This window comes from Isoptericola sp. NPDC019571, from assembly GCF_044389385.1.
Lineage (GTDB): Bacteria > Actinomycetota > Actinomycetes > Actinomycetales > Cellulomonadaceae > Isoptericola > Isoptericola nanjingensis.
Genome location: NZ_JBIRXZ010000008.1, coordinates 1 through 57,671 on the forward strand (window position 1 = coordinate 1; position 57,671 = coordinate 57,671).

Sequence of the window (57,671 nt, forward strand, 5' to 3'; positions counted from 1 at the left end):
TGCCGGCGGGGGGCCCCCGCTCCGGGCGCACCCCCGGTCGGTTTCCTCACCCTGGGGGGCCCCCCCCCGCGGCCGCGCGCCCCCGCCGGGGGGGGGGGGCCCCCCCCCCCCCCGCGGCCCCCCCCACCGCACCGCCCCCGCACGTCCCCCTCGCACGTACCTGGACGAAGGAGTCTGCGATGACGTCCACCGCCACGCCGGCCACGGCCGGCACCCGCCCCCCGGCGCCGGACCCCGCCCCCGCGCCGCCACGACGCGGCGGGACCTCGCGGCTCCACCGCACCGAGAAGAGGTGGGCGCTGCTGTTCGTCGCGGCGCCCGTGCTCGGCTACCTGCTCTTCATCCTCTACCCCACGCTCTTCGCGCTGTACGCGTCGCTGACCCGGTGGAACGGGCTGGGGCCGATGCAGTTCATCGGGCTCGACAACTACGTCGCCCTGCTGGGTGACGAGCGGTTCCGCCAGACCTTGTTCAACACGTTCTTCTACATGATCGGCATCCCGATCGGGCTGGCGATCTCGCTCGCGCTCGCCGTGATGATGAACCGGAAGATCTTCGGTCGCGCGGCGTTCCGGGCCATCTACTACGTCCCCGTGATCTCGTCCATCGCCGCGATCGCGATCCTGTGGCAGTGGGCCTACAACGGCGACTTCGGCCTGGTGAACCAGTTCCTGGGGCTCTTCGGGATCGACGGCCCGAACTGGCTGGCCGACCCGGTCTGGGCCAAGCCCGCGATCATCATGATGGCGGTCTGGAAGGGGCTCGGGTACTCGATGCTGCTGTACCTGGCCGCGATCCAGTCCGTGCCCCGCTCCCTCTACGAGGCCGCCGAGCTCGACGGCGCCGGCGGCTGGCAGAAGTTCCGCTCCATCACGCTGCCGATGGTGCAGCCGGTGACGTTCTTCCTCATCGTCACGCAGGTCATCGGCGGCGCGATGATCTTCATCGAGATCCAGATCATGACGCCCACCGGCGGGCCGGAGTACTCCACGGCCTCCGTCGTCTACCACATCTGGCTCCAGGCGTTCCGGTACCAGCAGATGGGCTACGCCACGGCGATGTCGGTGGTGCTCGGGCTCCTCATCCTCGTCATCACGCTCATCCAGTTCCGACTGAACCGGCGCAACGCCGGCTTCGTCGTCGACTGAGGCCAGGGAGACACCATGACCACCACGACGCCCGCTCCCACGACCGCCACCACGACCGGCGCCCCGACGGGCACGCGCCTCGGCCGCTCGGCACGCTCGCGCCTCACCGACACGATCGTGTGGGTCGTCCTCGCGGCGGGTGCGGTCTTCATGATCGCCCCGCTCGTGTGGATGCTCTCCACGTCCCTGAAGACGAAGCTCGAGGTCTTCGCCCTGCCCCCGGTGTGGATCCCGGAGGTCCCCCAGTGGGACACCTACGTCCGCATGTGGACGGACTCCTACGTCCTCGACGGCATCAAGAACAGCCTCGTCGTGTCGCTGAGCGTCACGGTGATCGGGACGTTCACCTGCTCGCTGGCGGCGTTCGCCCTCGCCAAGATGCGGATGCCGTTCAAGAACGCGATCTTCATCGGCCTTCTCACCGGCATCATGATCCCGTTCCCGACGATCATGATCCCGCAGTTCGTGATGTTCTCGAAGATCGGCTGGGTGGACACGCTGTGGCCCCTGATCGTGCCGGCGATCTTCGGCAACATCGTGATGATCTTCTTCCTGCGCCAGTACCTGTCGAGCGTGCCGGACTCCCTCGTCGAGGCGGCCAAGATCGACGGCGCCTCCTACTGGCAGATCTTCTGGCGCATGATCATGCCGATCATCCGGCCCGCCGTCGCCGCCCAGTTCATCCTGTGGTTCATGGCGGTCTGGAACGACTACCTGGCGCCGATCCTGTACCTGAACACCCCCGAGAAGCAGACGCTGCAGGTGGTCATCGCGAACATGAACGTCCAGTACGCGACCCAGCGCGACTACCCGCTGATCATGGCCGCGTCCGTCGTCGCCGTGCTGCCCATCCTCGTGGTCTTCCTGATCTTCCAGCGGCAGATCATCGAGTCCGTCGCCCTCACCGGCACGAAGGGTTGACGATGACGGACACCACGACGGACACCCCGACGGACACCGCCCTCGACACCGCGGCCTGGCGCGGCCGCCACGTGCACGACCCCACCGCCGTGCGGGACGACGACGGCGTCTACTGGCTCTTCTCCACGGACGCGCGCTCCGACGGCCCCGTGCGCGGGGGCGTGCAGGTGCGCCGCTCGACGGACCTCGTGACCTGGGACTTCCACGGCTGGGCGCTGCCGGGCGTGCCCGCGCCCGCGGCGGCGTGGTCGGGCGCCGAGGGCCTGTGGGCGCCCGAGGTCGTGCGGGTCGGCACCCCGGCGGGCAGCACCTGGCGCATGTACTACTCGGCCTCGACGTTCGGCTCGCGCCGGTCGGCGATCGGCCTGGCCGAGGCGCCGCACCCGGCGGGCCCGTGGACCGACCGCGGTGTCGTCGTGTCGAGCGACCACGCCGACCCGCCCGCGGGGCTCGGCCACCCCAACGCCATCGACGCCAACGTCGTGACCGAGGCGGACGGGACGCAGTGGCTCGTGTACGGGTCGTTCTTCGGCGGGATCCACGCGCTCCCCCTCGACGCCGCGACCGGGTTCGTGGCCGACGGGTTCGCGCCCGCGCCGGGCGAGCTGCACGCCGCGCCGGGCCGCCTCCTGGCGCACCGGGCGCGGGCGGCCGACGGCGCGGTCGAGGGGGCGTACGTGCTCCCCCGGCCCGGCGGCGGCTGGGCGCTGCTCGTCTCCTACGACTCGCTCGGGGGCAGCTATCACCTCCGGGCGGCCGTGGGCGACGCCGTCCCCGGCCCCTACCGCGACCGCGCCGGCCGCCTCATGACCGACGTCGACGCCGACCCGTGGGCCGTCGGCGTGCCCGTGCTGTCCGGGCACCGGCTCGCCGGAGGCCCGGGGATCCTCGCGCCCGGCCACGCGTCCGTGCTCACCGAGCGGGTGCCCGCCGCGGCCCCCGAGGCGGGCTCGCACGTGCGCCAGCTCCTGGTGCACCACGTCCGCGACGCCGACGCTCCCACCGAGCACCGGCTCCAGGTGCGGCGGCTGGTGTGGACGCACGACGGCTGGCCGCTCGTCGCCCCGCAGCCCTGGGCCGGCGCCGCACGGGAGGTGGACGACGTCTCGCGCTGGCCGGCCGACGCGGCCGTCCTCGACGGCACGTGGGAGCGCCTCACGCCGGGCACCGACCCGAGGCACGTGCAGGACGGCGTCGTCGGGCCGCTGGAGGCCCGGACCGCGGTGCGCGCCCTGGGCGGAGGACGCTTCGCCTGGACCGCCCCCGACGGCGCGGCCGTCTCCGCCGTCGTGCACCCGGCATGGGACGGCGTGCGCGGCCGCGCCACCCTGTGCCTCGAGGCGCTCGACGACACGGGTCGCGTCACCCTCGCGACGAGGCTCCCGTGACGGCCCCCGCACCGGCACCCACCGGACCTGCGGAGGGCGCCGTGCGCGCCGCCGTCGCCGAGGCGGAGGTGCCCGGCTGGGCGGGCGGCGTGATGCTCGCGCTGCGCTGGGCGACGCTCCTCGTCGAGGTCTCCGCCATGGTGGTGCTGGGCACCCTCGCCGGGGGCGTGCTGCTCGGCCTCGGCCCGGCGCTGCGCGCGGGCGGCGTCGTCGTCGCCCGGATGACGGCGGAGCCCGCGCCGTGGCGGACGTTCTGGCGCACGTGGCGCGACGGGTTCGGCCGCACCGCCGCGCTCTTCGCGCCCGTCTGGGCGGTCGCCGGGCTGCTGTGGCTCGACGGCGCGGCGCTGGGCCTGCTCGGCGGCTCGGGCCTCCTCGGCGGACCCGGTCGCGCGGTCCTCACCGGGGGCCTGCTGGCCGTCGGGGCGTGGGTCGCCGTCGTCCTCGCCTGCTGGCCGGTGGTGGTGGCGCGGTACGCGAGCGGGCCCGTGGCGACCTGGCGGCTCCTGCTGCTGCTCCCCCTGCTCGGCCCGGCGACGTCGCTCGCGGTCCTCGTGGTGGCCGCGGCCCTGCTCGCCGCCGCCTGGGCGCTGCCGCTCCTGGCCGTGCTGGTCGGCCCCGGCTTCTGGCTGTGGGCCACCGGCCGCCTCGCCGCCGACCGGCTCGACCGGATCGACGCCCAGGTCTCGGGGGGCCCCGCGGCCTGACCGAGTTTCACAAGAACTCTTGTACAACACCTCTTGTGGGTCTACGGTGGCGGGATGACGCACCCACCCATCCCTCCCGAGGGCACGCCGCAGGACGGCGCACCCGACCCGCAGCAGGGCGTGCGCACCGTCACCGAGGCGAAGGCGCTCGCCGCCCTCGCCCACCCCTACCGGGCCCGCCTCATGGACGCGCTCAAGGTCGACGGCCCCTCCACCGCGTCCACGCTCGCGCGCCGCACGGGGCAGGCCGTCGGCAGCGCCAGCCACCACCTCAAGGTGCTGCACGACGCCGGCCTCGTCGCTGAGGCCCCCGAGCTCGCCCGCGACCGACGCGAGCGCTGGTGGCGCCTCGTCGCGCCACGGCTCCGCTGGTCGCGTCAGGAGTTCGCCGCGGACGCCGCCGCCGTGACCGCCGCGCAGGCCGCCGAGGCGCTCCACCTCCAGCGCCAGTTCGACCGGGTCCGGGAGTGGCAGGCCAACGCCGGGTCGGCGCCCGAGTGGGACGGCGCCGCGTTCGCGACCGAGACGTGGGTGCACCTGTCTCCGGAGGAGCTCGCCGCGCTCGGCGAGGAGATCACGGCCGTCCTCGTGCGCTGGGCCGAGCGCCCGCGCCCGGACGACGGCGTCGAGCGCGAGCCCGTGCTCGTCTTCGGCCGCGGGTTCCCCGCCCAGCCATGACCGCCGCCACGGCCGACGCCGCCGTCGTCCCGCTCGCGCGCAACCGCGGCTTCCGGCGGCTCTGGGTGGGCGAGGGCGTCAGCGTGCTGGGCAACGCCACCACGTCGGTGCTGCTCCCCCTCGTCGCGGTGCTCGAGCTCGACGCCGGGGCCGCGGTGGTCGGCCTGCTCACGGCGGCGGCGTGGCTGCCGTGGCTCGTCATCGGCCTGCCCGCCGGCGCGTGGATCGACCGGCTCCCGGCACGGGCCGTGATGATCGTGGCCGACCTGGTGGCCGCCGTCGCCGTCGGCGGCGTCCCCGTCGCCGCCGCGCTCGACGCGCTGACCCTGCCGCACCTCGTCGGCGCCGCGCTCGCCGCGGGCGTCAGCACCGTCTTCTTCCGCACCGCGTACACCGTCTTCCTCCCCCAGGTCGTGCCCGACGAGCAGCTCGAGGCCGCGAACGCGCGCCTGCTCGGCACGGAGTCGGGCATGCAGGTGGCGGGGCCGGGGATCGGCGGCGCGACGGCGCAGGCGCTCGGCGCCGCCGCCGGGCTGGCCCTGGACGCGGCGAGCTTCCTCGTCTCGGCCTTCTGCCTCTGGCGCGTCCGGCCGGAGCGGCAGCCGGAGCGACCGCCCCAGGCGCCGCTGCGGGTGCGTATCCGCGAGGGCGTGGCGTTCGTGGCCTCCGACCGCTACCTGCGCTGGTTCGTCGTCGTGGGCGGGATCTCCAACTTCGGCCTCACCGGGTACACCGCGCTGCTCGTGCTGTTCCTCGTGGACACCGTCGGCCTCGGCCCGTCCGCACTGGGTGTCGTGATGACCGTCGGCGCGTGCGGCGGGCTGCTCGGCGCGACCGTGGCCACCTGGCTCAGCCGGCACCTCGGCAGCGCCCGCGCCACGGTGCTGCTCATCGTCGCCGGCGGGCCGCCCGCGCTCCTGGTGGGCCTCGGGGGCGGCGGCGCGCAGGTCGCGTGGACCGTCGCCGGCCTCTTCCTGGTCGGGCTCGCGGTGGTCTCCGGGAACGTGCTGCGCGGGGCGTGGCGGCAGCGCTACGTGCCGCAGCCCCTGATGGGTCGCGTCGTCACGACCAGCCAGTTCGTCAACTTCGGCACGATGCCGCTCGCCGGGCTCGCCGCGGGCGCCCTGGGCGAGGTGCTCGGCGTGCGCGAGACCGTGCTGCTCATGGCGGCGGTGCACTGCGCCGCCTGCCTCAGCGCGCTGCGCAGCCCGCTGCGCGGCCTGCGGGAGATGCCGGCACCGCGGGAGATGCCGTCGGTCGTCACGCCGTCGCGCTGACCGGCGACACGATCTCCTCGTTGCCGCCGGGCTGGACGGCCACCACCTTCTCCATCCCCTCCGCGGCGTCACCGGTGGACTCCCGGCCCACGACGCGCGAGTCGGGGATCACCCGGCGGAACGGACGCTCGTCGCCACCGGCGATCCGCTCGACGAGCAGGTCCACCGCCGTGCGGGCGATCTGCTCGCGCCCCGGGTCCACGGAGCTGAGGGTAGGCACGGAGTACCGCACGTCGTCGACGTCGTCGAAGCCGATCAGCGCGACGTCGCCCGGCACCTCGATCCGGCGGGCGTGCAGCGCGTGCAGCGCGCCCAGGGCCATCGCGTCGTTGAGGGCGAAGACGGCGTCGATCTCGACGCCGGAGTCGAGCAGCCGCGCCATCGACTCCGACCCGGTCGAGCGGTGCCACAGCCCGGCCTCGGAGACCAGCGCAGGGTCGTACGGGAGCCCGGCGGCCGCCAGACCCTGCCGGTAGCCCTCGGTCCGCAGGGCGGCGGAGCCGACCAGCTCGCCCTCGTGCGCGCCGACGACCGCGATCCGCGTCCGGCCCAGCGACGCGAGGTGCAGCGTGGCGGCGCGCGCCGCGGCCACGTTGTTCATCGTCACGTGGTCGGCCGGGGCGTCGAAGACGCGCTCGCCCAGCACCACCAGCGGGAAGTCGACCTCGAACAGCCCGACGTCGTCCTGCCCGAGCGCCAGCGGCGAGAAGATCACGCCGTCCGTGAGGTGGCGTCGGCGGCCGTCGAGCAGCTCGATCTCGCGCTCGCGCACCGACCCGGTCTGCTCGATGAGCACGGTGAGGCCCTGCTCCTCGGCCGAGCGGATCACGGAGTCCGCGAGCTCGGCGAAGTACGGCAGCCGCAGCTCCGGCACGGCGAGCGTGATCATGTCCGTGCGCTGCGTGCGCAGGTTGCGCGCCGTGGTGTTGAGGCGGTACCCGAGGTGCTCGATCGCCTCCTCGACGCGCCGGCGCGTCTCGGGCCGGATGTGCGGGTACCCGTTCACGACGTTCGACACCGTCTTGATCGACACGCCGGCCCGCTGGGCCACGTCGTGCATGGTCACGCGCATGCCGCTCACCTTCCCGACCGCCCTCGGTCGCCGGGCCGCGCCGATGCCGCGGCCGGGACCCAGACGCGCATCGGACCCTCTCCTCGATTGCCCCACACAGCGTAGGGCACGGCCCGGACCTGCAGGTCCACGGGGGCGACGGGCGCGTCGCCCTCCACGGCGCCGTCCACGGCGCGGTAGAGCGGGACCCCCGCGGACGACGTCGCGCGCCCGGAGCCGACCAGCGTCGCCCCGACGCCCAGGACGTCGTCCGCCGGCCCCACCTCGAGGCCGGCGGCGAGGTCGAGCGTCACGTCCTCGAGGGCGACCCCGTGGTCGACCTGCTCCAGGCAGTGCACCAGGGGACCGCGGGCCAGGGCGACGCAGCCCCGCACGGCGTCGACGTGCGGGTGCGCGGCGAGCGCGCGCGGCTCCATCGGCAGGCTCAGCCGCACGCGGCGCGCGCCGGCCCCGACCCGCAGGTAGCCGCGGGCGTCGAGCACCGCGGCGACGTCGACGGCGGCACCGTCCACCTCCAGCCGGGTGCGCGCGGCGTCCGCCCAGCCGGGCAGCCGCAGCGCGAGCGGCACCGGCGACGGGGCGTCCGCGGTGAGGACGACGTCTCCGTCCCACGGGTAGCCGGTCCGGATCCGCACGCGCGACCCGTCCCCGTCCTCGAGGTCGGCGTCGGCGTACAGGTGCACGGCGAGCGCGCCGTCGTCGGCGTCCCGGCTGGCGACCATGGTGTGCAGCGACGCGACCAGCCGCGCCAGGTTGGGCGGGCAGCACGCGCAGGCGAACCAGCCGCGCCGGCCGGACGCCTGGTACTCGTCCGCCCCGTCGTGGCCGGTGCGCACCTGCAGCGGGTTCGAGTAGAAGAAGGCCGTGCCGTCCGTCGACGTGGCCGCCGCGACCACGTTGAGCAGAGCGTGCTCGAGCGAGTCCGCGTACCGCGCCTCGCCCGTGGCGAGCAGCATCCGCCAGTCCCACAGCACGCTCGCCACCCCGGCGCACGACTCGGCGTACGCGCGGTCGGGCGGCAGCTCGAAGGGGTCGCCGAAGGACTCGTCCTTGTGTCGCGAGCCCATCCCGCCGGTGACGTGCGTGCGTCGCCCGTGCGCGTCGTCCCACTGCCGCGCGGCGGCCGCGAGCAGCGCGTCCTCCCCGGTCTCGAGGTAGAGGTCGACGACGCCGGCCAGCAGGTAGAGCTGCCGGACGGCGTGCCCGGCCACCTCGTCCGCGGCGCGCACCGGCGTCGCGTCCTGGTGGTAGGCGGGCTCGAACGGGCCGGAGCCGAGGCGGCCGTACCCGCGCAGGTCGAGCATCCGGCGGGCGGCCTCGCGGTACGCCGGGTCACCCGTCTCGCGGTAGAGCTCCACGAACGCCGACTCGACCTCCGGGTGCCCGCACACGAGCTCCTCGCCCTCGTCCAGGCGGGACACGACGTCGTCCGCCCACGCCGTCGCGACGTCGAGAAGGTCGTCCCGGCCGGTGGCACGCGCCCGCGCGACGCCCGCCTGCACCAGGTGGCCCAGCACGTACAGCTCGTGCCCCCAGCGCAGGTCGGCGTACGGCTCGGCGGACGCCGCCGCCCCGCCGAGCACGTGCGAGTCCAGGTAGCCGGACGGCGCCTGGACCCGGCGCAGCAGGCCGACGACGCGCCGCACCTCGTCCTCGTGCCGCGGGGCACCGGAGCGTGCCGACTCCCACGCGACCGCCTCGAGCGTCTTGTGCACGTCCGAGTCGGCGAAGTTGAAGCCGCGGTACGGGCCGTCGTGGTGCTCGGGGTCGGCAGGGTCGAGCAGGCGGCGCAGGTTGTCGAGGGCCCCCGACGTCTCCAACGCCCCGAGGCAGTGCGGGACCGTCGCGGCGGCGTTGCGCTCCTGCCACCGTCCGAGGAGCCCGGACGGCTCGAGCCGCGCCGCCCCGGCGGGCAGCGGGCGGGTGCGCGCCGCGGGCAGCGCACCGCCCACGGGCCCCGCCCCGGCCGGCGCGGCGACGGGCGTCACTTGATCGACCCGAGGGACAGGCCGCCCTGCCAGTACTTCTGCAGGGCGAGGAACGCCACGATCAGGGGCAGGATCGACACGAGCGCGCCGGTGGTGATGAGGTTCCACACCTGCTCGCCGCCCGCCCCCGCGTTCGACAGCGCCTGCCACTGGTTGATGCCCACCGTGACGGGCAGCAGCTGCGGGTCGCGCAGCACGGCCAGCGGGAGGAAGAAGTTGTTCCACGTCGCGACGGTCGTCAGCAGCAGGACCGTGACGAACGCCGGCCGCAGCAGCGGCAGCGCGACGCGGAAGAACAGGCGCAGCTCCCCCGCGCCGTCGACCCGGCCGGCGTCGAGCATCTCGTCCGGGATGGCGTCGACGGCGTACACGCGCACGAGGTAGACGCCGATCGGGCTGAGCAGCGACGGCAGGATCACGGCCCACATCGTGTTGATCATGCCGAGCTGGCTGAGCAGCACGAACGTGGGGATGGTCAGCGCCGTGAGCGGCACCATCACGGAGCCCAGCAGCATGGAGAAGTAGAGGTTGCGGCCGCGGAACCGGTACTTGGCCAGGGCGTACCCGGCCAGCACGGCGAGCACCGTGGACCCCACGCCGCCGACGATCGCGTACACGAACGAGTTGCGCATCCACGTCCAGTAGATGCCGCCCTGGTACGTGAACAGCTGCTTCACGTTGTCCCACAGCGCGAACTCGTCGTTGAACCACAGGGCGCCGCCGGAGCCCACGAACAGGCCGCTGTTCGACTTCGTGGACCCGACGACGAGCCACCACAGCGGCACGACGAAGTAGAGCACCGCGAGGAGCAGGAACACGTGGGAGCCGATCCGGCGCTGTCGCGGCCGGCGCGAGAGGGTCTGCTGCGTCGCCGTCGTCGTCATCACTTCAGTCCGCTCTGCTTGCGGGTGGCGTACAGGAACACGTACGACCCGATGAACACGAGGATCCCGAGCGCGAACGCGATCGTGGAGGCGTAGTTGAACTGGCTGTAGGAGAACGCCATCGAGTACGCGTACATGTTCGGGGTGTAGGTGGTGGGGATCGCGCCCTGCGCGACCGACCGCAGCACCGTCGGCTCGGTGAAGAACTGCAGGGTGCCGATGAGCGCGAACACCACGATCATCACCATCGACGACGCGATCATCGGGATCTTGATCCGGAACGCGATCGCCCGGTTCCCGGCGCCGTCGAGCCTGGCCGCCTCGTACACCGACGGGTCGATCGCCCGCAGCGCGGCGTAGACGATGATCATGTAGTAGCCCACCCACTGCCAGGTCACGATGTTGACCAGCGAGCCGAAGACGAGGTCGCGGCTGAGGAAGTCGGGCGCGGCCAGGCCGAAGAGCCCGAAGACGTCGTTCGCGGGGCCGAACCGCGGGCTGTACAGGAATCCCCACATCAGCGCACCGATGACGGCGGGGATGGCGTACGGCACGAAGACGAGCAGCCGCGACGCCTTCGACAGGCGGGTGGCCAGCGTGTCGAGCACGAGCGCGATCGCCACGGCGAGGCCGATCTGGATCGGCACCATGACGAGCACGAACCGGCCCACCCGCGCCATGCCGGACAGGAAGTCCGCGTCGGTGAACACGCGCACGTAGTTGGCCACGCCGGTGAAGACGCTCTCGCCCCCGGTCGCGATGCCCTTGGTGTGCAGGCCGAGCCAGAAGGCGTACCCGAGCGGCACCAGCAGGAACAGCACGAACACGACCGTGAACGGGGCGAGGAACAGCCAGCCCCACCACTGCCGCTTCGTGTCGAGCAGGCTCTGCCCGCGTCGTCCGCCCGCGGGGCGGGCGCGCTGCGCCGTCGCCGGCGCGGCGGAAGTCGTCGAGGTCATCACGGAGCCCCCTCCTATCGGTGCGGTGCTTGTCGACCCTGCGCTTGTCGATCCTGTGCGCGTCATCGGACCGTGAACCCCTGCTGCTCGGCGTAGCGCACCAGGCTGTCCTGGATGGTCGCCAGCGCGTCGGCGGCGGTCGAGTCGCCCTCGACCATGTCGTAGAGGGCCATGGTCTGGCGGTCGTACGCGTACACCTGGAACGGGCTGAACGTGAAGCCCGGGTACTGGGCCGCCGCGTCGAGGAAGACGTCCCGGTTGACCTGCTGGCCGCCGAAGAACGGGTAGCGGCGGTCGGTGAACCACGGCGCGTCGAGCGCGAGGTTCCACAGCGGGAACAGGCCGGCGTCCTCGACGCCGATCTTCCACGTCTCCTCGTCGTCGAACAGCTCCATCGCGACGGTGGCGGCCGCCTCGGGGTCCGTGGCCTGGGAGGTGACCGCGAGCGCCGAGCCGCCCTGGTTCACCTGGACCGGGTTCGCCGGGTCCCACTGCGGCAGCGGCGCGGCCTTCCACTCGGCGCCGGAGTCGGCGTCCGACAGCCCCTCGAGGTAGCCGGGGCCCCATGCGGCGGCGATGTAGACGGCGTAGGTGCCGTCCACCAGGGACGTGTTGTAGTCGCTGGTGAACGCGTCGTCGCTGGACACGAGGCCGCGGTCGATGAGGTCCTCCCAGTAGGACAGGACGTGCCGCGCCTCGGGGGTGTCGACGTCGATGCCGATCTGGTCGCGCCGTGCCGGGTCGTAGGCGAACGGCGCCCAGCCGGCCTGCGCGAACAGCGCGTAGTTGAAGGCGCCGCCGTTCGTGGCGTAATTGGTGATGTAGCCGTCGTAGCCGGCGTCGCGCAGGTCCTGCGCGGCCTGGGCGAACTCGTCCCAGGTGGTCGGCGGCTCGACGCCGTACGTCGAGAAGATGTCGGCCCGGTACAGCATGCCCACGGGGCCGCCGTCGACCGGGACGGCGAACACCGAGCCGCCGCTCGAGACGTCCGACCAGGCGCCGGCGGGGAACTGGTCCTCGAGGGCGGCGGCGCCGTACGGCGCGAGGTCGGCGAGCCCGTCGAGGATCGTGTAGGTCGGCAGGATCTCGGACTCGAGCTGGATGACGTCGGGCGCCCCGGTGCCCGCCTCGAGGGCGGTGGAGAACTTGCCGTACTCGTCGGCGCCCTGGCCCGCGTTGGTCCAGCAGATCTGGACGTCGTCGTGCTGGGCGTTGAACGTGTCCACGATCTGCTCGACGGCGGGGTACCAGGCCCAGAGGGTGACGCGCGTGGCGTCGGGCTTGGTGATCTCGTTGGTGCAGCTCGTGTTGCCCGCCGGGCCGGCGTCGTCGCCGGGAGCGCACGCCGCGAGCGACAGGCCGGCCAGACCGGCGGCCGTCGCCGCCACGGCGCGTCGCAAGCCTCTGCGCATGCCGATTCCTCCTCGAGTCGTCCGGACCCAGATCCTCCTGGGCCGATTGGTGCCGCGCGCGGCGACCGTGGTTGACTCTACATCGTTGTACACGGTGGCTTCACCATCGCCCACTTCGACGAGGAACGTGAGACCCATGACGGCTCCCCACACCGATGCCCGCCCCGCCCCCGCCGCTCCCGACCACGCCCCCGGCGCCACCGCAGGCGCCCGCGTCACCCTGCACCCCGACTTCCGCCGCGGCGCCGTCGACCGCCGCCTGTTCGGCTCGTTCGTCGAGCACCTCGGTCGTGCCGTGTACACCGGCATCTACGAGCCGGGTCACTCCGCCGCGGACGAGCACGGCTTCCGCCGCGACGTCGCGGACCTGGTCCACGAGCTGGGCGTGCCGATGGTGCGCTACCCCGGCGGCAACTTCGTCTCCAACTACGTGTGGGAGGACGCCGTCGGCCCGGTCGAGCAGCGCAAGCCGTTCCTCGACCTCGCCTGGCGCACCGTCGAGCCGAACCTCGTCGGCACCGACGAGTTCCTGCAGTGGGCGGAGCGCGAGGGCGTCGAGCCGATGATGGCGGTCAACCTCGGCACCCGCGGCGTCGACGCCGCGGCCGCCCTGGTCGAGTACTGCAACGGCGAGGCCGGCACCCGGTGGGCCGACCTGCGCATCGCCAACGGCCGTGAGAAGCCCTACGGCGTGACGCTGTGGTGCCTCGGCAACGAGATGGACGGCCCGTGGCAGATCGGCCAGAAGGACGCTCACGAGTACGGCAAGCTCGCCGCCGAGGCCGGCAAGGCGATGAAGCTCGTCGACCCGTCGATCTCGCTGATCGTGTGCGGTTCGTCGTCCATGCAGATGCCCACGTTCGGCGCGTGGGAGCGCACGGTCCTGTCGTACACGTACGACCTGGTGGACCACATCTCCATGCACGCCTACTACGAGGAGATCGACGGCGACCGCGCGTCCTTCCTCGCGTCGGGCACCGCCATGGACCGGTTCATCGACCGGGTCGTCGCCTCGGCGGACGCCGTCGGCGCAGAGCGGCGCAGCGACAAGGCCATCACCATCAGCTTCGACGAGTGGAACGTCTGGTACAACACCACCCGCTTCGGCGGCGAGGAGAACCTGCCGATCCAGCGCGACGCCCCGCGCATCATCGAGGACGTCTACTCCGGCCTCGACGCCGTCGTGGTGGGCGACCTCATGGTCACCCTGCTCAACCACGCCGACCGCGTGCCCGTCGCGTGCCTCGCGCAGCTCGTCAACGTCATCGCGCCGATCATGACCGCGCCGGGCGGCGAGGCGTGGCGCCAGCCCACGTTCCACCCGTTCGCGACGACGTCGCGCCTCGCGCGCGGCACGGCGCTCGACGTGCGCGTGGACGCGCCGACGTACGACACCGCGCAGCACGGCGCCGCGCCGGTCGTCACCGCCGCCGCGACGGTGGACGACGACGGCTCGCTCGGCCTGTTCCTCACCAACCGGTCCGACCGGGTGGTCGAGGTCGAGCTGGCCCACGTCGGCGCCGCGCTCGGCCTCACCGAGGGCTGGCAGATGGTGGCGGACCACGAGCCCGCCGTCGAGGGCCCGGAGCACGCCGCGAAGGTCGCCGAGGCCTGCTGGTCCACGGTCGACGTCGCCTCCGCCGCGACGCCGGGCGCCGGCGGCACGACCCGCGTGCGGCTCGCCCCCGAGTCCTGGACCGCGTTCGCCGGGACGTTCGCCCGCGCCTGAGCCCCCGCTGACGCCGAACAGGCGGTTGACACCGTCATCGCGAGCGATCGCGCCCCCTGGTGTCAACCGCCTGTCCGACCTCAGGGCGGCCGGGGGGGCAACGTCGTGTCCGGTGGCCGACAACCGGCGGACCGGGCACTGTGACTCGCATGGGCGAGTCCCCCGCGGTCCCCCGCGCGTCGTGGCGCTGGGCCCTGGCCGCCGCGACGGTGGCCGGCGTGGCCGTGGCGGCCGCGCTCGGCGCGTACGCGGACGCGCACCCGGGCGACGGTGCCCCGCTGCTGACCCTGTGGTTCACCGACATGCTGGCGATGAAGGCGTGGCTGTCCACCGCCGCCGTGTCGCTCCTCCTGGTCCAGCTCGCCTCCGCCCTGGCGATGTACGGCCGGCTGCCGGGCGTCCGGGAGGCCCCGGGCTGGGTCGGCCTGCTGCACCGGTGGAGCGGCGTGGCCGCGTTCGGCCTCACGCTGCCGGTCGCCTTCGCGTGCGTCTGGTCGATCGGGTTGGAGGACGATCCCGCGCGGGCGCTGGTGCACTCCGTCGCCGGCTGCCTGTTCTACGGCGCGTTCACGGTCAAGATGCTCGCCCTGCGCGTGCGCGGCCTGCCGCCCGTCGTGCTGCCCCTGCTCGGCGGCTCGGTGGTGGCGCTCCTCGCCCTCGTCTGGTCCACCTCCGCGCTCTGGTACCTCACCGGGGGCATCGCGTGACGGGCCCCGCCGCTCCCGCCCCGGACGGTCCGGGACCGTCGCGACGCGACGTCGTCGAGGGCCTCGCCGTCGCGCTGCTCGCCGGCGTCGGCGGCTTCGCCTGGTTCTCCGCCTCCGGTCCGCCGTCCGAAAGCGAGCGCGAGGAGCTCGAGGACCAGCGCGACGAGGAGCAGGACGAGCTCGAGGACCAGCAGGACGACGAGCGTGACGACGACGAGGACCGGCAGGACGACGAGCAGGACGACGACGAGGACCGCAGCGGTCCGGACCGGGGGCGAGGATGAGGCGACCGTTCCGGCAGCGCCTGCCCACGCTGGTGCTGATCGCGCTGGCCGCCGCGACCGTCGGCGCGATGCTGGCCGCGCTGCGCTGACCGTCGCCCGACAGGGCTCAGACGGTGGCGTGCCGCCTCACGATGCGGCTCACCGTCGCGCGCGACACGTCGAAGCGCTCGGCGATCTCCCGGTGCGTGAGCCCGTCGTCGGCGAGCTCGACGATCCGGCGGTCGCGGTCGCCCCGGTCGTCGGGCTGCTCGTCGGCCGTCGCGGCCGCGGGCTCCTCCGCCGTGGCCGCGGGCGCCTGCGGCGCGGCGGGCTCGACCGGGACGTCGACCGCCGTGTCCTCCGTGGCCTCCCCGTCCGGCGAGGTGCCGTGGGCCGTGAGGAACGCGGACCGCTGGGCGAGCGCGCCGCCCAGCGCCGGGTCCGCCTGCCGGAGCAGGTCGAACACCTCGACCCGGCGGGTGTGGCCCGTCTCCGGCAGCGGCTCGCGCGTGCCCGGGAGCCCGCTGTCGACCTCCACGTCGGCGGGCCGGGGCTCCGGCTCGTCGCCCTCCTCGGCACCACGGCCCTGCACGGCGGGTTCGACCGCCGGGTCCGGCCCCAGGTCCTCGTCCACTTCGTCGAACCAGGCCTGCACCACCGCGTCGTCCACCGCGTCGTCCACCGCGTCGTCCCGGCGCCCGGCCGCGTCGACGACGGGCGTCGCGCCCGTGAGCGCCGCCTGGAGGTCGTCGGCGAACGCGTCGTCGGCGAACGCGCCGCCCTCCACCGCCGTCGTCGTGACGACCGGCTCGGGGGCTGGCTGTCGCAGGGCCGCCGGCGACGGCGCGACGAGCTCCGGCGCCGGTGCGGCGGGCGCCGGCAGCGCGCGCGGGCCCGTGGCGGCCGCACCGCGGGCGACGCCACGCTCGACGGAGCTCGCGCCGATGAGGTCGAGGCGGTTGCCGTGCCGCTCGGCGGCCTCGAGCCGCTCCACCCAGACCTGCATGCGCCGCTCGAAGTCCTCGACCGTGAGCAGCTTCAGCGCGGCGTCGCGGGCGGCCCGCTGGCGGCTGTGCGCCGTCCGCACCTTGCGCATGCCCGCGTGGTTCCCGGTGCTGTCGAGGCGCGCGTCGCGCCACAGCTCGAGGGCGGTGACGTACTGGTGCACGCGGTGCTCGCGGCGGCGCTCGTCGAGCGTGTGCCCCGTGACGAGGTGGCGCTCGCCCACCAGCGCCAGGTGCCACATGAGGGCGGCGACCAGCGGCGGCACGAACCGGAACGCGACCATGTACGGCGTGCTCGCGTCCGGCACGGCGATCTCGTGCAGCGCCGCGAACATGCCGGACGTGCCCGACAGGATCCACGTCAGGGTGAGGAGCACGCCGTACGGCCGCCCCTCGAGGGCGGCGTTGCGCGCCATGAGGGCGACGGCGACGAGGCTGACCTCGAGGAAGCCGGCGAGGGCGTACGCCTCGGCCGGGGACATCCCCGCCACCTCCAGGCCGAAGAGCACCATGCCGCTGTACGCCAGGGCGGTCGCGATGGTCGCGGCGACGACGACCGCGACCATCGGCAGGTGCCGCCCGCGGTAGCGCACCGTGGCGCGGGCGGGGCCCGTGGTGTCGGTCGTCGGGTCGTGCTGGGTCACGTCATTCCTCCGGGAGTCGCTGATCTGCGCGCATGTCAGATCTGCGCATATACCAGCATTGGGACGATCCAGACGTCAACGACACCGCGGGTGAACCCGTCAGCCCTTGACCGCTCCCCCGAGCCCGGCGCCGCGCAGGAACAGCCGCTGGAAGACCAGGAACATCGCCACCGGGAGCACGGTCGAGATCGCCAGGGCCGCGAGGAAGACGCCCAGCTCGGTGGACGCCTCGATCGCGGGCAGCCGCACCGACAGCGGCTGGATCGCCGGGTCCTTGAGCACCAGCAGCGGCCACAGGAAGTCCTTCCAGGCCGCGATGACGGCGAACACCGACACGACGCCGAAGATCGGCTTCGACATCGGCAGCACGATCGACCAGAACAGCCGGTACGGCCCGGCGCCGTCGACCCGCGCGGCCTCGAAGACCTCGCGCGGCAGGTTGTCGAAGAACCGCTGCACCAGCAGCACGTTGAACGCGCTCGCGCCGGCCGGGAGCCACACGGCCCAGAAGCTGTCGACCAGCGACCGGCCCAGCAGCGGCGGGTCGAGGATCGTCAGGTACAGCGGCACGAGCAGCACGACGGCGGGCACGAACATCGTCGACAGGACGAGCGCCTGCACCACCTTCCCGTAGCGCGGCCGCAGCACCGACAGCGCGTAGCCGCCCGTCGTCGCGACCACGAGCTGCACGGCCCACGACCCGAGCGCCAGCCACACCGTGTTCATGAAGTACCGGCTGACCTGGACGTCGTTCCAGGCCCGCTCGAGGTTCTCCCACGCGATGCCGTGCGGGAACAGGGCCAGGGGCGTGCGCAGGATGTCCTGCGTCGGGGTGACGGCGTACTTCGCCAGCAGCAGCATCGGGCCGAGCCCGACGACGGCGAGCAGCACGAGCAGCAGCACGTGCGTGCCGCCCATCCCCCAGCGGACCGCGGGACGGCGCCAGTCGGGCGCGGACAGCGCGCCGCGGTCGCCGTCGTCGGACGGGGTGGCGCGACGGCGCGCGCCGCTCGCCGGGGCGGGACGTGCGGTGGACGAGAGCGTCATGACGTGCTCCAGGACCGGGTGAGCCGGAAGTAGAGGACGGAGAAGACCGCGAGGACCGCCGCCAGCATGAGCGACAGCGCGGTGGCGGCGCCGTAGTCGCCGCCGAGGCTGTTCTGGAACGCGTACCGGTAGATGAGCAGCAGCACGGTCACGGTGGCGTTGTTCGGCCCGCCGCCGGTGAACAGGTACGGCTCGAGGAACACCTGCGCCGTACCGATGACCTGCAGGATCAGCGTGATGAACAGGACCCCGCGCAGCTGCGGCAGCGTGACGTGCCAGATCTTGCGCCACAGCCCGGCGCCGTCCACCTCGGAGGCGTCGTACAGCTCGGCGGGCACGCTCGTGAGGGCCGCGAGGTAGATGATCACGGTGCCGCCGGCGCCGGCCCAGGTCGCGGCGAGCACGAGGGACGGCATGGCCCACGACGCGTCCTGCAGCCACGGGTACGGGCCGAGGCCCACCCAGCCGAGGATCGTGTTGAACACACCGGTCGGCCCGCCCTTGTAGAAGAACTTCCACAGCAGGACGGCGACGACGGGCGGCACCACGACCGGCAGGTACGCGAGCGCCGAGTAGAGGCCGCGGCCGCGGCGCACCTCGCGCATGAGCACCGCGGCGACCAGCGGCACGGGGTAGCCGAACAGCAGGGCCAGGAACGCGAAGTACAGGGTGTTCTGCACGGCCTTCCACAGCAGAGGGTCGGCCAGCACGTGCCGGAAGTTGTCCAGCCCGACGAACGTCGGGTCGGTGACGAGGTTCGTCTCCTGCACGCTCATGATCACGGCGCGCACGATCGGGAACCACGAGAAGACGCCGAAGATCACCAGCAGCGGGAGCAGGAAGACGAGGCTGTGCAGCCCGCCCCCGCGCAGCCAGGTGGCCGGCCCCCGGCGCGGGCGGCCGGCACCGGCCGCCCGCGCGGGTGCGGCGACGTCGCCGCGAGGAGAGGTGGTGACGGTCACGGTCAGCCCTGGTCGAGCAGCGCCTGGGCCTGCGTGTTCGCGTCGGCGAGCAGGGCGTCGATGTCCGCGCCCTCGTCCGTGAGCACCGCCTGCACGACCGGGTCGAGCAGCGCGTACACCTCCTGCGTCTTCTGCGACGGCTCGCCGGCCAGCGGCAGGTCGAACATCGCGTCGGTGAACGCCGTCATCTGGTCGAGCGGCACGTTGACGTAGTCCGCGATCCACTCCTGGTTCAGCTCGTACTGCTCCTTCGAGAACATCGGCAGGACGGGCGTGCCCACGGGCTGGTCGTTCTTGGCGAGGGTCTCGGCGTCGGCGACGGCGCGGTCCTCGTCGACCAGCTTGTTCAGGTAGAAGAAGTCGATCCACTTGATCGCGGCGTCCTTGACGCCCTCGTCGACGTTCGCCGGGACCCCCGCGAGGGTGCCGCCGGTGAGCGTGGCCGACTCGGGGGCGTCGGACAGCGGGATCGGCGCGAGGCCGTAGGTGTCCGGGTCGACCGCGTTGGTCTGCACCAGCGAGGTGTAGATGTCCGAGCCCGAGGTGAACATGCCCACCTGGCCCGCCGCGAACTCCTGGTTGATGCTGCCCCAGTCGAGCAGGAAGTTGCCGCCCATCGACTCGTCCTCCCACCGCAGGTCGTGGAGGAACTGGAGCGTCTCCTGGGTGCCCGGGTTGTCGAGGGTCGCCGTGGCCTTCTGGTCCGCGTCGGTCTCGACGGTGCGGCCGCCGCGCGCGACGGTCTGCGCCGTGAGCTGCCAGCCGCCCGTGTTGTTCTGGGTCATCGTGGCGTAGCCGGCGACGCCCGGGTTGGCGTCGGCGATCTTCTTCGCGTACTCGCGCACCTGCTCCCAGGTGGTCGGAGGGCTGTCGGGGTCGAGGCCGGCCGACTCGAAGAGCTGGCGGTTGTAGTGCAGGGCGACCGGGTAGGCGTTCTTCGCCGGGATCGCGTACACGTGGCCGTCCTCGCCCGTGCCGGCCTCGAGGATCGTCGGGTTGAACTGCTCGGCGTACGGCAGGGCCCGGAACTGGGCGTCCATGTCGGCGAGCTGGCCGTTCTCCACCAGTCCCTGGGCGTCGGTGAACGGGATCTCGAAGACGTCGGGCAGCGTGCCGCCCGCGAGCTGGGCGGCGAACGTCGTCGCCTTCCACTCGTACTCCTCGGGCTGGACGTCGATGTCGGGGTTCGCCTTCTCGAACTCCGCGACCTGGTCCTCGAAGGCGGCGACCGCCTCCTCGGTGGACCCGGGCAGCAGGGAGACCACCGAGAGGGTGACCTGCCCCGCCGAGTTCGTGCTCTCGTCCTGCGGGTCGCCCCCGCCGGAGCACGCCGCGAGGGCGCCCGCCGTGAGCGCGCCCACCAGGGCGAGCGCGGCCGGCTTTCGTGTGGACTTCATCGTCACTCCCTTGTCGATGTCACCGTCGAAGGAATCGCGGTGGTGCAGCTGGTCGGTGCGGGCAGGAGGGGTTCAGGCGGGCCGGCTCACGGGCGGAGCCAGACCGCGACGTCGGTGGCGATCCGCGCGAGCGGCTCGCGGGGGTCGGCGCTGTGCAGCACGACGTCGGCGTCGGCCGGCAGCGGGACGGGCTCGGGCCCGAGGTTGACGACGCACACCAGCCCGGGGGTTCCGGGTCCGCCGCCGCGGGCGAACGCGAGGACGTCGTCGCCGACCGGGACGTCGCCGACGGCGTCGAGCCAGCGCAGGCGGCGGTCGTGCAGCGCGGGCTCGGTGCGGCGGGCCGCGAGCGCCCGGCGGTACAGGGCGAGCGTCGACGCCGGGTCCGCGTCCTGCGCCTCGACCGACAGTCCGCCCCACGCCGCCGGCTGCGGCAGCCAGGGCGGAGCGCCGCCGTCGGGGCCGAAGCCGAACGAGCTGCCGCCACGCGTCCAGGGCAGCGGCACGCGGCAGCCGTCGCGGCCGGGGTCGATGCCGCCGGAGCGGTCGTGCATCGGGTCCTGGATGAGCTCGCGCGGCAGATCCTCGACCTCGGGGAGGCCCAGCTCGTCGCCCTGGTAGACGTACAGGGCGCCCGGCAGGGCGGCGACGAGCAGTGCCGCGGCGCGGGCCCGGCGGCGCCCGAGGTCGAGGTCCGTCGGGGTACCGAAGCGCTTGGCCGCGAACGCGAACGACGAGTCCGCGCGTCCGTAGCGGGTCACCGGCCGGGTGACGTCGTGGTTGGACAGCACCCAGGTGGCCGGCGCACCGACGGGGGCGTGCGCGTCGAGCGTCGTCGTGATCGACTCGCGCAGCGCCTTGGCGTCCCACGGGCGAGCCATGAAGTCGAAGTTGAACGCCGTGTGCATCTCGTCGGGGCGCAGGAACCGCGTGAAGCGGTCCGTGTCCGGCAGCCACACCTCGCCGACCAGCACGCGCGGCTCGTCGTAGGAGTCGGCCACCGCCCGCCAGGCACGGTAGACGTCGTGCAGCTCGTCGCGGTCGACGTGCGGATGCTCCCCCGGCCCCGGGTGCTCCGGGACCTCGGGCAGCGCCGGGTCCTTGACGAGCAGCGCGGCGGAGTCGATGCGGATGCCGGCGGCGCCGCGGTCGAACCAGAAGCGCAGGATCTCCTCGTGCTCGCGGCGCACGTCGGGGTGGTCCCAGTTGAGGTCCGGCTGCGACGGCGCGAACAGGTGCAGGTACCACTCGCCGGGGGTGCCGTCCGGGTCGGTCGTGCGGGTCCAGGTGGTGCCCTGGAAGTCGGAGACCCAGCGGGTGGGCAGCTCCTCGCCGCCCTCCCCCCGGCCGGGCCGGAACCAGAACCGCTCGCGCTCCGGCGACCCGGGACCGGCGGCCAGCGCGTCGCGGAACCACGGGTGCTCGGCGGAGACGTGGTTGGGCACGACGTCGACGATCGTGCGGATGCCGAGCTCGCGGGCCTCCGCGATGAGCGCCTCCGCCTCGGCGAGCGTGCCGAACTGCGGGTCGATCGCGCGGTAGTCCGCGACGTCGTACCCCCCGTCCGCCAGCGGCGACACGTACCAGGGGGTGAACCAGATCGCGTCGACCCCGAGGTCCCGCAGGTACCCGAGGTGCTGCCGCACCCCGGCGAGGTCGCCCGTGCCGTCGCCGTTCCCGTCGGCGAACGAGCGCGGGTAGACCTGGTAGATCACCGCGCTGCGCCACCACTCGGCGTCCTGCCCCTTGCTCACCGATGAGCTCCTTCCGCGTCGTCGCGTCGATGAGCAGGACAGTAATGAGGTGACGCATAGTGCGCAAGAACTTGACATCAGCGTTATCGAACCGCGACATCAACACCGAACAGACGCGCGCACAGGAACGGCCGGCAGGGCGACACGAGTCGCCCGGCCGGCCGTCGAGAGGGCGGCGGCGCGGGTGTCAGCCCGCGGCGCGCGGGGCCGCCGCCGTCGACCGGCGCACGACGAGCTCCGGCTCGAAGAGCAGCTCGTCGCGCGACACGGTGGCGCCCGCGATCATGCTGGCCAGGATGTCGACCGCCGCGCGGCCCATCGCGTCGATCGGCTGCCGGACGGTCGTGAGCGCCGGATCCGTGGAGTTCATCAGCGCGGAGTCGTCGTAGCCGACCACCGACACGTCGCGCGGCACCTCGAGCCCGGCCCGCCGCACGGCACGCACGGCACCGAGCGCGAGCGGGTCCGACGCGCACAGGATCGCCGTCGCGCCGGCGTCGAGCAGGCGGCCCGTCGAGGCCTGCCCGCTCTCGAGGGAGTACTGGCTGTGCACCACGAGCTCGTCGGGGAGCTCGACGCCGTGCCGCTGCGCGAAGCCGCGCGCCGCCGCGAGCTTGCGCTCCGACGGCACGTGGTCGCGCGGGCCCAGCAGCAGCCCGATGCGCGTGTGCCCCATGGACACCAGGTGCTCCAGCGCCTGGTGCGTGGCGATCAGGTCGTCGCACGAGACGTGCGGGAAGTCGAGGCTCTCGATCGACGCGTTGATGAGCACCACCGGCAGGTTCAGCGCCTGGAGCCGCTCGTAGTGCGCGTGGTCGGCGTCGCGCTCCGCGTAGAAGCCGCCCGCGAAGATGACCCCCGACACCTGCTGACCCAGCAGCAGGTCGATGTACTCGGCCTCGGAGATGCCGCCCGCGGTGCGCGTGCACAGCACGGGCGTGTACCCCTGCTGCGCCAGCGCCCCGCCCACCACCTCCGCGAAGGCGGGGAAGATCGGGTTCGCCAGCTCCGGCAGCACCAGGCCCACCAGGCGCGGCCGGTCGCCGCGCAGCTTGGTGGGCCGCTCGTAGCCCAGCACGTCCAGCGCCGTGAGCACGGCGTCCCGGGTCGCCTGCGACACCCCCGGCTTGCCGTTGAGCACGCGGCTGACCGTCGCCTCGCTGACCCCCACCTTCGCGGCCACGTCGGCCAGTCGTCTCGACATGTCCTCGACTGTACACGCGACCACGCAAGCGGCTTGCGCTACTTGCAGCGTTTGCGCATCGGTCCTCCGGGAGTTGTCAGGGCCACGCGCGGGTCTCCCTGCACGTGGCCCTGACAACGCGCCGCCCGGGGCGCGTCGGTGTCGGTCCGTCAGCCGTTCGCGGACCGCCAGGGACCGTGGCGGTCGCCGGGCTCCTGGTTCCTGGTCCACCACCTCGCGGTGTAGACCCTGCCCTGGTGCTCGACGACGTCACCGGCGTCGAAGATCCGCGACGGCGTCCACACAGCGGTCCCGTCGGCGGTCTCGGCGACCTCCTGCCACGGGCCCCAGTCGGACTCGCCCGGCGCCTGGTCGCGGGTCCACCAGGCCGCCTCCCACACGGAGCCGTCGTGCGTGACGAGCTCGCCCGCGGTGTAGGTCGTGCCGGCGTCCCACGCGGGCACCTGGGGCGCCTCCGCCTCGGTGAGCCGCAGGAACGTGATGGAGTGCGCCGGGAAGTCGTAGGTGAACGACGTCCCCGCCCCCTCGAACGTCCGGTCCACGGGCACCACGCGCTCGGGCCGGGTCTTGGTGTTGGTCGCCGACGGGTCGGCCGTCATCTCGGTGACGGTCGCGGTCGTGGCCGGCTCGAAGCCGCCCGTCACCTCGACGTCGGTGCGCGCCACGGCGTCGCCGACGTTGACCACCTTGGCCACGAGCCCGCCGGTCTCCTCGTCGTGGGTCACGACCTGGAACAGCGACTTCGTCACCGGCTCGGTGTACGTGAGCTGCAGCTCCCCGTCGAGGTAGAGCTCGATGGTGCGTCCCTCGACGACGACCTTGATCCGGTAGTCACGACCGTTCTCCAGCGGCGTGAACGACTCCGCCGCGGCGACCTCGCCCTGGCGCGCGCCGTCGGCCCGCTCCAGCACGGACCGGGTGTTGCCCCACCCGCCGACGTTCCACCAGTAGAAGTCGTCGCTCGCGCTCGCGCCGAACCCGACGAGGAAGCCCTCGGTACCGCCGGTCTTCCGGGCCGTCACCTCCATCGTGTAGTCGTGCCAGTCCTCGTCGTAGGCCCCGGCGACGACGCTGCGCGCGTCCTCGACGCCCGCGTCGGACTGCACGTACGCGCCGTCGGTCACGGACCAGTCGCCGCGCTGCGCCTCCCACCGCGACGCGTCGTCGAAGCCGTCGGAGAACAGGACGTCGCCGGTCGCGTTGTCGGTGACCCGCACGTCGTCGTACTGCGCCTGCGTGAGCCAGGTCGACAGGAAGACGCCGCCGTCGACGTCCGGCGGGACGACGTCCGGACCGTCGCCGAGCTCCGACGGGACCACCTGGTCGCCGGCGTTCGTCATGAACATCTGCTGGGTGTAGTAGTTCACCGAGCCCCACGACTCGTCGTTGTCGAACCACATCATGTCCGGCGACCACTGCACGTAGTCCTCGTTGGCGAACATCGGCGCGTAGGAGGCCAGCTCGACGACGTCGGCGTTGCGCTCCAGCCCCGTCATGTAGGCCGCCTCCGCCAGCGCGTTGCCGAACGTGTTCCCCTTCGACGCGTACTCGCCGAGGAAGACGTGCGGGCCGCCCCGGTCGTACGTGTCGTACCGGGCGTCGTTCGTGAGGAACCATGACGGGTCGTTGTAGTAGTGCTCGTCGACCATCGCCACGCCCTGCTCGCGGTTGAAGTCCCAGAGCTCGTCGAAGCGGGTGCCCGCGTCGTCGGGCCCGGAGTTGGAGATCACCGTGATGTCCGGGAACTCCGCCTCGATGGCGTCGCGGAACGCCGGGAAGTTCTCCTGGAACTTCGGCGTGTTCTCCTCGTTGCCCAGGCCGATGTACGGCAGGTCGAACGGCTCCGGGTGCCCCAGCTCGGCGCGCTTCGCGCCCCACTCGGTGTCGGTGGAGCCCGTGGCGAACTCGATGAGGTCGAGCGCGTCCTGGATCCAGCGCGGGCGCTGGTCGTCGGTCATCTCCGGGATGCGCGACCCGCAGCCGTTGGCGCCCACCGACACGACGGGCAGAGCGAAGGCGCCGAGGTCCTCGGCGAACTCGAGGTACTCGAGGTAGCCGATGCCGTACGACTGGTTGTATCCCCAGAAGTTCCAGTTGGTGGGGCGCTCCTCGACCGGGCCGATGGTCTCCTTCCACTGGTACGTCCGCTGCCGGTCCTGGCCGTCGGACTCAAGGTAGGAGTCGAAGGTGCCCACGTTGGTGACGCAGCCGCCGAGGAACCGCAGGAAGCTCGGGTCGAGCGCCGCGACCTTCTCCGCGAGGTCCTTGCGCAGCGTGCTCCTGCCGTTGACCGGCCCCACCCACGTGTCCTGGGGGAACAGGGACACCATGTCGAGGCGCAGCGTGCTCGCGGCGCCCGAGGCGACCCGCAGGCGCGCGGCGTTCGTCGTCGCGGAAGCCGTCACCGTCGCCGTGTACCGCGCCCACTCGTCGGAGCCGTCGACCGCGACCGTCGCCGTCCCGTACGTCGTGGCGCCGTCGGCGGAGACGAGGGTCGCCGTGAGGTCCTGCGCGACGTCGCTGCGCGCCCAGACGGAGAAGTCGTACGACGCCCCCTCGCTCAGCGCGACGCCCTCGTTGTACGAGGAGTTCGAGACGCCGGTCGTGCCGTCGGACGTGACCGTGAGGTAGTGCCGGTTGCTGTCGTTGAGCCACTCGCCGCGCGCGGACTCGACGGCGACGTCGCCGCCGCCGGTCTGCTCCCAGCCCGTCAGGCCGGTGAAGCCCGCGTTGTCCTCCGTGGCGAACTCGAACGACCGGTTGCGCACCAGCTCGGCGTACAGGCCGCCGTCGGCGGCGTAGTTGATGTCCTCGTAGAACACGCCGTACAGGTCGTCGCTCATCTCGGTGCGCTCGGCCGCGGAGTCGATGGTGAGCCGCTGCTCGACGACCTCCGGCTCGCCCTCGGGGTACGCCTCGAGCAGCGCCTGCTGCTCCGCCGTCGTGATCGGCAGCACCGTGCCGTGCCGCGGGTGGCTCGGCAGCTCGGCGTCGGGCACCGAGGTCCAGTCCCCGCTCGCCAGGTCGTCGGTGCGGAACAGCATGTACCCCTGGCCGCCGTGGTACGACGGCTGGTCGATCATCATGAACCAGGAGTCGTCGGTGAGGGACGGGAAGACCGTCGGCCCCTCCCCCGCGGTGAACTCGCCGCCCCACGGGTTGGGCTCGCCCACGCCGACGTGCTCGGCGACCAGGTCCCACCCGTCACCGTCGGTCACGCCCTGCGTGCGGGACAGGTCGTCGGAGGACTCCTCGCGGACGGTCATGTCCGCCTCGTCCTTGGTGAACCGGTAGTAGGTGCCGTCCTCGACCGCCACGGTCGAGTCGATCATGCCCCGGCCCGCGCCGCGTTCCTCGTCGATCCACACCTGCGGCTCGGAGAAGCTGCCCGCGGAGAAGTCGGGCGTCGTGGCGGACAGCATCCGCTGGTACGACGTCGCGATGTCGCGATCCTCGGGGGCGACGTCGTCCGGGTACAGGGCGGACGCCCAGTAGACGACGAACTGTCCGGCCTCGGCGTCCCAGGTCGCCTCGGGGGCCCAGAGGTTGCCGGCGCCCGGCGGCGCGACCTCGACCTCCTGCTGGTCGGACCAGTGGATCAGGTCGTCCGACGACCAGACCATCATCGACCGGCTGCCGGTCTCCTGGGCGTCGCCGAAGTTCCCGCCGCCCGCGATCTTCAGGTCGGTGGCGAGCAGGTAGTACCTGCCGGTCTCGGGGTTGCGGGTGAGGAACGGGTCGCGCAGCCCCTGCGTGCCGAGGGTGGACTCGAGGACGGGCTCACCGCCGTTCAGCGTGGTCCACGCGGTGGGGTCGTCGGCCTCGCTGACGGCCAGGTAGATCTTCTCGCCGCCGTCCTGCTCGCCGGCGAAGTAGGGGAAGACGTAGGCGCCGAAGCCGTCGCCCGCCGCTGACGTGGCCGTCGACTGCAGGGCGGGGGCCGCCCGCGGCGGGACGGCCGCAGCCGCCGTGGCGGGCACCACGAGGGCGAGGGCCGCGGCCGCCAGGGGCCGCGACCATCGGGGCCCGTGCTGCCTCGATGGGATGTGCATCGTTGTAGAACCTCCGTGTCGTACGTCGTCGTACAGGTGCGGGGGGTGCGGAGGGGCGGCGGGGCCGACGGCGCGTGCCGCCGTCCCCGCCGCCCGGACGGGCGCCCGGCCGAGGAGGCTAGGAGCGCCGCAGTGCGAGCAGCCGCTGCAGGACCACGAAGACCAGCAGCAGCGCGCCGATGACGATCTTGGTCCACCAGGAGGAGAGGGTGCCCTCGAAGGTGATGATCGTCTGGATGAGGCCGAGCACGAGGACGCCGAGCACGGACCCGAGCACGAAGCCGGTGCCGCCGGTGAGCAGCGTGCCGCCGATGACGACGGCCGCGATCGCGTCCAGCTCCATGCCCACGCCGGTCAGGGAGTAGCCCGACCGCGAGAACATGGCGAACAGCAGGCCACCGAGACCGGCGCAGGTGCCGCTGATGACGTACACCAGCACCTTGGTGCGCGCGACGGGCAGGCCCATGAGCCTGGCCGACTGCTCCCCGCCGCCGATGGCGTACACGGTGCGGCCGAACTGCGTGTAGTGCAGCAGGTAGAACGCGACCGCCACCACGACCAGCGCGATCACGACGCTCGACGTGATCCGCCACTGCCCGCCGGCCCACGTGTCCCAGGAGGCCAGGGCGACGAAGGTCGGGTCGTCGATCGGGATCGACTCCGGCGCGACGAGGAAGCACAGGCCGCGGGCGAAGAACATCGCCGCGAGGGTCGCGATGAACGGCTGCACCTCGAAGACGTGCACCATCGCGCCGACGAGGAGACCGATCAGCGAGCCGATGAGCACGACCAGCGGGATCACCACCCCGGCGGGGACGCCTGCCTGCAGCAGGTACGCCGCCGTCACGCCGGACAGCGCCAGCACCGAGCCGACGGAGAGGTCGATGCCGCCGGTGAGGATGACGAACGTCATCCCGACGGCCAGCACGATGAGGAACGCGTTGTTGATGAACAGGTTCGCGAGCACGCCGACGGACAGGAAGTTGTCGTAGCGCGCGCCGCCCACCACGAGCAGCAGCACGAACACCACGAGGGTGCCGACCACGGGCAGGTAGCGGCGGTCGACGCGCAGACGGCGGCCGGCGGACGGCACGCGGCCCGGGGACGGCGCCCCGCGGCGCGAGGATGCGAGGGTCGTCATGAGGCCACCACCTTGTCCGTCGCCACGTCCGCGGGCTTGTCCGACGGCGTCACCGGCGCCGTCCTGCCGCGCCGTCGCGTGCGTTCCGAGAGCTTGCGCCGCATCGCGGGCGACTGGAGCAGCGTCACCGCGGCGACCACGAGCGCCTTGAACAGCGGCGTCACGAGCGGCGAGATGCCGACGTTGGTCACCGTGAGCGACAGCGTCGCGATGATGAGCACGCCGACGAAGGTGCCGGACAGCGAGAACTTGCCGCCGGCCAGCGACGTGCCGCCGATGACGACGGCGAGGATCGCGTCGAGCTCGATGAACAGGCCGGCGTTGTTCGCGTCGGCCGCCATGACGTTGGACGACAGGATCAGCCCCGCCAGCGCGGAGAACAGCCCGGACAGGGCGAAGACCGTCCACACGATGGTCCGCGCGCGCACGCCGGCGAGCCGGCTCGCGGCGGGGTTGATGCCGACCGACTCGACGAGCATCCCGAGCGCCGTGCGCCGCACCAGCAGCGCGACGAGCGCGAACACGCCGAACGCGACCAGGGTCGCGACGGGCAGCCCGAGCCAGTACCCGGCGCCGAGCATCTTGAACGGGGCGCTCGTGACCGTGGTGATCTGACCCTCGGTGATGAGCATCGCGACGCCGCGGCCGGCGGTCATGAGGATGAGCGTCGCGATGATCGGCTGGATCCCGAGCACGGACACCAGGAACCCGTTCCAGACGCCGAGCACCAGGCCGAGCGCGAGCGCCATCCCGATGGCGAGGAGCACCGTCGTCGTCGACGCCGGGTCCGGCGCGCCCGCGATGAAGGTGAGGGCCACCGCCCCCGAGATCGCGACCACGGCGCCCACGGAGAGGTCGATGCCGCGGGTGGCGATCACCAGCGACATGCCGAGGGCGACCAGCATGAGCGGCGCGCAGTTGCGCAGGATGTCGATCGGCGACCCGAAGAGGTGGTCGTCGAGGATCGACACGGACAGGAAGCCCGGTCGGACGGCCGTGTTGACGGCGAGCAGCGCGACCAGCGCGACCACGGGCCAGAACAGGTGGTGGCGCACGACGGCGCCGAACCCGCCGGCGGCCTGCGATGTGGGCATCAGCGGTCCCCTCCGCTCGCGATGAGCTCGACGACGTCGTCGACGCCGACGGAGTCGGTGTTGGTCAGCTCGGCGACCTTCTGCCGGTCGCGCATGACGGCGATGCGGTGGCTGAGCCGCACCACCTCCTCGAGCTCGGCGGAGATGAAGAGCACCGCCATGCCCCGGGCGGCGAGGTCGGACACCAGGCGCTGGATCTCCGCCTTGGCGCCGACGTCGATGCCGCGGGTCGGCTCGTCGAGGATGAACAGCTCGGGCGCGGTGGCGAGCCAGCGGGCCAGGAGCACCTTCTGCTGGTTGCCGCCCGACAGGTTGCGCAGCAGGGCGTCGGGGTTGGCGGGCCGGATGTTCAGCGCCTCGATGTACCGGTGCACGATCTCGTCGACCTGCTTGCCGGGCAGCGGGCGCAGCCAGCCGCGCTCCGCCTGGAGGCCGAGCACGATGTTCTCCCGCACGGTCAGGTCGCCGACCACGCCCTCGGCCTTGCGGTCCTCGGAGGAGAACGCGATCCTGCGCCCGATCGCCGTGCGCGGCGTGCGCAGCCGGGTCGGGGTCCCCTTGACGGACAGCGTGCCCGTGTCGGCCCGGTCCGCCCCGGCGAGCAGGCGGGCCACCTCCGTGCGGCCGGAGCCGAGCAGGCCGGCCAGACCGACGACCTCGCCCTCGTGGACGTCCAGGTCGAAGGCCTGCACGGAGCCGCGCCGACCGAGACCCACGGCCTGGACGAACGGCTTGCCCTGGGCCGCGTCGACGGTGTGCTCGGTGCGGACCTCCAGGTCCTCCAGCACCTCCATCGACCGGCCGATCATGCGCGAGACGAGCTCGCTCCGGGTGATCTCCGACGTCCGGTACTCCCCCACCCGCGTGCCGTTGCGCAGCACGGTCATGCGGTCGGAGAGCTCGAACACCTGCTCCAGGAAGTGCGACACGAACAGGATCGCGACGCCCTGGTCGCGCAGCCGGCGCACGACGGCGAAGAGCCGCGCGACCTCGTCGGCGTCGAGGCTGGACGTCGGCTCGTCGAGGATGAGCACCTTGGCGTCCACCACCATGGCCCGGCTGATCGCGACGAGCTGCTGCACGGCGATCGAGTGCGAGCCGAGCGAGGAGGCGGGATCGACGTCGAGCCCCATCGTGGCGAGGTGCTCGGCCGCCCGGCGGCGCGTGCGGGGCCAGTCGATGGCGCCGAACCGCCGGGGCTCGTTGCCGAGCATGATGTTCTCCGCGACCGTGAGGTTCTCGCAGAGGTTGACCTCCTGGTACACGGTGGCGATCCCCGCGGCCTGGGCCTCGCCCGGGCCGGAGAACCGGTGCGGCTCGCCGTCGACGAGGATCTCGCCGGAGTCGATGCCGTAGACGCCCGTGAGCGCCTTGATCAGCGTGGACTTCCCCGCGCCGTTCTCGCCCATGAGGGCGTGCACCTCGCCCGGCAGGAGCCGGAGGTCCACGCCGTCGAGGGCCTTGACGCCCGGGAACTCGATGGAGATCCCGGTCATCTCGACGACGGGGCGCACGTCCTGGGGCCGGGCGTCGGGGGTGCTGCCGGCGTCGCCGGCGTCCGATGGCGTCATCCTTGACCTTCCGTGGAGCGCGGTGGGCGCGGCGCGGGCGTCCCGCACCGCACCCACCGCGGGTCTCGTGGAGCGTACCGACGGTCGGTGCTGACGATCAGTACCGACGATCAGTACCGACGATCAGTACCGACGATCAGTACCGACGATCAGTACTGACGGTCCGGCAGCGCGGCCTTCGCCGCCTCCTGGTCGAACGCCTCGTCCTGGGTGACGATGCGCTTCTCGACCTCCTCGCCGGCCACGACCTTCTTCGCGATCTCCGCGAGGTCCGGGCCGAGCAGCGGGTTGCACTCGACGATGTAGTTGATCTTGCCGTCGGCGAGCGCCTGCATGCCGTCCTTGACGCCGTCGACCGTGATGATCTTGATGTCCTTGCCCGGCACCTTGCCCGCGGCCTCGATCGCCTCGATGGCGCCCAGGCCCATGTCGTCGTTGTGGGCGAACACCAGGTCGATGTCGTCGTACTTCTGCAGGAAGCCCTCCATCACCTGCTTGCCCTCGGTGCGGGTGAAGTTGCCGGTCTGCGAGTCGATCATCTCGATGTCGGAGCCCGCGATCGCGTCGGCGAAGCCCTGCTGCCGGTCGATCATGGGCGCGGCGCCGGTGGTGCCCTGCAGCTCGACGGCCTTGTAGCCCTCGCCGTCGTACTGCTCCACGGCCCACTCGCCGGCGCGCTTGCCCTCCTCGACGAAGTCGGACCCGATGAACGACTCGTACAGGGTGTCGTCCTCGGAGTCGACGGCCCGGTCGGTGAGGATCACCGGGATGTCCGCGGCCTTGGCCTCCTCGAGCACGGCGTCCCAGCCGGTCTCGACGACCGGGGAGAACGCGATGACGTCGACCTGCTGCTGGATGTAGGACCGGATCGCCTGGATCTGGTTCTCCTGCTTCTGCTGCGCGTCGGAGAACTTGAGGTCGAAGCCGTTCTCCTTCGTGAGCGTGTCCTGGATGGACTTGGTGTTGGCCGCGCGCCAGCCGGACTCCGCCCCGACCTGCGAGAAGCCCAGGACGATCGTGTCCGAGGCCGCGGCCGACTCGCCGCCGCCGTCCCCGCCGCCCTGGGGCGCCTGCTCGCTGCTGCACGCGACCAACGAGGCCGCCGTGAGCGCCGTGACGAACAGCGCCGCACCGGCGCGCCGGAAGTTCTTGCTCATGATCTCCTCCTCGAGACGCCGGCCGACCGGGAGACCCGGTCCGTGGGTCTTCTCTGACCCTCCGGCAACGCTTGTGTGACCGCTAACATAGCGGAGATGTGACCGGTCACAATAGAGGTCGTCCAGGAATCCACGTCACGATCGCGTAACGCACCGGGAGGGCTCGCCGTGCGTCAGTCGCCAGGCTCGGGCTCGTCCAGCTCCGCGGCGATCATCTCGACGATGGTGTCGACGGTGACCCCGGGCCCGTTGCTCAGCTCGCCGATCTTCTCGCGGTCCTTGAGCACGACGATGCGGTCGGCGAGGCGCACCACCTCCTCCAGCTGGGAGGAGATGAAGACGACGGCGACGCCCTCGCCCGCCAGGCGTGCGACCCGGCGCTGGATCTCGAGCTTGGCCGCGATGTCGATGCCGCGGGTCGGCTCGTCGAGGATCAGGACGTGGGGCCGCGTGGCCAGCAGCCGGGCGAGCAGCACCTTCTGCTGGGTGCCCCCGGACAGCTCGCCGGCGGGCCGGTCCAGGTCGTCGGCCGACAGGTGCAGCGCGTCGAGGTACGTGTCGACGACGGCGTCCTGCTCTCCCCGCGACAGGGGCCGCGACCAGCCCCGCAGCGCCTGCAGCGCCAGGACGATGTTCTCCCGCACCGTGAGGCCCGCGACGATCCCGTCGTCGCGCACGTTCTCGCTCGACATCGCGATCCGGTACCGCAGGGCGGCCCCCGGGCTGCGGAGCTGCACCCGCACGCCGTCGAGCCACAGCTCGCCGCCGTCGGCGCGCTCCGCCCCGCTCATCAGCCGGGCGAGCTCGGTGCGCCCCGACCCGCGCAGCCCCGCGAACCCGACGACCTCGCCCCGGGACAGCTCGAGGTCGGTCGGCTCGAGGACGCCGTGGCGCCCGAGGGACGACGCCCGCAGCGTCGCCTCGCCCGTCCCGGCGTAGTGGTGCGCGAGCCGCTGCGAGCGCAGCGCCTGGAGCGCGTCGATGTCCTCGCCGAGCATCTTGGAGATCACCTCGGCGCGCTCGACGTCCGCCGTCCGGAACTCCGCGACGACGCGGCCGCCCCGCAGCACCGTCATCCGGTCGCTCACCTCGAAGACCTGCTCGAGGAAGTGCGAGACGAACAGCACCGCGACGCCCTGGTCGCACAGGCGGCGCACGACGCCGAGCAGGCGCGCGGCCTCGTCCGCGTCCAGGCTCGACGTCGGCTCGTCGAGCACGAGCACGCGCGGATCGAGGACGATCGCCCGGGCCACCGCCACGAGCTGCTTGGTCGCGGGCGACAGCGCCGAGAGCGGGGCGCGCGGGTCGATGTCCTCGATCCCCAGCGCGGCGAGCGCGGCCGACGCCCGCGACCTCGTCCGGCCCCAGTCGATGCCGAGCCAGCCGCGCACCTCGTGACCGATCATCACGTTCTCGGCGACGGTCAGGTGCGGGCTCAGGTGCGTCTCCTGGAAGACGGTCGCGATGCCGTCCGCGCGGCTCTGCGCGACTCCCGTCGGCGGGCTCTCGACGCCGTCCACCACGACCGTGCCCGCCAGGATCGGCAGCGTCCCCGTGAGCGCGCCGATGAGGGTCGACTTCCCCGCGCCGTTCTCCCCCATGAGCGCGTGGACCTCGCCCGGCCGCAGCGCGAGGTCCACGTCGTCGAGGACCCGCACCCCCGAGCGCTCCACCGTGATCCCCCGCAGCTCGACGACGGGGGCCGGCGCCCCGGGCCGCGAGGTCATCGGGTGGCCTTCCGCGGCGCGGCGCTCGACGCCCGCGCGATCATCTCCGGGGGGATCTTCGTGACCGTCGGGATCTCCTGCTCCTCGATCGCGGCCCGCAGGACGTCGACGACCGACACGCCGAGGGCGTGGAAGTTCTGCCGCACCGTCGTCAGCGGGGGGATGACGTGCCGCGCGAGGGGGATGTCGTCGAAGCCGACGACGCTCACGTCGTCGGGCACCGAGAAGCCGCGGTCGTGCAGGCCGTGGACGAGGCCCACCGCCATGTCGTCGTTCGCGGCGAAGATCGCCGTGTACTCCGGGAGCTCGCGGATCCCGCGCGCGAAGTCGTACGCGAAGTCGGCCGTCCAGTCGCCGACGACGATGGGGCGCTCGCGCAGCCCCCACGACTTCGCCCGGGCATGGAAGGACCGCTCGCGCGTGCGGGCGTCGAGCCAGTCCAGCGGGCCGGCGAGGTGCAGGATGTCGCGGTGCCCGAGCGAGACGAGGTGGTCGACGGCGAGCGCCGTCCCCGCCTGCTGGTCGACGGTCACGGTGAGGAACGTCGGGTCCTTGTCGGGCTTGACCACCAGCACCGGGACCCCGACGGCGATGCGGCGCAGCGCGGCGATCGACGACGACCGGGGAGCCACGACGCAGAGCGCGTCGACGCCCTGCGCGACGAGGTGGTCGACGGCCTCCTGGGGGGTGATCTCCTCCCCCGCCCGCAGGAGCACGGAGCTGACCACGTACCCCGACGCGCGGGCGGCGGACTCGACGGCGTACAGCGTGCTGGTCGGCCCGAACGTCGCGGCGCTCTCCACGAGGACGCCGATGCGCCGGCTGCGCTGGGTGGCGAGGGCCCGGGCGACCATGTTCGGCCGGTAGCCGAGCTGGTCGATGGCCTCCTCGACGCGCCGCCGGGTGGCCTCGCGGATGTTCGGGTGGTCGTTGAGCACCCGCGACACCGTCATGTGCGAGACGCCGGCGAGCTGCGCGACCTGCCGGATGTTCGGCTTGTCGGCGGGACTCGCCATGCGGGGCCTCCACGGGATGCGTCCACCGGCCGGCCGGCGGCTCGGCGGCGTCAGCCTACCGAACCGCCGGCCGCTCGCCGGTGGTCGTGCTCAGAGCCCCTGGGCGAGGCGGTAGTACACCTGGTTCCACCGCACCTGGTCGGCGAAGCCGCGGCGCGTGGTGTCCTCGTCGATGACGAGCAGCTCGGTGCGCGCGATGTTCGCGAACACCTCGAACGCCTCGACGCCCGCCGCGGTCGACATCACCGTGTGGTGCGCGCCGCCGGCGGTCAGCCAGGCCTCGGCGGAGGTGGTGAAGTCGGGGCGCGGGGCCCAGACGGCGCGGGCCACGGGGAGGTTCGGCAGGTCCTGCGTCGGCGGCACGACGTCGACCACGTTCGCGGTGAGGCGGAAGCGGTCGCGCATGTCGGCGAGCGAGACGACGACGGCGCCCTCGGTCGCGTCGGCGTCGAACACCATGCGGACCGGGTCCTCCTTGCCGCCGATGCCGAGCGGGTGGATCTCCACGCGGGGCTTCGACGTCGTGAGGGAGGGGCAGACCTCGAGCATGTGGGCGCCGAGGATGAGCTCGGAGCCGGGGGTGAAGTCGTAGGTGTAGTCCTCCATGAGGGAGGCGCCGCCGGGCAGCCCCTCGCCCATGACCTTGGCCGCGCGCACCAGGACGGCCGTCTTCCAGTCGCCCTCGGCACCGAAGCCGTAGCCCTTGCTCATGAGGCGCTGGACGGCGATGCCGGGCAGCTGGCGCAGGGCGCCGAGGTCCTCGAAGTTCGTGGTGAACGCCTTGGCGCCGCGCTCCACGAGGAACGCCTCCATGGCGATCTCCTGGCGGGCCGCGTAGCGCAGCGACTCGTGCCGCTCGCCGCCCTTGCGCAGCTCACCGGCGACGTCGTAGAGCTCCTCGTACTCGGCGACCAGCGCGTCGACCGCGTCGTCGGCCACGGCCTCGACGGCGTCGACCAGGTCGTTGACGCCCCACGTGTTCACCGAGACGCCGAAGCGCAGCTCGGCCTCGGTCTTGTCACCCTCGGTGACGGCGACGTTGCGCATGTTGTCGCCGAAGCGCACCAGCTTCAGCTCGTGCGTGGCGGCCCAGCCCGCGGCGCCGCGGACCCAGGTGCCGACGCGGCGGGTCACGGCCGGGTTCGACGCGTGCCCGACGACGGTGGTGCGCGCGACGCCCAGGCGCGTGGCCAGGTAGGCGTACTCGCGGTCGCCGTGCGCGGCCTGGTTGAGGTTCATGAAGTCGAAGTCGATGTCCGCCCACGGCAGCTCGACGTTCGCCTGCGTGTGCAGGTGCAGCAGCGGCTTGCGCAGCGCGTCGAGGCCGGAGATCCACATCTTCGCCGGGCTGAACGTGTGCATCCACGTGATGACGCCGAGCACGTTGTCGTCCGCGTTCGCGTCGAGCATCGCGCGGCGGATCGAGCCGGCGTCCTTGAGCACGGGCTTCCAGACGACCTTCGCGGGGACGTCGGACGACGCGTCGAGCGCGCGGGCGACCTCCTGCGACTGCTGGGCGACCTGCTCCAGCGTCTCGGGCCCGTACAGGTCCTGGCTGCCGGTGAAGAACCAGACCTCGCGGTCGGCGTACGGCTTGCTCATGGGGTGTGTCTCCTTCGGAGGTCTGCGTCGGTGGTCGAGCCTGGCGGAGCCCTGACCGGGCTCAGTGCTGGCCGTAGACGTTCTGGTAGCGGGCGTACAGGGAGTCCACGTGCTCCTGCGCGATGGGCAGCGGCTCGCCGAGCTGGCGCGACACGTGCACCGTGCGGGCCACCTCCTCCACCATCACGGCGGCCTTCACCGCGGCGCGGGCGTCCTTGCCGATGGTGAACGGGCCGTGGTTGCGCATCAGGACCGCCGGGCTCCGGTGACCGCGCAGGGTCTCGACGATGCCGCGGCCGATGGAGTCGTCGCCGATGATCGCGAACGGCCCCACGGGGATCGGGCCGCCGAACTCGTCGGCCATCATCGTGAGCACGCAGGGGATCTCCTCGGCGCGGGCGGCCCACGCCGTCGCGTAGGTGGAGTGCGTGTGCACGACGCCGCCCACCTCGGGCATGTGCGAGTACACGTAGGCGTGCGCCGCGGTGTCCGACGACGGGGACCGGTCGCCCTCGACGAGCTTCCCGTCCAGGTCGCAGACCACCATCGACTCGGGCGTGATGTCGTCGTAGGAGACCCCGGACGGCTTGATGACCAGGAGGTCGCCGGAGCCGTCGGGGGTGCGGTCGTCGCGGACCCGCTCGGACACGTTGCCGGCGGTCCACACGACGAGCTCCCAGCGGGGCAGCTCGGCGTGCAGGGCCGCAACATTCTCCTTGGCGGCGTCGACGGCGGCGCGCAGGTGCGCGGGGACCTCGGTGGGGGTGCTCATGTGCTTCTCCAGTGCGGGGGTGCGGTGCGTCGGCGACGCGTGTCGTCAGAGGGCTGCGGTGGCGGCGCGCTCGACCGCGAGGCCGGCGGAGTACCGCTCCAGGTAGGCGGCGAAGCCGGCGACGTCGTCCGCGTCGGGCTCGGCGACGTCGAGCCGGGCGTCGGCGAAGACGCGCTCGGCCAGGTAGGCGTCGAGGGCGGGAGCGCCGGCGCCACCGTCGGCCTCGGCCCGGGCGGCGGCATACGCCGCGAGGACGGCGATGCCCCAGGCACCGCCCTCCCCCGCCGTCTGCCCGACGGCGACGGGGGCGTCGATCGCGCCGGCCAGCAGCCGCTGGGCGACGCCCGCCGTCTTGAACAGGCCCCCGTGCGCGAACATCGTGTCGATCGCGACGCCCTCGCCGTGCAGAACGCGCATGCCGAGCGCGAGCGTGCCGAAGACGCCGTAGAGCTGCGTGCGCGCGAAGTTCGCCAGCGTGAGGCGGCTGTCGGGGGTGCGCACCACGAGGGGGCGCCCCTCGTCGAGGCCGGTGATGGGCTCCCCGGCGAGGTAGTTGTAGGCGAGCAGCCCGCCGCCGTCCGGGGCGCCGTCGAGCGCGGCCCGGAAGAGCGCGCCGAAGACGGCGTCGGGCTCGACGGGCTGCCCCAGGGCGGCCGCGAACTGGCCGAAGACGCCGGCCCACGCGTCCAGCTCGCTGGCGCCGTTGTTGCAGTGCACCATCGCGACGAGGTCGCCGGCGGGCGTGGTGACGAGGTCGAGCTCGTGGTGCACGGAGGTCAGCGGCCGCTCGAGCACGACCATCGCGAAGATCGACGTGCCCGCGCTGATGTTGCCGGTGCGCGGCGCGACCGAGCCCGTGGCGACCATGCCGGTGCCGGCGTCGCCCTCGGGCGGGCAGAGGAGCACTCCGGGCTGCAGGGCGCCCGTGGGGTCGAGCAGCGCGGCGCCCTCGGCGGTGAGCCGACCGGCGTCCTCGCCCGCGGTGAGCACCTGGGGCAGCAGGCCCTCGACGTGCAGGCCCGGGCGCTTGGCGGCCGCGAGGTGCCGGAACTGCTCCAGCATCCGCGCGTCGTAGTCGCCCGTGGCGGGGTCGATCGGGAACATGCCCGACGCGTCGCCGACGCCGAGCACGTGCCGACCGGTCAGCGCGCGGTGCACGTAGCCGGCCAGCGTGGTGAACGACGCGACCTGCGGCACGTGCGGCTCGTCGTCGAGGATCGCCTGGTAGAGGTGGGCGATCGACCAGCGCAGCGGGACGTTGTGCCCGAAGAGGGCGGACAGCTCGGCGGCCGCGGGGCCGGTGCTCGTGTTGCGCCAGGTGCGGAACGGGACGAGCAGCTCGCCGTCGGCGTCGAACGGCAGGTAGCCGTGCATCATCGCGGAGACGCCGAGCGCGGCGTAGCTCGTGGGGCGGACGCCGTAGCGCTGCTCGACGTCGGCCACGAGCGCCGCGTACGCGCCCTGCAGGCCGGCGTGCACGGCGTCGAGCGCGTAGGTCCACACCCCGTCGACGAGCTCGTTCTCCCACGCGTGCGAGCCGCTCGCGAGCGGTGCGTGGTCGGGCCCGATCAGGCACGCCTTGATGTTGGTCGAGCCGAGCTCGATGCCGAGCGTCGTCCTCCCGGCGGCGATCGCGTCCCGGATCTCCGTCACGTCGCCCGTGCCCTGCTCCGCCATCCCCTGCTCCGTCCCCGCCCGGTCGGGCGTCGTGGTGGTCGATCCATGTTAGCGCTCACAAATCGGGAGACCCAACCCGCGAGGTAGTGCCGGTCCCGCCGAGGTAGTACCAGCCGCGCCGAGGTAGTCACGGCCGCGCCGAGGTAGTGGACCAGTCCACTACCTCGGCACAGCGGGTACTCCCTCGCGGAGCCTGGTACTACCTCGGCACGGTGGGGACTACCTCGTGGGGCGACCGGGCGTGACGACGTCGAGCCGTGCCGGCTCGCTGCGCACCTCGCCGTGGGCGTTGGCGACGACGGCGCGCACGAGCAGGCCGTCGGGCTCGCGCCCGGCGTGCTTCAGGGTCCAGCGGGCGGTGCCCTCGACGGCGCGCGTCGCGGCGGCCGGGGCCGCCGACCAGGTGGCGCCGTCGTCGTCGGAGACCTCCCACGTGACGACAGGGACCGGGGTGCCGGACACGCGGACCTCGAACGTCGCGGGCCGGTTGCCGCGCACGGTCACGTCGCGCGGGTCCGCCGTGACGGCCGGCTCCTCGACGGCCTGGTCCACCACCGGCCAGCCGTCCTTCCAGGCCAGGCGCTGCAGGCCGAGCGTCGGGAAGCCCGGGATCTCGGCGTTCGCGCCGTCGTAGTAGTGGAAGGCGAGCACGCCGTCGGACACCGACTGGCCGCCCGGGCCCACGACCGCGCCGTGCGACGAGAGCAGCACCGTGCCGCCGCCGTCGGCCAGGTCCTTGCCGTCCTGGTCGAGGTACGGCCCGGCGACGTCGCGCGACCGACCGACCGCCACCTGGTAGGTGCTGTCGAGGCCCTGGCAGCACCGGTCGAACGAGACGAACAGGTAGTACCAGCCGTCGCGCTCGACGACGTACGGCGCCTCGACGGGGTTGCCCGGCATCATGCGGTCCACCAGGTGCGTGGCGTTCTCCAGAGCGCCGTCGGCGAGCTTGCCGCTGGGCCACTCGAGCTCGACGAGGAAGACGCCGTACCAGTACGACCCGATCGCCATGTACGGGGTGCCGTCCTTCCCCTCGACGATGCCCGCGTCGATCGCGTTGAACGTCTTCCCGCCGGCGATGTCCTGGGGCGAGTCGATCACCGGCCCCTGGTCGACCCACTCGTAGTCCGGGTCGTCCGGGTCGAGGGTCGTGTTGGTCGCGAGCGCCGTGACCGAGGTGTTCGTGCCGAAGCGCGACGCCGAGTAGTACAGGTAGTAGGTGCCGTCGTGCTCGTAGACCTCGGGCGCCCACAGGTTGTCGGGCAGCACCCCGTCGCCGTCCGCCGCGAAGCGCTCGTCGATCCAGGCGGGGATCTCGTCCCAGACGGTGCCGTCGTAGACCCAGGTCACGCCCTCGTCGTGGCTCGACCACATCTGGATCGTGCCGCCGTTCTCCCGGTTCACCAGCCCCGTGGTGTACACGCGCCAGGTGCCGTCGTCGCCGACGACGAGCGCCGGGTCGTGCACCGGAGAGGTCTCGCCGGTCACGGAGAGTCCGCCGGTCGGGGCGGTCGGGGCGTGGCGGCCGCGCTCGGCGGCGCCGGGCGTGGCGGTCGCCGGACCGACGGTCGTGGCGGCGACCAGCGACGCGCCCAGCAGCGCCGTCGTGAGCACCCCCGCCGCCGCGGCGCGGGCCCGCCTGAGAGATCTGCGCATCGTGACTCCTCTACAACGATGTAGAACTGCGAACGCGCCGAATCTACCCAGCCGCCACGACGGCGGTCAACGAGGGTGGTCGACGAGCCTCGGTCAGCGGGCGGGCGGCGGCGCCGTGCTGGAGCGCACCACGAGCTCGGGCACGATCCGCTCGGTCGGCACGGTGCCGCCGGCCAGCGCGGCGACGACCATCGCCACGCTGCGCTCCCCCAGCACCCCGAACGGCTGCCGCACCGTGGTCAGCGGCGGCACGAAGTACGCGGCCCCCGCGACGTCGTCGAAGCCCACCACCGACACGTCGTCGGGCACGGAGAGGCCCCGCTCCCAGAACGCGCGGAGGATGCCGAGGGCGAGCTGGTCGTTCCCCGCGAACACCGCCGTCGGGCCCTCGTGCGCCACCACGGCCTCGGCGAGGTCGCGGCCCGCCGTGTACCCGTCCTCGGCCGACCAGCTGCAGTACCGCGGCCGGCTCGGCGCGATCCCGCGCGCCTCGAGCGCCTCCCGCCAGCCGGCGGCGCGCTCGCGGGCGTCGAACCAGTCCTGCGGCCCGGCGACCTGCAGCACGTCGCGGTGCCCCAGGTCGAGCAGGTGCTCGGTCGCGGTGCACGCCCCGGCCCGCTGGTCGACGGCGAGCGACAGCGTCGTCGGGCCCGCCGCCGTCGTGCCCGCGTCGCGGGGCAGCTTCTCCAGGGCGGCGACGACGAGCACCGGCACCGGCGCGCGGAAGGACTCGACGGCGGCCGCGACGTCGTCCTGCGGGGCGATGACCACGATCGCCTCGACGCCCTGGTCCATGAAGTGCTCCAGGGCCTCGTGCATCGCCTCGGCGTCGTAGCGTCGCAGCGTCGCGACGGAGACGAAGTACCCCTCGTCCCGCGCCGCGCCCTCGATCGCGATGAGCGTGCTGGTCGGGCCGAACAGCGCCGAGCCCGTGGTCACCACGCCGAGCGTCGCCGAGCGCGCCGTCGCCAGCGCCCGCGCGGCGCTGTTGCGCCGGTAGCCGAGGGTGGCGATGGCGTCCAGCACCCGCTCGCGGGTCTCTCCGCGCACGCTCGGGTGCTCGTTGAGCACCCGGGAGACGGTCTGGTGGGAGACCCCTGCGACGGCAGCGACGTCGGCCATGGACGGGCGGCGCGACCGAGGACGCGTCGCCTGCCGGCCGGCGTCGGTCATGACTCCTGCGCCGCGTTCCTCGCGTCGACCTCGTCGAGCACCCGGCGCAGGTAGGTCAGCGTGAGCTTGCCCGCCGCGCGGTCGTACTGCTCCTCGTAGCCGTGCTTGGTGTACATGGCGAGGTTCTTCTTCGAGTCCTTGCCCGTGAACGCCCACACCTCCGTCACCTCGGACGGCAGGAACTGCAGGATCGCGAACATCAGGGACGTGCCGATGCCCTTGGCCTGCTGGTCCGGCGCGACGGCGAGCCGCCCCAGCGTCGCCTTCGGCCCCTCGATCTCCAGGCGCAGCGACCCCACCAGGCGGTGCCCCTCCCACGCGCCCACGGTCACGACGTCGTCGCGCGCCATGTCGTCGCGCAGCTCGTGCAGCGTCTGCGTCAACGGCGGGATGTGCGGGTCGTCGTACAGCTGCGCCTCGCTGACGAACGCCGCCCGCCGCAACGTCAGCAGCTCGCCCGCCTGGTCGTCCTCGACCAGCGCGATCCGCAGCGTGTCGTCGCCGCTCTCCTGCTGGACTTCCTGGGCGTCAGTGCCGCGTGCCTCGCTCATGAGGACATCGTGGCAGACCGACGGCGGACGTGTCGTCGCGCGCCCGGGGCCGTCGGTGACAATGGGCGGGTGACGACCGAATGGGTGCTGACCCTCTCCTGCCCCGACCGCCCCGGGATCGTGCACGCCGTGGCGGGCGTGCTGGCCGAGCACGGCGGCAACATCACCGAGTCGCAGCAGTTCGGGGACCCGGCGTCGGGCCTGTTCTTCATGCGCGTGCAGGTGGCGCTCGACGTCGAGGAGGCGGCCGGGCGCGACGCGCTCACGGCCGCGGTCGCGCCGGTGGCGGAGCGCTTCGCCATGACCTGGGAGCTGGACGTCGTCGGCCGCCGCCTGCGCACGCTGGTGCTGGTCAGCAAGGCGCCGCACTGCCTGGTGGACCTGCTGTACCGCGAGCGGTACCAGGGCATGCCGGTCGACGTCGTCGGCGTCGTGGGCAACCACCCGGACCTCGAGGACATGGCCGCGTTCTACGGCAAGCCGTTCCACCACGTGCCGGTCACCAAGGAGACCAAGGCGCAGGCCGAGGACCGGCTGCGCGAGCTGGTCGACGAGCTCGACGTGGAGCTGGTGGTCCTCGCCCGGTACATGCAGATCCTGTCGGACGAGCTGTGCCGCGACCTGCAGGGCAAGGTCATCAACATCCACCACTCGTTCCTGCCGAGCTTCAAGGGCGCCCGCCCGTACGCGCAGGCGCACGACCGCGGCGTCAAGCTCATCGGCGCGACGTCGCACTACGTCACGGGCGACCTCGACGAGGGCCCGATCATCGAGCAGGACGTCGAGCGCGTGGACCACTCGCGCGCCGTCGCGGACCTCGTCGCGATCGGCGAGGACGTCGAGCGCCGCACCCTCGCGCGCGCCGTGCGGTGGCACGCCGAGCACCGCGTGCTGCTCGACGGCCACCGCACCGTCGTCTTCCGCTGACCTCCGCCGACCCCGCCCGCCGCCGAACCGGCGCCCGGCCGGGTCAGCCGACCGACACCTCGACGAGCGTGTTCCACGGGTCGTCGAAGCGCAGGGTCCGGCCGTCGTCGCGCGTCGCGACGCCGGAGTGCTTCAGCCGGTCGGCGAGCGCGCCGACCTCGTCTCGCGTGGGCACGGTGAGCGCCACCTGGCCGAGGCCGAGCGTGGCGGCCCGCGGCCCGGCGCCCGCGCTGTTCCAGGTGTTCATCGCCATGTGGTGGTGGTACCCGCCGGCGGCGACGAACAGCGCACCGTGGAACGTCGCCATGATCTCGAAGCCGAGGGTGTCGACGTAGAACCGCTGCGCGGTGGGGATGTCGCCCACCTGCAGGTGGACGTGACCGACCTGGGCCGCCTGGCCCGCGGTGCCGGCCAGGGCGTCCTCGGTGAGGTGCCGCTGCAGGAACTCCTGCGGGTCGAACCAGTCGGAGCCCATCGCCACGCGCCCGCCGTCGTCGTGCTGCCAGACCTCGCGCGGGCGGTCCCAGTAGAGCTCGATGCCGTTGTCCTCGGGGTCCGTGAAGTAGAACGCCCGCGACACCCAGTGGTCGGAGTTCCCGGCGAACCGCGACAGCGGGTGCTGCGCGGCGTGGGCGACGGCGGAGGCGAGCGCCTCCTCGGTGTCGAACAGCACGGCCGTGTGGAACAGCCCGGCCTGGTTCCGCGACGTCGCCGGCAGCCCCGGTGTGTGCTGCAGCGCGACGACGGGCACGCCGCCGCGCCCCAGCACCACCCGGCCGGGGGCGCCGAGGGCCGGGATCTCCTCGAGCGCGATCGCCTCGCGGTAGTAGGCGCTCATCGCGCCGAGGTCGCCCACGTGCAGGGTGACGGCGCCCATCGCGGTCTCGGCCGCGAGGAGGTCGGACGTGCGGGTCATGATCGGCTCCTGGTGCTGGGACGGGCGGGTGGCGACGGGGGTCAGAGCAGCGCGAACCCGGTGGTCCACTGCGTCCGCTCCCCCGCGGCGAGGGTGAGCTGCAGGAACCCGAGGGCCTCGAGCTCGCGAGCACGCTTCAGCGACCCGGCGTCGACGACGCGGACGGTGGAGCCGTCGAGAGCGGCGGCGAACGCGGCCTTGGCGGCGGCGTCGTCGCCCGCGACGAGGACGGTCGTGGGCACGTCGCCGACGGTGCCGCTCACGAGCGTCGCGGCGAAGTTCGTGTTGAACGCCTTGAGCACCGTCGCGTCGGGGAGCTTCTCCGCCAGCCCGGCGGCGGCGGAGGAGTCGGCGGGCACGACGAGCGCGTCGAAGGTGGCGAAGTCGAGCGGGTTGGTGAGGTCGACCACGGTGCGGCCGGCGAGCTGGTCGCCGTAGGTCGCGACGACGTCGTCGAGCGCCGGGTACGGCAGCGCCAGCACGACGATCTCGCCCGTGAGCGGCTCGCCGAACGCGGTCGCGGTGACGGCGGCGTCCACGGCCGCGGCCTTGGCGACGTCGCGGGCGACGACCTGCACGTCGTTGCCACCGGCGAGCGCGAGCCCGGCGATCGCGGTGCCCATGTTCCCGGTGCCGATGATGCTGATGGTGGCCATGGTTCCTCCTGGGGTCCCGCGCCGACCCTATTGGTTGACGCTACAACCAACATAGACCGCTATAGTTGTAGCGTCAACCTTAGTTCGAGGGTGACGGACCAGGAGGACGATCACGTGACGACGACCCGGCGCACGACGGCGGCCGACGACGAGCCGCGCTGGCTCGACGCCGAGCAGATGCGCACGTGGCTCCGCCTCCAGGCGGTGATCGAGCTGCTGCCCGCCGCGCTCGACCAGCAGCTGCGCCGCGACGCCGACCTCACCCACTTCGAGTACATCGTGCTCGCCATGCTCTCCGAGGCGCCCGAGCGCGCCCTCCGCATGACCGAGCTCGCCAGGCTCACCAGTGCCACGCTCCCCCGGCTCTCCCACGTCGCGCGCCGGTTGGAGGCGCGCGGCTACGTCGAGCGCTGCACCGCCCCCGACGACCGCCGCGCGACCATCGCCCACCTCACCGACGAGGGCTGGCGCAAGGTCGTCGCGAGCGCCCCCGGCCACGCGCGCACCGTCCTCGAGGACGTGTTCGACGACCTCGACCCCGATGAGCTGCACACCCTCGCGGGCGCGCTCGACAAGGTCCTCGCGCACATCGACCCGCACGACCGGTTCGGCCGGAAGGACCGCCGCTGAGGCCCTGCCGGCTCGAAGGTGGGACCAGCGGGTGAATCTCAGGCCGCGCCGGTGATCGCCGCGAGGATCTCCTCGTGCGCGGCCGTGGCCGGGAACGACCCGTTGTTCCGGCCGTGCCGCAGCACCTCGATGCGGTCGGAGACCGCGCGCACGTCGTTGAGGTTGTGGCTGATGAGGATGACGCCGAGCCCCAGCTCGCGCAGGCGCTGGATGTGCGTGAGCACCTCGGCGGTCTGCGCCACCGAGAGCGCCGCCGTCGGCTCGTCGAGCACCACGATGCGCGGCTGGCCGATGAGGGTGCGCGCGATGGCGACCGCCTGACGCTGCCCGGCGGACAGGTGCCGCAGCGGGGTCCGCACCGACGGGATCCGGATCGTGAGGTGCTCGAGGAGCGCGCGGGTCTCGGTCTCCATGTCGCCGTCGCGCAGCAGCCCCGCCCGCCCGCGCAGCTCCTGCCCCAGGAACACGTTCGCGGTGACGTCGAGGTTCTCGCAGACGGCGAGGTCCTGGAAGACGCTCGCCACGCCGAGCTGGTTCGCCGCCGAGGGCGACGGGATCGACACGGGCTCGCCGTCGATCTCCAGCTGCCCCGAGCTCGGGCTCAGCACGCCCGCCACGATCTGGGCGAGCGTCGACTTGCCCGCCCCGTTGTCCCCGACCAGGGCCACCACCTCGTGCGCGTGCACCTCCAGGTCCACGTCGACGAGGGCCTCGACGGCACCGAAGTACCTGCTGACCTGCCGCAGCGCGAGCAGCGGCGTGCGTCCCCTCACCGGTTCCCCTTTCCTGTGCGGACCTGGCCCACGGCGACGGCGCCGTGCGGTCCGTCGTCGGGCTGCTCCAGCAGGTCGGTGTGCTGCAGCGCGAGCGCGAGGGCTCCCTCCAGCTCGGCGCGCGTCCCCAGCGCCGCGGGCACCACCTCGAGAGGCGTGACCTGCTGCAGCAGGGTCCGGCGGCGCAGCGCCTCGCGCAGCGGCCCGAGGAAGACCTCGCCCGTCGCGGCCAGCGCTCCCCCGACGACGACGAGCTCCGGGTTGAGCGACGTCGCCAGCCCGGCCACGACGCCGCCGACCACCGTACCGGCGTCGGCGACGATCTCCCGACAGCCCGGGTCGTCGTCGTTCGTCAGGCGCACGACGTCGGCGAGGGTGAGGTTCCCGTGGCTGCTGCGCAGCGGCTCGAGCAGCGCCCGGTCCCCCACGACCGTGTCCAGGCAGCCGCGGCTGCCGCACGAGCAGATGTTGCCGGCCGGGTCGACCTGCACGTGCCCGATCTCGCCCGCCGTGCCCGCGACGCCGCGGTGCACGCGGCCCGCCAGCACGATGCCGGCCCCGACGCCGTGGCCGGCGCGGACGTACAGCGCGTCGTGCACCTCGCGGGCGGCGCCGACCGTGCTCTCGGCCAGGGCACCCAGGTTCGCGTCGTTGTCCACGAACACCGGCCGGGCCAGCCGCTTCGACAGCACCTGCGCCACGGGCACGCCGTCCCAGCCGCGCAGGATGCCGCGCACGGTGACCTGGCCGCTGGAGGCGTCGACCGGCGCCGGCAGCCCGAGGCCGATGCCGAGCACCTCGTCGAGCTCCGAACCGACGCGCTCCAGCAGGTCGACGACGAGCAGGGCCGCGCGGTCGAGGCTGGTGTCGGCGCGGTGCTCCGCCGGCAGCGGCAGCACCTGCTCGGCGAGGACCTCGTGCGACACGTCCGCGATCGCCACGGTGAGGTGCCGCGTCCCTACCAGCACGCCCGCGACGAGCCCGACACGGTGGGCGAGGGTGACGAGCTGCGCGCGCCGGCCCGAGCGGATCGTGTTGCGCACCTCGACGAGCTCGGCGGCGACGAGCTCCTTGACGATGGTCGACACGGTGGCGGGCGAGAGCCCGGTGGCCCCCGTGAGCTCGACCTGCGTCAGCCCGCCGTGCCGCTTCACCGCGTCGACGACGCGCGCGCGGTTCGCCTCGCGCAGCGACGACTGCGATCCCACCATCGGCAGCCGTCCTCTCACGCCGGGGAGTCTATGGTGCGACGACGCGCGGGGCGGCGGTCGTCCGCCGCCCCGCGCTTGGTGGCGGGATGGTCCGGCCCCGGCCGGACCCCCTTGGTCAGCGCAGCACCGAGGCGCGACGCTTGTTGTAGATGTCGAACGCGACCGCGAGCAGCAGCACCAGACCCTTGACGACCTGCTGCATCGACTGCGGCACGCCCATCAGCTGCATGCCGTTGGACATGACGGCCATGATCAGACCACCGATCATGGCGCCGCCCACGCGGCCGACGCCGCCGGTGGTCGACGCGCCGCCGATGAAGCACGCGGCGATCGCGTCGAGCTCGAACATGTTGCCCGCGCCCGGCTGGGCGCCGTTCATGCGCGAGGAGTAGACGATGCCGGCCACCGAGGCCAGGACGCCCATGTTCACGAAGATCCAGAAGTTGACCTTGCGGACCTTCACGCCGGACAGCTCGGCCGCGTGGCGGTTGCCGCCGACGGCGTAGACGTGCCGCCCGAAGACCGACTTCTGCGTGACGAGCGTGTACGCGATGATCAGCACCGCGAGGATGATGAGCACGATCGGCAGGCCGCGCGAGATGGACAGCTGGAACCCGAACCACATCACCACGGCGGCGACCGCGACGAGCTTGACCACGAACAGCGGCATCGACTCGACCGTCTGCTGGTAGGCGATCTTGCCCTGGCGCGTGCGCCACTGGCTGACGCCGAAGCCGACCACGGCGATGCCGAAGATCACCAGCGTGAAGACGTCGAACCCGTTGCCGCCGAGCAGCCCGTTGAGGAACCCGTTGGCGATGTCGTAGTACGTGCCGCCGAACGGCGACAGCGACTTGTTGTCCAGCACGAGGAACGTCAGGCCGCGGAACAGGAGCATGCCGGCCAGGGTCACGATGAAGCCGGGGATCCCGACGTAGGCGACCCAGAAGCCCTGCCAGATGCCGACCAGGAGGCCGACGACCAGGGCGGCGAGCACGCCCACGTACCAGGGCATGCCCTGACGGATGACGACGACGGCGCTCACGGCCCCGGTGAGGGCGACCACCGAACCGACGGACAGGTCGATCTGCCCCGCGACGATGATCATCACCATCCCGATCGCGAGGATCAGGATGTACGAGTACTGCAGGACGATGTTCGTGAGGTTCGTCGGCGAGAGGAAGTTCGGGTTCAGTGCGGCGAAGAGCACGACGATCGCCAGGAAGGCGATGACGATGCCGCTCTGGCGCATGTTCCGGGTCAGGATGTCCCGGACCGAGTCGATGGCGTTCATGAGGCGGTTTCCTTCGTGGGCAGGGGCTGGTCGCGCTCGATCGTCATGAGCTCCATGAGGCGCTCCTGCGTCGCCTCGGCGACGGGGAGCTCACCGGTGATCCGACCGAAGGCGAGGGTGTACACGCGGTCGCAGATGCCGAGCAGCTCGGGAAGCTCGGAGGAGATGACGACGACCGCCTTCCCCGCCGCGACCATCTTGTTGATGATCGTGTAGATCTCGAACTTGGCGCCGACGTCGATCCCGCGGGTCGGCTCGTCGAGGATGAGCACGTCGGGGTCGGTGTACAGCCACTTGGACAGCACGACCTTCTGCTGGTTGCCGCCGGAGAGCTTGCCGACGTCGACCAGGACGTTGGGCGTCTTGATGTTGAGGGAGCCGCGGTAGTCCTCGGCGACCCGGAGCTCCTCGTTGCCGTTGACCCAGCCGCGCGGGGCGAGCTTGGGCAGGCCGGCCGCGGAGATGTTGTGCCGGATGTCGTCGATGAGGTTGAGGCCGTAGTGCTTGCGGTCCTCGGTCGCGTACGCGAGGTTGTGCCCGATCGCCTCGGACACGGTGCGGACCTGGATCGGCTTGCCGTCCTTGTAGATCTCGCCGCGGATGTTGCGTCCGTAGGTGCGGCCGAAGATGCTCATCGCGAGCTCGGTGCGCCCGGCACCCATGAGGCCGGCGATCCCGACCACCTCGCCGGCGCGCACGTTGAACGACGCGTCGACGATGATCTGCCGGCCGATCTGCGTGGGGTGGTCGACGCTCCAGTGCTCCACGCGCAGCACCTCGTCGCCGACGACGGACGCGCGCTCGGGGTAGCGGTGCTCGAGGTCACGGCCCACCATGCCGCGGATGATGCGGTCCTGGGTGGAGCCCGGCTCGGACATGTCGATGGTCTCGATGGTCCGGCCGTCGCGGATGATCGTCGTGCGGTCGGCGATCTCCTCGATCTCGTTGAGCTTGTGGGAGATGATGATCGACGTGATGCCGTGCGCCTTGAGCTGGCGCAGCAGCTCGAGCAGGTGCTCGGAGTCGTCGTCGTTGAGCGCAGCGGTCGGCTCGTCGAGGATCAGCAGCTTGACCTCCTTCGAGAGCGCCTTGGCGATCTCGATGAGCTGCTGCTTGCCGACGCCGAGCTGGCCGACGGGCGTCGTCGGGTTCTCGTCCAGGCCGACGCGCTCGAGCAGGGCGTGGGCCTTCCGGTTCGCGGCGTTCCAGTCGATCATCCCGAACCGGTTCCGGGTCTCGTTGCCCAGGAAGATGTTCTCGGCGACCGACAGGTACGGAACCAGGGCGAGCTCCTGGTGGATGATGACGACGCCGCGGTCCTCCGAGTCGTTGATCGACCCGAACTCCGCCGTCGTCCCGTCCAGGATGATCTCGCCGTCGTAGGTGCCGTGCGGGTAGACGCCCGACAGCACCTTCATGAGCGTGGACTTCCCCGCGCCGTTCTCGCCGCAGATGGCGTGGATCTCGCCCTGCTCGACGGTCAGCGTGACGTCGGACAGCGCCTTGACGCCGGGGAACTCCTTGGTGATGGAGCGCATCTCCAGGATCGTGCTCATCTGCGCCCTCGTCCCTCCTTCGGTGGGGTGCGCCGCCGTCGGACACGTCCGCGGCGGCCCCGGGGGCGGGCCCGCCCGTCGTCCGCCCCCGAGCGGGAGCGGCGACGGACGGGCCTGCCCGTGCGGGTCATGACCTGCGGATCAGTCGTCCGCCTGACCGGCCTTGACCTCGTCGGCGGTGTAGTACCCGGCGTCGATCAGCACGGGCTGGATGTCGTCCTTGAACACCGTCTGGACCTCGAGCAGGTACGACGGCACGACCTTCACGCCGTTGTCGTACGTCTTGGTGTCGTTCGCCTCGGGGTCGTTGCCCTCCACGAAGGACTGCGTGGCCTTGACGGCCTGCTCGGCGAGGAGGCGCGTGTCCTTGAAGATCGTCGAGGACTGGACGCCGTCGTCGATGAGCTTGATGTTCGCGATCTCGGCGTCCTGACCGGTGACGACCGGCAGGCCCTTCTCGAGGGTCGGCCCCATGCCCGCGCTCTGGAGCGCGTTGATGATGCCGCGGGAGAGCACGTCGGCCGGCGCGAGCACGCCGTCCAGCTTCTCGCCGCCCTGGTACGTGGAGGTGAGCAGGTCCTCCATGCGCTTCTGGGCCGTCTCGAGCTCCCAGCGCTGCGTCGTGACCTGGCCGAAGTCGGTCTGGCCGGACGGGACGACGATCGTGCCGTCGTCGATGAGCGGCTGCAGCACCGACATCGCGCCGTCGAAGAAGAACCCGGCGTTGTTGTCGTCCGGCGAGCCGGCGAAGAGCTCGATGTTGTACGGGCCCTTCTCGCCGGTCTCCTTGCCGTCGGCGTCGAGGTAGCCCAGGCCGCGGAGCAGGGCGTTGGCCTGCGCCACGCCGACCGCCTCGTTGTCGAACGTCGTGTAGAAGTCGACGTTCTCGCTGTCGCGGATCAGGCGGTCGTACGCGATGACCGGGATGTTCGCCGCGGCGGCCGCGTCGAGCTGGCTGGTCAGCGCGGTGCCGTCGATCGAGGCGATGACGAGGACGTCGACGCCCTCGGTGATCATCGAGTCGATCTGCTGCGTCTGGGTCGGGATGTCGTCGTTGGCGAACTGCAGGTCCACGGAGTAGCCGAGGTCCTCCAGGCCCTTCTTGACGTTGTTGCCGTCCTGGATCCAACGCTCGTAGGTCTGCGTCGGCATCGCGACGCCGATCTTCACGTCGTCGTCGCCGTTGCCCGCGGCGCCGTCGGCACCGCCGCCACCGCCGGCCCCGGAGCCGCCGCACGCGGCGAGTCCCAGCGTCAGCGCCGCACCGGCGGCCACCGCGCCCATCGTCTTGGCGAGTCGCATCCTCGCGCTCCTTCTCGTCGTCGAGTGTCCCCCGGCAGCGACCTTCGCCGCCGGCGCCCGGACGCCGAGGTCTTCCTCGGACGGCCGAGCCGGTCCGCGGTACAGACTGCTGCGTTCGAGTTCCGAAGTCAAAGCCTGGGCGGGTGGAAACCGATAACGATCGTGTCACGCCGCACCGTTGTCACAGCGAGAGCGCGAGAAGGGCCGCGGGACGGCGTTCCGTCCCGCGGCCCTCCGGGTCCCGCCCCCTCGACAGTTGGTTCGTACGTCGAACACAACCGCGAGGGCGTGCGGTGGCTCAGCGCTGCGGGTCCTCCAGCACCGCCACGGTCCGGGCGGGCACGGTGACCGTGCCCGTGCGCGCGTCCCACCGGGTCCGCTTGACGACCGCGTCGCTCCCCGAGCGCTGCACGCCCGAGAGCCGGAAGTCCCGGCCGCGCAGCCCGGCCAGCTCGAGCGTCACGGGCTCCGGCGACGCGTTGAACACCGTCAGCAGGCCGTCCAGGCGACGGTCGGCGTCACGGCCGACGGTGTCGTCCACCGCCATGGCGACGACGCCGGGCTGCGCGTCCGGCCCCGCCCCCGGGAACGACACCTTCTGCTCGATCGCCGCGGCGCTGCCGAGGCGGAACAGCCGCGTCGAGGACCTCAGCTCGAGCAGCTCGCGCGCCGCGTCGGAGGCCGTCGCGATGTCCGACGGCGCGGGCTTGAGCGCCGGGTCCGCCAGGAGCGGCGCCATCACCGGCCACGCGTCCTCGTTGTCCGCCGCCGGCGGCAGGCCGCGGCCGAAGCCGTTGTCCTGCCCCGACCAGTCGATCGCGTTGAACCAGTCGCCCGAGTCGTAGGAGTTCCGGTCCAGCGACTTCGAGCGCAGCAGGTCCGTGCCCGCGTGCCAGAACGACGGGGTCTGGGCCAGCGCCGTCGTCGCGAGCGACACGGTGTTCATCCGGACCCGGTCCGTCATCGCGGTGTCCTGCGGCAGCTTGAGCGTCAGCAGGTCGAAGAGCGTCTCGTTGTCGTGCGCGTCGACGTACGTGACGACCTCCTCCGGCGAGTCCGCGTACCCCGCGGGCGCGCCGCGGTAGTCGAGGTCCTCCCCCCGCGTCGTCTCGCCGGCGCCGTCGTCCGCCGCCCGGAACGCGTAGTCCCGCAGGTTGCCCGCCAGCCCGAGGCGCACCAGGTCGGTCTGGTGGCCCAGGTCGGCGCGCTCGTCGTCGGAGCCGTCGTTGACGCTGCCGGCGTCGCCCTCGCTGGCCTCGCGACCGTTCGGGTCGGTGAACAGCCCCGTGCCAAAGCCCTGGGTGAACCGCGACGCGGCGTCCACCGGCGACCCGCCGTGCACGGCGTCGCGCAGCCTGTCGCTGAACGTGCCGATGCCCGTCCCGCCGAGCTGCCCCTGCGTGGCCTGCGTGAACAGGGCGTTGTCCGCCACCTCGCCGAAGTTCCAGCCCTCGCCGTACAGGTAGACGGCGGACCCGTCGACGCCGTCCTTGCGGACGGTCAGGGCGTCGAGCGCCTCGCGCACGGCCAGCATGTTCTCCTTCGAGTGGTGGCCCATGAGGTCGAAGCGGAAGCCGTCCACCTTGTAGTCGCGGGCCCACGTGACCACCGAGTCGACCATGAGCTTGCCCGCCATCGCGTGCTCGGTGGCGACGTTCTGGCAGCAGGTGCTGGTCTCCACGGCGCCCGTCGTCGGGTTCAGCCGCTGGTAGTAGCCCGGCACGACCCGGTCGAGGACGCTCTTCGCGTCCTGCCCGCTCGCCGCGGTGTGGTTGAACACCTGGTCGAGCACCACCTGCAGGCCCGCGTCGTGCAGCGAGCCCACCATCGTGCGGAACTCGGCCACGCGGGCACCCCCCTCGGCATCGACGGCGTACGAGCCCTCGGGGACCGAGAAGTGGAACGGGTCGTAGCCCCAGTTGAAGCCGTCGCTCGCCGCGACGTCGCCGACCGCCGCCTGCTGCTCCTCGCCGTCGGGCGCGAACCCGGACAGGTCGGGCGTGGTCGCCTGGTCCGCACGGTCCTCGGGGATCGTCGCGATGTCGAACGTCGGCAGCAGGTGCACCGTCGTCATGCCCGCGTCGGCCAGCTCGCGCAGGTGCGCCATGCCGTCCGAGCGCCGCTGCGCGAACGCGAGGTACGTGCCGCGCTCCTTCGCCGGCACGGTCTCGTCGGAGATCGAGAAGTCGCGCACGTGCAGCTCGTAGATCGTCTGGTCCACGGCCCGGTCGACGACGGGCTGGCGCGCGTGGCGCCAGACCTTCGGCTGCCAGCGCTTGTCGTCCAGGCCGACGACGACCGAGTGCGTCGAGTCGAGCGTGAGCCCGACCGAGTACGGGTCGGTGACGACGTTCGTCTCGACCTTCCCCGTGCCCGGCACGTAGACCGTCACCGCGTACCGGTAGCGGGCGCCGTCCCAGGCGAGCCGCTTCGCCGCCCGCTTGCCGTCGAGCGTCCACGAGCCGTCACGCTCGCGCACCGCGTCGAAGCGCTCGGGGTCCTCGGCCAGGTCGCGGCCGGCGGGCCACACGAGGAGGTCGACGTCCTGCGCCGTCGGCGCCCAGAGCGCGAACGAGGCCCACCGGCCGCTCGGGTGCCGCTGCGCGCCGAACGTACGCTTCGACGCCTGCTCGCTGTACAGGTCGTCGAGGACGCCGGGCACCTGCACGCCCGTCGCCGCGGACAGCCCCTCGCCCGAGGCCCGGGTGACCAGCAGCTGGCCGGTCAGGAGCTCCTCGACCGCCGCGCGGCCCAGCGGCTTCCCGTCGTCGCCCACCGGCGCGAGGGCCGTGTGGCCCGCGAGCGCCGGGAAGTCGCGCGCGACGTCGTCGGGCACGTCCCCCGCGGGGGCCAGGTCGTAGGACGCGGCACCCTCCGGCAGGTCGCCGCCGTCCGGCCCCCGCACCTCGCCGTCCGCGACCGCCAGGCCGCCGTCGGGCGCGGTCCACAGGGTCCAGTCGGCGCCGGAGCCGAGGTCGCCGGGCGCGAGCACCACGCCCTGACGGACCCAGTGCGCGGCCTGCTGCCCCGTGCCCGGCAGCGGCGGGTTCTCCACGCCGATCGTCAGGACGTGCGACGCGAGGTCGTAGGAGAACGCCACCGTCTCGCCCTCGCCCACGCTGAAGGAGTAGTTGGCGCCGTCGGGCGCGCCGCCGACGCCGTAGTTCTCGGCCCAGCTCAGCCCGTGCGCCACCTTCGCCTCGTACGCGCCGGCGGCCAGGTCGTCGGTGGACCAGGTGTACGTGCCGTCGCCGTCCGGGTCCTTGAGCCACGACGCGAGGCAGTCGGGCGCCCAGGAGGAGGAGCAGCCCACCTGGTCCTGGAACGACCCGGCCAGCGTGACGACCGGGCCCTGCGCGGTGGACGAGAAGTCGTGGCTCACCGGGTCCCAGTAGAACGTGACCTCGCCGCCGTCGTGCGAGTACGTGGCGTTGCCGCCGTCGCGCACTCCCCCGACGCCGTAGTTGACGTCCCACGACCCGTTCACGGCGACCTTGTACTCGTAGTCGCCCTCCGGCAGGTCGAAGGTGCCCTCCCACACGCCGTCCGGGCGCTCGGTGAGGCGCGCGCCCTCGCAGTCCGGGGTCCAGTCGCCGGCGCAGCCCATCTCGCTGTTGTGGCTGCCGGGCACGGTCACCAGGTCGATCTCGGGCTCGGGCTCCTCGTCGCCGACCACGCCGGACACGTCGACGCCGACGGAGGCGAAGGTCGAGGCGGCCGCGCGCTCGCCGTCGGCGTCCTGCGTCACGGCGCGGTACTCGACGAGGGTGCCCTCGGCCAGGCCCTTCGCGTCGTGGAAGACGCGCGGCGTCGTGTCCTCGGCCGTGCCGAGCGGGTTCCACCCGGACGTGCCGACCTCGCGCCACGCGAAGGACGTCTCCGCCCACGCGTCGTCGTCGACGTCCGCCGCCACCGCCGCGGTGCCGGTGACCGCCGCGCCCGCCGCCGGGACGGCGACGTCCAGCGTGCCGTCAGAGTCCGCGCCCACCGTGCGGTCGGCGCGCAGCACCAGGGCCGACGTCGCCGGGACGCTGACGGTGACCTCGCCGGCGTCGTCCGCGGTCACCGGCTCCCCGTCGCCGTACAGCACCTCGTACGACGCGCCCGGGGTGAGGGTCGTGAAGGTCGCGTCCTTCTCCTGCGCCGCGTTGTTGACGGCGACCAGGTGCTCGACCTTCTCCGTGCGGTCCACGCGGCTGAACGCGTAGATCCCGGCGCCGTTCTCCGCGTACCGCTCGACCTGTGCGCCGGTCGCGAGCGCCGGGTGCGCCTCGCGCAGCGCCGCCAGCTCGGCGATGCGGGAGTACAGCGGCGCGTCGGTGGCGTAGCGGTCCACGCTGCCCGCCTGCTCGCCCGTGACGAGCGGCTGGTCGGCGTACTCGTCGACCTGCGTGGCGAAGAGGGTCTGCCGGGCGTCCTTGTCCCCTCCGGTGCCGGCGAAGCCCTGCTCGTCGCCGTAGTACACGACCGGCTGGCCGCGCGTGAGGTACATGAGGTCGTGGGCCAGCTCGTCCCGGGCCAGCGGCTCGTCCGTGCCCGCGAGCATGTACCCCACGCGGCCCATGTCGTGGTTGCCGAGGAAGGTGGGCAGCGCGGACGCCGACCTTGTCGGGGTCGTGTACCGGTCGTCGCTCGCGAACAGGCTCGCCAGGCCGCGCGCGCTGTTGCCGCTCGCGTAGCTGGTCGCGGCCGCCTGGAAGGAGAAATCGAGCACCGAGCTCATGTCGGTGTCGCGCACGTACGGCGACGTCTTGGCGGCGTCGGCGTCGTAGACCTCGCCGAACATGAAGAAGTCGTCCTTGCCCTGCGCGTGGGCGTAGTCCATGACCTCGGCCGACCACGTCTCCCAGAACTCCGGGTTCACGTGCTTGACCGTGTCGATGCGGAAGCCGTCGATGCCGAGGTCGATCCAGTCGGAGTACACGCCGACGAAGCCCTGCACGACGCGCGGGTCCTCCGTCATGAGGTCGTCCAGGCCGTCGAAGTCGCCGTACGTGACCGACTCCCCCGTCCACGTCGAGTTGCCCCGGTTGTGGTACAGCGTCGGGTCGTTGAGCCAGGCCGGGACCTTGACGTCGGAGTCCTCGGGCGCGATCACCGGCGTGTACGGGAACGACGTCGCGGCGTCGAGCTCGGGGAAGTCGTCCGAGCCCGCGACGTCGCCCGGGTCGAAGGTGTTCCCGGCGGCGTCGGTGTAGGGCGACGTCGCCTGGTCGACGTACCCGTACTCCCCCTCGGCGTAGTCGATGACGTCGGCCGTGTGGTTGGTGATGATGTCGAAGTAGACCTTGATGCCCTTGCCGTGGGCCTCGTCGATCAGTGCGCGCAGCTCGTCGTTGGTGCCCAGGTGCGGGTCGATCCGCGTGAAGTCCGTGATCCAGTAGCCGTGGTAGCCCGCGCTCGCGTCGTCGCCCGTGCCCTGCACCGGGCGGTTGAGGAACGACGGCGTCAGCCAGATCGCGGTGGTGCCCAGGCCCTCGATGTAGTCGAGCTTCTCGCGCAGGCCGGCGATGTCCCCGCCCTGGTAGAAGCCCTTGTCGGTCGGGTCGAAGCCGGTCGCGAGCCGGTCGCCGTCGATCCCGCCGGTGTCGTTCGAGTCGTCGCCGTTCGCGAAGCGGTCGGTCATGACGAAGTAGAACCGCTCGTCCGAGCCCGCCTGCCGCACCGGCGGCACCACCAGGTCGGCGTCCGTCGCGTCGTCGTAGGCGCCGGCCAGCGTCAGCGGCGTGAGCGCGACGCGGTGCGTGGTGTCGTCGTAGCTGACCCGCACGCGCGCGTCGCCGCCCAGCACCAGGGGCGCGTTCTCGCCGGTGCCCTCGCGCCCGTAGGACTCGTCCCAGGCGCCGTCGAGCGCGACCTTGTACTCGTACGTCCCGGCCGGCAGGTCGACGTCGGCGCCGAACGTGCCGTCGCCGGCGGGCGCGAGGGTGGTGGCGGCACAGGTCGGGTCCCAGTCCTCGGCGCAGCCGAGCTCCGTCTGGAGGCTCCCGACCAGGGTGGCGGTGCGGTCCGCGGCGCCCGCCGGGGGCGCCGTCGTGAGGGCGAGCCCGCCGAGGCCGGCGGACAGCGCGG

Annotated in this window: 43 protein-coding genes (1 of these 43 running past the window's edge); 11 read left to right on the forward strand and 32 right to left on the reverse strand. The window is 72.7% G+C overall.

The features are described 5' to 3' along the window. The first annotated feature begins 179 nt into the window (after window positions 1-179). Genes ACH443_RS14420 through ACH443_RS14445 form a run of 6 tightly spaced genes read left to right on the forward strand, consistent with a single transcriptional unit; the run spans window position 180 to window position 6,119 of the window. Entirely contained in the window at window positions 180-1,148 is a 969-nt protein-coding gene (locus ACH443_RS14420) for a carbohydrate ABC transporter permease (RefSeq protein ID WP_429766276.1), read from the forward strand. A 15-nt stretch (window positions 1,149-1,163) separates the two neighbouring features. Beyond that, window positions 1,164-2,069: a carbohydrate ABC transporter permease gene (locus tag ACH443_RS14425; RefSeq protein ID WP_430555248.1), complete on the forward strand. Its 906-nt coding sequence runs from the start codon at window positions 1,164-1,166 to the stop codon at window positions 2,067-2,069. 2 nt (window positions 2,070-2,071) lie between these two features. Next, window positions 2,072-3,457 carry an arabinan endo-1,5-alpha-L-arabinosidase gene (locus tag ACH443_RS14430; RefSeq protein ID WP_430590701.1) on the forward strand — a complete coding sequence of 462 codons (1,386 nt, stop codon included), beginning with the start codon at window positions 2,072-2,074 and terminating at the stop codon, window positions 3,455-3,457. After that, on the forward strand, window positions 3,454-4,164 hold the full coding sequence (locus tag ACH443_RS14435; protein ID WP_430590702.1) for a DUF624 domain-containing protein: 711 nt from the start codon (window positions 3,454-3,456) through the stop codon (window positions 4,162-4,164). Before ACH443_RS14430 ends, ACH443_RS14435 begins: the two co-directional genes overlap by 4 nt. 54 nt (window positions 4,165-4,218) lie before the next feature. Next, entirely contained in the window at window positions 4,219-4,842 is a 624-nt protein-coding gene (locus ACH443_RS14440; protein WP_429766269.1) for an ArsR/SmtB family transcription factor, read from the forward strand. Further along, a complete protein-coding gene (locus ACH443_RS14445; RefSeq protein ID WP_430590703.1) occupies window positions 4,839-6,119 on the forward strand; it encodes an MFS transporter in 1,281 nt (426 codons plus the stop codon). Before ACH443_RS14440 ends, ACH443_RS14445 begins: the two co-directional genes overlap by 4 nt. Here the strand turns inward: ACH443_RS14445 and ACH443_RS14450 are convergent. From ACH443_RS14450 to ACH443_RS14470, 5 genes are all read right to left on the reverse strand, one after another. After that, window positions 6,103-7,191: a LacI family DNA-binding transcriptional regulator gene (locus tag ACH443_RS14450; RefSeq protein WP_429766266.1), complete on the reverse strand. Its 1,089-nt coding sequence runs from the start codon at window positions 7,189-7,191 to the stop codon at window positions 6,103-6,105. The two genes, ACH443_RS14445 and ACH443_RS14450, sit on opposite strands and share 17 nt — an antisense overlap. Before the next feature lie 5 nt (window positions 7,192-7,196). Next, window positions 7,197-9,179, reverse strand: a complete 1,983-nt coding sequence (locus tag ACH443_RS14455; RefSeq protein WP_430557536.1) for a glycoside hydrolase family 127 protein — start codon at window positions 9,177-9,179, stop codon at window positions 7,197-7,199. Beyond that, window positions 9,176-10,063, reverse strand: coding sequence for a carbohydrate ABC transporter permease (locus ACH443_RS14460; protein ID WP_429766263.1), 888 nt, complete (start codon window positions 10,061-10,063; stop codon window positions 9,176-9,178). The genes ACH443_RS14455 and ACH443_RS14460 overlap by 4 nt, the downstream gene beginning before the upstream one ends. Beyond that, the gene (locus ACH443_RS14465; RefSeq protein WP_430590704.1) at window positions 10,063-11,022 is read right to left on the reverse strand and encodes a carbohydrate ABC transporter permease; all 960 of its coding nucleotides are present in this window, start codon (window positions 11,020-11,022) and stop codon (window positions 10,063-10,065) included. Before ACH443_RS14465 ends, ACH443_RS14460 begins: the two co-directional genes overlap by 1 nt. Before the next feature lie 62 nt (window positions 11,023-11,084). Further along, window positions 11,085-12,434: an ABC transporter substrate-binding protein gene (locus ACH443_RS14470; RefSeq protein WP_430557537.1), complete on the reverse strand. Its 1,350-nt coding sequence runs from the start codon at window positions 12,432-12,434 to the stop codon at window positions 11,085-11,087. A gap of 136 nt (window positions 12,435-12,570) precedes the next feature. Between ACH443_RS14470 and ACH443_RS14475 the strand changes: the two genes are divergently transcribed. The 3 genes from ACH443_RS14475 (at window position 12,571) to ACH443_RS14485 (ending at window position 15,154) form a co-directional block, all read left to right on the forward strand. Beyond that, on the forward strand, window positions 12,571-14,163 hold the full coding sequence (locus ACH443_RS14475; RefSeq protein ID WP_430557538.1) for an alpha-N-arabinofuranosidase: 1,593 nt from the start codon (window positions 12,571-12,573) through the stop codon (window positions 14,161-14,163). Window positions 14,164-14,312: 149 nt separating this feature from the next. Continuing rightward, entirely contained in the window at window positions 14,313-14,870 is a 558-nt protein-coding gene (locus ACH443_RS14480; protein WP_430557539.1) for a DUF6529 family protein, read from the forward strand. After that, window positions 14,867-15,154 carry a hypothetical protein gene (locus ACH443_RS14485; protein WP_429766257.1) on the forward strand — a complete coding sequence of 96 codons (288 nt, stop codon included), beginning with the start codon at window positions 14,867-14,869 and terminating at the stop codon, window positions 15,152-15,154. The genes ACH443_RS14480 and ACH443_RS14485 overlap by 4 nt, the downstream gene beginning before the upstream one ends. 106 nt (window positions 15,155-15,260) lie before the next feature. Here ACH443_RS14485 and ACH443_RS14490 read toward each other — a convergent pair whose 3' ends face one another. From ACH443_RS14490 to ACH443_RS14580, 19 genes are all read right to left on the reverse strand, one after another. Next, on the reverse strand, window positions 15,261-16,781 hold the full coding sequence (locus ACH443_RS14490) for a helix-turn-helix domain-containing protein (protein ID WP_430590705.1): 1,521 nt from the start codon (window positions 16,779-16,781) through the stop codon (window positions 15,261-15,263). A gap of 99 nt (window positions 16,782-16,880) precedes the next feature. Next, complete coding sequence (locus ACH443_RS14495) at window positions 16,881-17,828, reverse strand: carbohydrate ABC transporter permease (RefSeq protein ID WP_430590706.1); 948 nt, start codon at window positions 17,826-17,828, stop codon at window positions 16,881-16,883. Further along, window positions 17,825-18,790 carry a carbohydrate ABC transporter permease gene (locus ACH443_RS14500; protein ID WP_430590707.1) on the reverse strand — a complete coding sequence of 322 codons (966 nt, stop codon included), beginning with the start codon at window positions 18,788-18,790 and terminating at the stop codon, window positions 17,825-17,827. The genes ACH443_RS14495 and ACH443_RS14500 overlap by 4 nt, the downstream gene beginning before the upstream one ends. Before the next feature lie 2 nt (window positions 18,791-18,792). Next, window positions 18,793-20,187, reverse strand: a complete 1,395-nt coding sequence (locus ACH443_RS14505) for an extracellular solute-binding protein (protein ID WP_430590708.1) — start codon at window positions 20,185-20,187, stop codon at window positions 18,793-18,795. 86 nt (window positions 20,188-20,273) lie between these two features. Next, window positions 20,274-22,019 (reverse strand): glycoside hydrolase family 13 protein, encoded by a 1,746-nt coding sequence (locus tag ACH443_RS14510; RefSeq protein ID WP_430590709.1) that lies wholly within the window; start codon window positions 22,017-22,019, stop codon window positions 20,274-20,276. 109 nt (window positions 22,020-22,128) lie between these two features. Beyond that, window positions 22,129-23,145, reverse strand: coding sequence for a LacI family DNA-binding transcriptional regulator (locus ACH443_RS14515; RefSeq protein WP_429766246.1), 1,017 nt, complete (start codon window positions 23,143-23,145; stop codon window positions 22,129-22,131). Between the two features lie 149 nt (window positions 23,146-23,294). Further along, entirely contained in the window at window positions 23,295-27,197 is a 3,903-nt protein-coding gene (locus ACH443_RS14520; RefSeq protein WP_430590710.1) for an alpha-L-arabinofuranosidase C-terminal domain-containing protein, read from the reverse strand. A 118-nt stretch (window positions 27,198-27,315) separates the two neighbouring features. Continuing rightward, window positions 27,316-28,338, reverse strand: a complete 1,023-nt coding sequence (gene yjfF, locus ACH443_RS14525; RefSeq protein ID WP_430590711.1) for a galactofuranose ABC transporter, permease protein YjfF — start codon at window positions 28,336-28,338, stop codon at window positions 27,316-27,318. Beyond that, window positions 28,335-29,432: an ABC transporter permease gene (locus tag ACH443_RS14530; protein WP_429766240.1), complete on the reverse strand. Its 1,098-nt coding sequence runs from the start codon at window positions 29,430-29,432 to the stop codon at window positions 28,335-28,337. Before ACH443_RS14530 ends, yjfF begins: the two co-directional genes overlap by 4 nt. Further along, window positions 29,432-31,003: a sugar ABC transporter ATP-binding protein gene (locus tag ACH443_RS14535; protein ID WP_430590712.1), complete on the reverse strand. Its 1,572-nt coding sequence runs from the start codon at window positions 31,001-31,003 to the stop codon at window positions 29,432-29,434. Before ACH443_RS14535 ends, ACH443_RS14530 begins: the two co-directional genes overlap by 1 nt. Window positions 31,004-31,152: 149 nt before the next feature. Further along, window positions 31,153-32,160: an ABC transporter substrate-binding protein gene (locus tag ACH443_RS14540; RefSeq protein WP_430557548.1), complete on the reverse strand. Its 1,008-nt coding sequence runs from the start codon at window positions 32,158-32,160 to the stop codon at window positions 31,153-31,155. A gap of 173 nt (window positions 32,161-32,333) precedes the next feature. After that, complete coding sequence (locus ACH443_RS14545; protein WP_430557549.1) at window positions 32,334-33,887, reverse strand: sugar ABC transporter ATP-binding protein; 1,554 nt, start codon at window positions 33,885-33,887, stop codon at window positions 32,334-32,336. Further along, the gene (locus ACH443_RS14550; RefSeq protein WP_430557550.1) at window positions 33,884-34,903 is read right to left on the reverse strand and encodes a LacI family DNA-binding transcriptional regulator; all 1,020 of its coding nucleotides are present in this window, start codon (window positions 34,901-34,903) and stop codon (window positions 33,884-33,886) included. The genes ACH443_RS14545 and ACH443_RS14550 overlap by 4 nt, the downstream gene beginning before the upstream one ends. Before the next feature lie 90 nt (window positions 34,904-34,993). Then, window positions 34,994-36,505, reverse strand: coding sequence for an L-arabinose isomerase (gene araA / locus ACH443_RS14555; protein WP_430590713.1), 1,512 nt, complete (start codon window positions 36,503-36,505; stop codon window positions 34,994-34,996). Window positions 36,506-36,566: 61 nt separating this feature from the next. Continuing rightward, entirely contained in the window at window positions 36,567-37,277 is a 711-nt protein-coding gene (locus tag ACH443_RS14560) for an L-ribulose-5-phosphate 4-epimerase (protein ID WP_430590714.1), read from the reverse strand. 45 nt (window positions 37,278-37,322) lie between these two features. Continuing rightward, window positions 37,323-38,954, reverse strand: a complete 1,632-nt coding sequence (locus ACH443_RS14565; RefSeq protein ID WP_429766229.1) for a xylulokinase — start codon at window positions 38,952-38,954, stop codon at window positions 37,323-37,325. 219 nt (window positions 38,955-39,173) lie between these two features. Next, window positions 39,174-40,610 carry a glycoside hydrolase family 43 protein gene (locus ACH443_RS14570; protein WP_430590715.1) on the reverse strand — a complete coding sequence of 479 codons (1,437 nt, stop codon included), beginning with the start codon at window positions 40,608-40,610 and terminating at the stop codon, window positions 39,174-39,176. A gap of 93 nt (window positions 40,611-40,703) precedes the next feature. Next, entirely contained in the window at window positions 40,704-41,783 is a 1,080-nt protein-coding gene (locus ACH443_RS14575) for a LacI family DNA-binding transcriptional regulator (RefSeq protein ID WP_430590716.1), read from the reverse strand. Next, window positions 41,780-42,334: a GNAT family N-acetyltransferase gene (locus ACH443_RS14580; protein WP_429766223.1), complete on the reverse strand. Its 555-nt coding sequence runs from the start codon at window positions 42,332-42,334 to the stop codon at window positions 41,780-41,782. Before ACH443_RS14580 ends, ACH443_RS14575 begins: the two co-directional genes overlap by 4 nt. 69 nt (window positions 42,335-42,403) lie before the next feature. Here ACH443_RS14580 and purU point away from each other — a divergent pair, with 69 nt between their 5' ends. Beyond that, a complete protein-coding gene (gene purU / locus ACH443_RS14585) occupies window positions 42,404-43,261 on the forward strand; it encodes a formyltetrahydrofolate deformylase (RefSeq protein WP_430557555.1) in 858 nt (285 codons plus the stop codon). A 43-nt stretch (window positions 43,262-43,304) separates the two neighbouring features. Here the strand turns inward: purU and ACH443_RS14590 are convergent, their stop codons facing one another. Both ACH443_RS14590 and ACH443_RS14595 read right to left on the reverse strand, forming a co-directional pair. After that, window positions 43,305-44,177, reverse strand: a complete 873-nt coding sequence (locus ACH443_RS14590; protein ID WP_430590717.1) for a VOC family protein — start codon at window positions 44,175-44,177, stop codon at window positions 43,305-43,307. Between the two features lie 41 nt (window positions 44,178-44,218). Further along, entirely contained in the window at window positions 44,219-44,833 is a 615-nt protein-coding gene (locus tag ACH443_RS14595) for an NADPH-dependent F420 reductase (RefSeq protein ID WP_430557557.1), read from the reverse strand. 114 nt (window positions 44,834-44,947) lie between these two features. On the opposite strand from ACH443_RS14595, the gene ACH443_RS14600 reads away from it, so the two are divergent. Beyond that, on the forward strand, window positions 44,948-45,463 hold the full coding sequence (locus ACH443_RS14600) for a MarR family winged helix-turn-helix transcriptional regulator (RefSeq protein ID WP_430557558.1): 516 nt from the start codon (window positions 44,948-44,950) through the stop codon (window positions 45,461-45,463). Between the two features lie 38 nt (window positions 45,464-45,501). Here the strand turns inward: ACH443_RS14600 and ACH443_RS14605 are convergent, their stop codons facing one another. The 6 genes from ACH443_RS14605 to pulA form a co-directional block, all read right to left on the reverse strand. Then, the gene (locus ACH443_RS14605; protein WP_429766214.1) at window positions 45,502-46,236 is read right to left on the reverse strand and encodes an ATP-binding cassette domain-containing protein; all 735 of its coding nucleotides are present in this window, start codon (window positions 46,234-46,236) and stop codon (window positions 45,502-45,504) included. Continuing rightward, entirely contained in the window at window positions 46,233-47,447 is a 1,215-nt protein-coding gene (locus ACH443_RS14610) for an ROK family transcriptional regulator (protein WP_429766299.1), read from the reverse strand. The genes ACH443_RS14605 and ACH443_RS14610 overlap by 4 nt, the downstream gene beginning before the upstream one ends. Before the next feature lie 115 nt (window positions 47,448-47,562). Next, the gene (gene mmsB, locus ACH443_RS14615) at window positions 47,563-48,741 is read right to left on the reverse strand and encodes a multiple monosaccharide ABC transporter permease (RefSeq protein ID WP_429766212.1); all 1,179 of its coding nucleotides are present in this window, start codon (window positions 48,739-48,741) and stop codon (window positions 47,563-47,565) included. Next, the gene (gene mmsA, locus ACH443_RS14620; protein ID WP_430590718.1) at window positions 48,738-50,297 is read right to left on the reverse strand and encodes a multiple monosaccharide ABC transporter ATP-binding protein; all 1,560 of its coding nucleotides are present in this window, start codon (window positions 50,295-50,297) and stop codon (window positions 48,738-48,740) included. Before mmsA ends, mmsB begins: the two co-directional genes overlap by 4 nt. Before the next feature lie 141 nt (window positions 50,298-50,438). Further along, entirely contained in the window at window positions 50,439-51,599 is a 1,161-nt protein-coding gene (gene chvE / locus ACH443_RS14625) for a multiple monosaccharide ABC transporter substrate-binding protein (protein ID WP_429766209.1), read from the reverse strand. A 298-nt stretch (window positions 51,600-51,897) separates the two neighbouring features. Then, window positions 51,898-57,671: the 3' portion of a pullulanase-type alpha-1,6-glucosidase gene (gene pulA, locus ACH443_RS14630; protein ID WP_430590719.1), read on the reverse strand. 88 nt of this gene lie beyond the right edge of the window; only the last 5,774 of its 5,862 coding nucleotides appear in the window; the start codon falls outside the window, past its right edge — the gene reads right to left on this strand; the stop codon is at window positions 51,898-51,900.

What these genes read in the sequence shown, in the direction of transcription:
- ACH443_RS14420 (WP_429766276.1), top strand. Translation starts at nt 180, where the DNA reads ATGACGTCCACCGCCACGCCGGCCACGGCCGGCACCCGCCCCCCGGCG.
- ACH443_RS14425 (WP_430555248.1), top strand. Translation starts at nt 1,164, where the DNA reads ATGACCACCACGACGCCCGCTCCCACGACCGCCACCACGACCGGCGCC.
- ACH443_RS14430 (WP_430590701.1), top strand. Translation starts at nt 2,072, where the DNA reads ATGACGGACACCACGACGGACACCCCGACGGACACCGCCCTCGACACC.
- ACH443_RS14440 (WP_429766269.1), top strand. Translation starts at nt 4,219, where the DNA reads ATGACGCACCCACCCATCCCTCCCGAGGGCACGCCGCAGGACGGCGCA.
- ACH443_RS14445 (WP_430590703.1), top strand. Translation starts at nt 4,839, where the DNA reads ATGACCGCCGCCACGGCCGACGCCGCCGTCGTCCCGCTCGCGCGCAAC.
- ACH443_RS14450 (WP_429766266.1), bottom strand. Translation starts at nt 7,191, where the DNA reads ATGCGCGTGACCATGCACGACGTGGCCCAGCGGGCCGGCGTGTCGATC.
- ACH443_RS14460 (WP_429766263.1), bottom strand. Translation starts at nt 10,063, where the DNA reads ATGACGACGACGGCGACGCAGCAGACCCTCTCGCGCCGGCCGCGACAG.
- ACH443_RS14465 (WP_430590704.1), bottom strand. Translation starts at nt 11,022, where the DNA reads ATGACCTCGACGACTTCCGCCGCGCCGGCGACGGCGCAGCGCGCCCGC.
- ACH443_RS14470 (WP_430557537.1), bottom strand. Translation starts at nt 12,434, where the DNA reads ATGCGCAGAGGCTTGCGACGCGCCGTGGCGGCGACGGCCGCCGGTCTG.
- ACH443_RS14475 (WP_430557538.1), top strand. Translation starts at nt 12,571, where the DNA reads ATGACGGCTCCCCACACCGATGCCCGCCCCGCCCCCGCCGCTCCCGAC.
- ACH443_RS14480 (WP_430557539.1), top strand. Translation starts at nt 14,313, where the DNA reads ATGGGCGAGTCCCCCGCGGTCCCCCGCGCGTCGTGGCGCTGGGCCCTG.
- ACH443_RS14495 (WP_430590706.1), bottom strand. Translation starts at nt 17,828, where the DNA reads ATGACGCTCTCGTCCACCGCACGTCCCGCCCCGGCGAGCGGCGCGCGC.
- ACH443_RS14505 (WP_430590708.1), bottom strand. Translation starts at nt 20,187, where the DNA reads ATGAAGTCCACACGAAAGCCGGCCGCGCTCGCCCTGGTGGGCGCGCTC.
- ACH443_RS14510 (WP_430590709.1), bottom strand. Translation starts at nt 22,019, where the DNA reads ATGTCAAGTTCTTGCGCACTATGCGTCACCTCATTACTGTCCTGCTCA.
- ACH443_RS14515 (WP_429766246.1), bottom strand. Translation starts at nt 23,145, where the DNA reads ATGTCGAGACGACTGGCCGACGTGGCCGCGAAGGTGGGGGTCAGCGAG.
- ACH443_RS14520 (WP_430590710.1), bottom strand. Translation starts at nt 27,197, where the DNA reads ATGCACATCCCATCGAGGCAGCACGGGCCCCGATGGTCGCGGCCCCTG.
- yjfF (WP_430590711.1), bottom strand. Translation starts at nt 28,338, where the DNA reads ATGACGACCCTCGCATCCTCGCGCCGCGGGGCGCCGTCCCCGGGCCGC.
- ACH443_RS14530 (WP_429766240.1), bottom strand. Translation starts at nt 29,432, where the DNA reads ATGCCCACATCGCAGGCCGCCGGCGGGTTCGGCGCCGTCGTGCGCCAC.
- ACH443_RS14535 (WP_430590712.1), bottom strand. Translation starts at nt 31,003, where the DNA reads ATGACGCCATCGGACGCCGGCGACGCCGGCAGCACCCCCGACGCCCGG.
- ACH443_RS14540 (WP_430557548.1), bottom strand. Translation starts at nt 32,160, where the DNA reads ATGAGCAAGAACTTCCGGCGCGCCGGTGCGGCGCTGTTCGTCACGGCG.
- ACH443_RS14545 (WP_430557549.1), bottom strand. Translation starts at nt 33,887, where the DNA reads ATGACCTCGCGGCCCGGGGCGCCGGCCCCCGTCGTCGAGCTGCGGGGG.
- ACH443_RS14550 (WP_430557550.1), bottom strand. Translation starts at nt 34,903, where the DNA reads ATGGCGAGTCCCGCCGACAAGCCGAACATCCGGCAGGTCGCGCAGCTC.
- araA (WP_430590713.1), bottom strand. Translation starts at nt 36,505, where the DNA reads ATGAGCAAGCCGTACGCCGACCGCGAGGTCTGGTTCTTCACCGGCAGC.
- ACH443_RS14560 (WP_430590714.1), bottom strand. Translation starts at nt 37,277, where the DNA reads ATGAGCACCCCCACCGAGGTCCCCGCGCACCTGCGCGCCGCCGTCGAC.
- ACH443_RS14565 (WP_429766229.1), bottom strand. Translation starts at nt 38,954, where the DNA reads ATGGCGGAGCAGGGCACGGGCGACGTGACGGAGATCCGGGACGCGATC.
- ACH443_RS14570 (WP_430590715.1), bottom strand. Translation starts at nt 40,610, where the DNA reads ATGCGCAGATCTCTCAGGCGGGCCCGCGCCGCGGCGGCGGGGGTGCTC.
- ACH443_RS14575 (WP_430590716.1), bottom strand. Translation starts at nt 41,783, where the DNA reads ATGACCGACGCCGGCCGGCAGGCGACGCGTCCTCGGTCGCGCCGCCCG.
- ACH443_RS14580 (WP_429766223.1), bottom strand. Translation starts at nt 42,334, where the DNA reads ATGAGCGAGGCACGCGGCACTGACGCCCAGGAAGTCCAGCAGGAGAGC.
- ACH443_RS14590 (WP_430590717.1), bottom strand. Translation starts at nt 44,177, where the DNA reads ATGACCCGCACGTCCGACCTCCTCGCGGCCGAGACCGCGATGGGCGCC.
- ACH443_RS14595 (WP_430557557.1), bottom strand. Translation starts at nt 44,833, where the DNA reads ATGGCCACCATCAGCATCATCGGCACCGGGAACATGGGCACCGCGATC.
- ACH443_RS14610 (WP_429766299.1), bottom strand. Translation starts at nt 47,447, where the DNA reads ATGGTGGGATCGCAGTCGTCGCTGCGCGAGGCGAACCGCGCGCGCGTC.
- mmsB (WP_429766212.1), bottom strand. Translation starts at nt 48,741, where the DNA reads ATGAACGCCATCGACTCGGTCCGGGACATCCTGACCCGGAACATGCGC.
- mmsA (WP_430590718.1), bottom strand. Translation starts at nt 50,297, where the DNA reads ATGAGCACGATCCTGGAGATGCGCTCCATCACCAAGGAGTTCCCCGGC.
- chvE (WP_429766209.1), bottom strand. Translation starts at nt 51,599, where the DNA reads ATGCGACTCGCCAAGACGATGGGCGCGGTGGCCGCCGGTGCGGCGCTG.